Genomic DNA, 56699 nt, shown 5'->3' on the forward strand with positions numbered 1-56699 from the left:
GATGGTAGTGTGGGGTTTCCCCATGTGAGAGTAGGTCATCGTCAAGATTAAATTGCAGAACCCCGTTTGCGTAAGCAGACGGGGTTTTGTCTTTTCTGCGTCGAAAAAGGCCAGAACGCTCTTTCTCTGGCGTTCACAGACGGTGATGTTCCAGCAAGAAGTCCACGAATACCCTCACACGGGCCGGCATTGCAGGGCCACCCACGAACAGGGCGTGAATCGGCTCCCTGTCTCCCGGATTGTAAGCCTCTAACAGCGGTACCAGATGGCCGCGTTCGATGTCGTCGGCCACCGTGAACGCGCCGATACGGGCGATGCCTGCACCCAGTTGGGCCAGTTGCGCCAGCGCTTCACCGCTGCTGCATTCGAGCGTGCCGGTGACTTTCAATGAAAAATCCTGGCCGTCACGGCAAAACAGCCAGTCGGGCGCGGCCCGGCGGAAGTTGAAGCGCAGGCAGTTGTGCCGGACAAGGTCTTCTGGTGTCTGTGGCGTGCCGTAACGCTCCAGGTATTCAGGTGACGCCACGATCACTTGGCCGGTTTCGCCAATGCAGCGAGCGTTCAAAGGGCTGTCCTGCAGGTGGCCGAAGCGCAACGCCACATCGGCCTGGCCACCGAGCACGTCGACCACTTCATCACCCAGTGTGAGGTCGACCAGCACTTGCGGATAGCGAGCGCTGAACGCGGCCACCAACGGCACGATGGTCAGTCGACCATGGGCAACGGCTGCGCTGACCCTCAGGCGGCCACGCGGCACGCCCTGATCCGTGATCGCCTCTTCGACTTCAGCCATGTCAGCCAGGATGCGCCGTGCGCCGCGCAAATAGGCCTCGCCCTCTGAGGTGAGAGTGATCGCTCGCGTGGTGCGCAGCAGCAGACGAGTGCCGATGCGCTGCTCGGTGCGGGCGATGATCCGGCTCACCGCCGAAGGTGTCAGGCCCAGCGCCCGGGCTGCAGCCGACAGGCTGCCCTCATGCGCCACTCTGGCGAATACCTCCATTTCTCCGGACCGGCCGGTGAAATCCATTTGTGACTCCGAAGCAAAGGTGATTGAACTTAAAGCGGTCTACCGCCGTGAAAGTAACGATCGTAGCATTTGCGGCACAGATAAGGAGTCTTTCATGCGTATCAATCCACCCCTTGTAGCGCTCTCGATCGGTGCCTTTGGCATCGGTGTCACCGAGTTCGCCCCCATGGGCATGTTGCCCGGCATCGCCGCTGACCTCGGTGTTTCGATTCCCGCTGCCGGCCTGTTGGTCAGCGCCTATGCGCTGGGCGTACTGATCGGCGCCCCGTTGATGACCCTGGCCACGGGCAGAATTCCACGGCGTTACCTGTTGATCGGCTTGATGGCGATTTTCGCGCTGGGCAACCTGATGTCAGCGCTTGCCACCGATTATCAGAGCCTGCTCATCGCGCGCGTAGTGACGTCGCTCAACCACGGCGCGTTCTTCGGTATTGGTTCTATCGTGGCAGCCAGCGTGGTGCCGCCCGAGAAGCGCGCCGGCGCCGTGGCCGCGATGTTCATGGGCCTCACGGTGGCGACCATCGGCGGCGTACCGCTGGCCACCTGGTTTGGCGAAGTGCTGGGCTGGCGCAGTGCATTCTGGGGTATCGCCGGTCTCGGTTTTGTGGCGATGGCGGTGCTCTGGTATGCACTACCCAATGTACCGCTGCCGAAGAGTGACGGCGTGCTGGCGGAAATCCGCGTGTTGGCCCGTGGTCCCGTGCTCGCTGTGCTGGCTCTGACCGTCGTGGGCTCGGGGGCGATGTTCACTGTTTTCACCTACATCGCGCCGATCCTGCAGAACGAAACCCACGCTTCGACGACGTTCGTCACTACCATGCTGGTGCTGTTCGGCGTAGGCCTGACGTTGGGCAACGTATGGGGCGGCAAGGCGGCGGACCGTTCCGTCGATCGCACACTCATCGTGTCGCTGGTTGTGTTGATTGCGGTACTGCTGGCGTTCTCGGTGCTGATGCGTTGGCCGCTCCCGGCTGCTGTAGCCATTCTGGTATGGGGGACTGCGAGTTTTGCCCTGGTGCCGCCATTGCAGATGCGTGTGATGGAAGCCGCCAAGGACGCACCGAATCTGGCGTCTGCAGTAAACATCGGCGCGTTCAATTTCGGTAATGCCATCGGCGCCGCACTCGGCGGGGCCGTGATCGATGCCGGGCTGGGATACCCGGCGATTTCACTGGCCGGTGCGCTGATGGCGGCGTTGGGGCTGCTGATGGTGTTGGTATTTGCCTGGCGTTCCAGAGCCGCAGCAGAAGGTGATGCACGCAGAACGGACGCGATGGCGCAGGCGCAGGCGCTGGATTGAACGGCAGCGGACTGTTATCGGCGTAACCCGTCCACAGGCTTCGATTTAGTGGCGGTTCATGCCGATGTTCTCCTACGACCGACGCTGCGCCCCGAGCAGCTCAGGGGCGAACTCGGGCGCCAGGCATTCCTCGACAAAAGTGGCGAAGTGGCGTGCCTTGCTGCTCGCCATTCGCCCCGTCGGGTAAAGCGCCGAGAGCGCGATGGTGGGCAGATACCAATCGTCCATGACCGACACGACTGTTCCCGAGCGGAGTTCCGGGGAAAACGCCCACTCTGATGCGACCGCGATGCCGAGGCTGGAAAAAACTGCGGCGCGCAGCCCCTCCGTGGCTGAGATAGTTACCCGGCCCTCCAGTTTTACCGACTGTTCGACCGTCTCTTTTTTGAAGGTCCAGTGTTCTCCACCTCCCAGATCACGGGAGTAAATCACCGCGCGGTGGGACAGCAGATCCGAAGGGGTTGTCGGCGTGCCGTAGCGGGCGAGGTATCTCGGCGTTGCCAATACCCGACGTCTTGCCTCGCCTATGCGCCGGGCAGTCATGCTGGAGTCCGGCAGCTCGCCCATTCGCAACGCCAGATCAATGCCTTCAGCCACCAGATCGATATTGCGGTCGTCCAGAATCAGCTCAAGATCAAGTTCGGGATGCTTGTCCAGAAACTCTGGCAAGCGGGGCACGATGTGCAGCCTGGCGAAGCACACCGCCGCCGACACCCGCAGCTTTCCGGTAAGGCCGGCAGCGCTGCCGCGAGCGGCAAGGACCGCTTCGTCGGTCTCTTCCACCGCGCGCTTTGCTCGCAGGTAAAAGCTCTGGCCCGCCTGTGTGGGTGTCAGCGAACGTGTGGAGCGAAGCAGCAGTTTGACCCCGAGCCATTCTTCCAGCTGCGCGACCGATTTGGAGACGGCCGGCTGGCCGACGTTGAAGTGTCTGGCGGCCGCCGAGAACGACCCTGTATCGACCACTCGAATGAAGATTTCCATCGCAGCGAGGCGATCCATCAAAGTTCTCCAGGGCGCGACGCAGCGTTCGAGACGTCGGACGGCGGCGATGGGCAGAGCATGTATCAATGAAGATGAGACGGGCAGGCACTGTTGCACATGAACCCGTGCCTGAGCGTTAGCCGGTACAACTCTAGTTTGAGTTACTTGAGCCGCCAGTAGCTTTTCGCTTTTACCGCCTGTTCGCGGCTCCGCGTCCGGCTTCGCATGCCTCGTAGTGCGCCGAGCAACGCCTCGTTGTCCAGAGGGCGGCGATAATCGGCATCGACATGCGCAAGCACAATCACACCGTGCTGATCGATCAGGTAGGTCGCCTGGATCGGGGCCAGGAAGCTGTCGGGTTTGCGGGATTTCGGTGGCGTGTATCCGAGCGCGATATAGCGCGATCTCAGTGCTTCGGGGAGCTCGAACGCCAGACCGAATGCGCGGGCGACCTTCATTTGCGCGTCTATCAACTCCGGAATGGGCAGCGGCAAACGCACGGCAGGCGCCTGACTGGGTGGCGCCACTGCAAAAGCCGTCGCACCGGCGTCGAGAATCCTTTCGTACGAGTTGGCAAGCTGCGCCAGGCTGGACTCGCCAAAGCCACACCAGGCACCCCGCAGAAAATTCAGGACGACTGGCCCGGTTTGCAGTGCTGTTTCAAGCGAGATGACCTTGCCTTGCAGGTCCGGCAGTTTGAAGCCGGGCGCGCGATCCCCTGCCCGCAGGGCCTTGGGCAGTACCGCCACCGCTGCTGCCGTGGCGATCTCTGCGGCGTGTTCTGAGGTGTCGCTGCACTCTGGAAAGATCCGGCTCATGGCGATGTGTCCAAGGTGGCGCAGTTTGCAGTGGGTGTCAGGCGAGAGCCGCGCCTCGTCTGTACGAGGCGCGGCATCCGGTCAGACGGCTTCGGTGGCAGCCTCACGCTCGGCGTAGGTTGGAAAGTCCGAATAGTGGGTCTCGTCGCCACCCCAGAAAGCCGCACGCACGTACGGCGTCAGGGGCAGGTTGTGTGCCAGGCGGTAGGGCAGATCCGGGTTGGAGGAGAAGTGACGACCGAACGCGACCAGGTCGGCATCGCCGCGCTCGACAATGGCGATAGCGCCTTGCCGGTCGAAACCGCCGGCGGCAATGATCGGACCGGAGAAGTGCGGACGCAGCCAGGACGTCACCACCACGCCTTGCCCCGCGTGCAAGGTGTCGTCACCTTTCACCCGTGGTTCGATCACGTGCAGATAGGCGATCTTGTAGCTGTCCAGCACTTTCGCCACGTGGGTGAAGGTGGCCTGGGTATCGCTGTCGGTCACGCCGCCCCATTCGCCCGACGGAGAAATCCGCACACCCACACGGTCGGCACCGAAAACCGAGATCAGAGCTTCCAGCGCTTCGCGCAGGAAACGCACACGGTTTTCCACCGGGCCGCCGTATTCATCGGTGCGGCGGTTGGTGCCGTCCTGAATGAACTGGTCAACCAGATAACCGTTTGCGCCATGCAGTTCGACGCCGTCGAAGCCCGCCTTTTTGGCCCGTACAGCGGCCTGACGGAAATCCTCGATCAGGCCTGGAATCTCGTCGATGCCGACGGCGCGATGAGGGGAGGCCGGGACGAAGCCGTCTTTTGTCAGTGCGACACCTTCGAACGGCACTACGGACGGGGCGATGGGTTGAGCGCCGTCGGCAACATCTTCATGGCTCTGACGCCCGCCGTGGATGAGTTGCAGGAAGGCACGTCCGCCCTTGGCGTGAACGGCGTCGGCAATAGCTTTCCAGCCGGCGTCCTGACCGTCGTGGTAGATGCTCGCGGCACCCAGATAAGAGCGGGCCTGAGCGGAAACGCTGGCGGCTTCGATCACCACCAGGCCGCCTTGCGAGGCACGCTGACCGTAGAAGTCGGCCATCATCGGGCTGGGAATGTCGCCTGGCTGCAGGGTGCGCAGGCGGGTCATGGGGGCGAGCACGACACCGTGGTCAAGTTCATACGCGCCGACTTTTACGGATTTGAATAACTGGGTCATTTTGGGCCTCTGGAACACTGGGTTTGGCCGGTTGGCTCCGGCTGGCGTGTTGCGTTGAGAGGAATCTAGAGGCTCACGGCCTCGCCAAATAGCCAGCAGGCGGGATAGGGGCTATTCCAGAAAGGGATGAATCGGGGTGAGGCCCGGCGGCCACGGGGCAGGTTTTTGCAGCTTGTTGTGGCCGTGATCAGGAGCGGGCGCCGACAGCTTGGCGCCCGTGAGTAACCCGTCTATTTGCAACGGGTACGACTCATTCCTGAGCCTGAATTTCAGGCACTGGCGAACGCTTGAAGCGCGCCACCGCGCCCATGACCAACACGAAAAACACCGGGACGAACATCACCGCGAGGGTCGCCGTGAGCATGCCGCCGATCACCCCGGTGCCAATGGCTTGCTGGCTGGCAGAACTGGCGCCGGTGGCGATGGCCAGTGGCACCACGCCGAGAATGAACGCCAGCGAGGTCATCACGATGGGCCGCAGCCGCAGGCGCGCTGCCCGGATACTGGCGTCGATCCGGCTCATGCCCTGATCGTGTAGTGCCTTGGCGAACTCGATGATCAGGATCGCGTTCTTCGCCGACAGGCCGATGATGGTGATCAGGCCGACCTTGAAAAACACGTCGTTGGGCATGCCGCGCAGGGTCACCGCCAGCACCGCGCCGATGATCCCCAGCGGCACCACCAGCAGCACCGCCGCCGGAATCGCCCAGCTTTCGTAAAGCGCCGCCAGGCACAGGAACACCACCAGCATCGACAGCCCCAGCAGCAGCGGTGCCTGGCCGCCGGAAATCCGTTCCTGCAACGACAGGCCGGTCCACTCCAACCCGAAGCCCTTCGGCAGGTTGGCCGCCAGGCGCTGCATATCGTCCATGGCCTGACCGGTGCTGTATCCCGGTGCAGGCTCACCGGAAAGGCTCACCGCCGGATAGCCGTTGTAGCGGTTGAGCTGCGCCGGACCACGGGACCACACGGCCTTGGCGAACGCCGACACCGGCACCATGCGGCCCTGACTGTTTTTCACCTCCAGCCGCAGCAGATCGTCGACCTGCTGGCGGCGGTCACCTTCGCTTTGCACGATGACCTGCTGCATGCGCCCCTGATTGGGGAAGTCATTGACGTAGGCCGAGCCCAGTGCGCTGGACAGCAGATTGCTGACATCGGCGAACGAAATGCCCATGGCGCTGGCCTGCTGGCGGTCGATCTCGATGTTGATCTGCGGTGTTTCGGCCAGCGATGCCTCCCGCACGTTCTGCAGCAGCGGGCTTTGCGCGGCCTTGCCGAGCAACTGGTCACGGGCCTGACGCAGCGCGTCATAGCCTTGACCTGCGCGATCCTGCAGACGCACCTCGAAGCCGCCCGAAGTACCGAGGCCTTCCACGGGCGGCGGCAACAGGCTGAACGCCATGGCGTCCTGCAAGTCGGCAAATGCCATGCTGGCGCGGTCAGCAATGGCCTGGGCACCGTCGGCCACGCCACGCTCGGACCAGTCTTTCAGGGTGGTGAAGGCCAGCGCTGCGTTCTGGCCGCTGCCGGAGAAACTGAAGCCCAGAATGGTCACGGTGTTGGCAACGCCGGGCTCGCTCGCGTTGTGCGCTTCGATCTGGCGGGCGATGTCGACGGTGCGATTCTGGCTGGCGCCGGGTGCCAGCTGGATATCGGTGATGGTGTAGCCCTGATCCTCGACGGGCAGAAACGAGGAGGGCAGGCGCACGAACAGCCAGCCCATCAGGCCGACCAGCAGCAGGAACACCGCCATGTAGCGGCCCACCTGTCGCACCGCTTTACGCACCCAGCCTTCGTAACCGTTGCTGAGCTGTTCGAAGCGGCGGTTGAATGCGCCGAAGAAGCCTTTTTTCTGGTGATGCGCACCTGAGCCAATCGGCTTGAGCAAGGTGGCACACAGTGCCGGTGTCAGGCTCAGGGCCAGAAACGCCGAGAACACGATGGCCACCGCCATGGAGATCGAGAACTGCTGATAGATCACGCCCACCGAACCGGGCATGAACGCCATGGGGATGAACACGGCGGTCAGCACCAGGGTGATGCCGATGATCGCGCTGCTGATTTCCTTCATGGCCTTGCGGGTCGCATCTTGCGGCGACAGGCCCTCTTCGGCCATCAGCCGTTCGACGTTTTCCACCACCACGATGGCATCGTCCACCAGAATGCCGATGGCCAGCACCATGCCGAACAGCGTCAGCACATTGATCGAGAAACCCATCGGCAGCATCACGGCAAAGGTGCCCAGCAGCGCCACCGGCACCACCAGCGCCGGGATCAGCGTGTAGCGGATGTTCTGCAGGAACAGGAACATCACGACAAACACCAGGACCATGGCTTCGATCAGGGTGTGAATGACCTTGGTGATGGAGATTTTCACGAACGGCGAGGTGTCGTAGGGGATGTCGTATTTCACCCCCGCCGGGAAGTACCGCGACAGCTCTTGCAGCTTGTCACGGACTGCCGTCGCGGTGCTCATGGCGTTGGCGGCCGGCGCCAGTTGAATGCCGACCGCCACGGCGGCATTGCCGTTCAGGCGGGTCGCGAAGTTGTAGCTCTGGCTGCCGACTTCGACCCGCGCCACGTCGCCTACCGTCACCTTCGAGCCGTTGGGATTGGCCTTGAGCACGATGGCCGCGAATTCCTGCGGGGTGCTCAACTGGCCCTTGACCATCACCGTGGCGGTCAATTCCTGGGTGGAGGAGCTTGGCAGATCGCCAATGCTGCCTGCTGCCACCTGGGCATTCTGCTCGGTGATCGCTTGGGTCACGTCGGTCGGTGTCAGGTTGAACGCCACCAGCTTCTGCGGATCGATCCAAATGCGCATGGCCCGCTCGGAGCCAAACAGCTGGGCCTTGCCCACGCCGTCCAGACGCTTGAGCTCGTTGACCACGTTACGCGCCAGATAGTCGCTCAGGGCAGTGCTGTCCAGGCGGCCATCGGTGGAGCTGAGCGCGGCGATCATCAGAAAGCCGGCGGAAGTTTCCTCGATCTGCAGCCCTTGCTGGGTCACGGCGCGAGGCAGACGCGGCTCGACCACTTTCAGGCGGTTCTGCACGTCGACCTTGGCCAGTTCCGGGTTGGTACCCGGCTGGAAAGTGATGGTCAGCGTGGCGGTGCCCTGGCTGCTGCTGGAACTGAAATACAGCAGATGGTTGACGCCGTTGAGCTCCTGCTCGATCAGGCTGACCACGCTTTCATCGATGGTCTGGGCAGAGGCGCCGGGGTAGGTGGCGGTCAGTTCGATCTGTGGCGGCGCGACGCTGGGGTATTGCGCCACCGGCAACTGCGGGATCGCCAGCAGCCCGGCGAGCACGATGAACAGGGCGATCACCCAGGCGAGCACCGGACGGCCGATGAAAAACTGCGCCATCAGTGCGACTCCTGTGTGGTCGCCACTTGGGCCGTGACTTCTTCGGCCTGGACCTGCATGCCCGGTTGCACATGCTGTACACCCGCCACCAGCACGCGGTCGCCTGCGTTCAGGCCGCTGTCGACGATCCAGCGGTCATGCACCACGCCACCCAGTTCGACACTGCGTTCGGCCACATTGCCGTCGGCGTCGACGATCATCACGTTGGCCTTGCCGGCGGCATCGCGCTGCACGGCTTTCTGCGGAATGGTGATGCCTTGCGCATTGCGCGCCTGATCCAGTTGCACGCGGATGAAACTGCCTGGCAGCAATTCGTGCTGCGGGTTGGGGAACTGACTACGCAGAGTGATCTGGCCGGTGCTCTGATCGACCGTGAGATCGGAGAACAGCAATTCGCCCTTGAGTGGGTAGGGCGTGCCGTCTTCCTGCAGCAACGTGGCGCTGATCTGACGCTGGCCGATCTGTTGCAACTGGCCCTGCTGCAAGGCGCGGCGCAGATCGCTGATCTGCCGGGTCGACTGGCTGACATCGGCGTAGATCGGCTCCAGTTGCTGGATGATCGCCAAGGCTGTGGTGTCGCCTTGGCCGACCAGTGCGCCTTCGGTCACCAACGCCTTGCCGATACGCCCGGCAATCGGCGCGGTGACGGTGGCGTAATCCAGATTCAGCCGCGCGCGTTTGAGCGCGGCGCGGGCGGCCGCCACGTCGGCCTCGGCTTGCAGATGGGCGGCCTGGGCATTTTCGGCGTCCTGACGGCTGACAGCCTGGATCTTGACCAACTCGGCGTAGCGCCCGGCCTGGAGCCGGGTCTGGTAGAGGTTGGCGTCGGCCTTGCGCAACGCCGCTTCGGCGCTGTCGACGTCGGCCCGAAACGGCGCCGGATCGATACGGAACAGCACATCGCCCTGTTTCACGTCACTGCCTTCGCGGTAAACCCGTTGCAGCACGATGCCGGCCACGCGGGCGCGAACTTCGGCAGTGCGCGGTGACACCAGCCGGCCATTGAGTTCGGTGGTCAGGGTCAGCGGTTGCGGCCTGACGGTCTCCACGCTGACTCGCGGCGAGAGTGTCTGCGGCGGCGCGGAAGGTGCGCCGCACGCCGTGAGCGCGGCGAGTCCGGCACACAGCAGCAAGCGACGTGGGTTGAGGGAAAAACGTGATGACATGGGGCGATCCTCTGATGACCCACCCATGCTAGAGAGCCGCTCCCGCAGGCATGTAAACAAGTGTTGCGAAGTTGTGAAGAAGTGTTAAGCCCTCGCGCGAAGCCCGCAGGCCTTGGGTATGCTGCAGGTTTTACGGCCCGACCTGACCCCATGACTCACATTCTCCTCGTCGAAGACGACGCCGCGCTGGCAGAGCTGATCGCCAGCTATCTGCAGCGCTTCGAATACCGCGTCAGCGTGATCGGCCGTGGCGATCAGGCCCGCGACGGCGTACAGCGTCTGCAGCCGGATCTGGTGATTCTCGATCTGATGCTGCCGGGCCTCGACGGTTTGCACGTGTGCAGGCAACTGCGCGACGACCGGCCGGGCCTGCCGATCATCATGCTTACCGCCCGTGGCAACAGCGACGACCAGATTCTGGGGCTGGAGACCGGTGCCGACGATTACGTGGCTAAGCCCTGCGAGCCGCGCCTGCTGTTGGCGCGTATTCGCACCCTGTTACGGCGCAGCAGTCTGTATGAGCCACGGCAGGACGCAGCGTCCATTGTCATCGGGCAACTGGTCGTCGAACTCGACGAGCGCCAGGTGCTGTGGCGCGGCCAGCCGGTGGAATTGTCGTCCGGCGAATACAATCTGCTGCTGGTACTGGCCCGGCACGTCGGCCAGGTGTTGAGTCGTGACCAACTGATTCAGGAGTTGCGCGGCATCGAGTTCAACGGCGTCGACCGCTCAGTGGATGTGGCGGTGTCGAAATTGCGGCGCAAATTCGAAGACCACCCCGGCGAGCCGCGGCGGATCAAGACCGTGTGGGGCAAGGGGTATCTGCTCAGTCGCGCCGAGTGGGATGAGTGACGGCGCCGTCACCTGCGTTTACATCGATCAGGAATATCTGCCTCCATGTTCAAGATGCTTACCCGGCTGTACCTGATTCTGCTGGTGACCTACAGCGTGGCGCTGTATGCCATTCCCGAGGTGGTGCTCAAGCTGTTCGATACCCGCAACGTGACCTACAACATGGAGCAGGCCAAGGGCACGATGCTGCTCATTCAGCAGCGCTTCCAACAACGGCCCGTCGCCGAGTGGCCCGGCCTTGAGGCCGAACTCAAGCGCGCTTTCGCGCCGCTGGAATTGCGCGTCGTCCCGCTGGCGGATGCCAGCCTGAACGACCGGGAGCGCGAAATGCTGCGTGACGGGCGCAATGCCGTGCGGCTGGGGTACTACGGCACCCTCGGCACCGTGCTGGCGCCGCTCGATCAGGATCAGGCAGTGGAGCTGGTCGCGCCGGACCCACCGCTGGATATCTACATCATGTACTGGCTGATGAACATTCTGATCGGCGCAGCCCTGCTGGCGTGCCTGCTGTTCTGGGTGCGGCCGCACTGGAACGATCTGCAGCGCCTCAAGCGCACCGCTATCCGCCTGGGGCAGGGGCATCTGGGTGTGCGCACGCAGATTTCGCCGCGCTCGAACATCGGCGAGCTGGCTCAGGTGTTCGACACCATGGCCCAGGACATCGAAGGCCTGCTCAACCAGAAACAGGAACTGCTCAACGCGGTGTCCCACGAGCTGCGCACACCGCTGTCGCGACTGGAGTTCGGTCTGGCGCTGGTGTCGGCGGACGAATTGCCGACAGCGACCCGCCAGCGCGTCGAGCAGATGGTCGGCCATGTGCGGGAACTGGATACGCTGATCGACGAGTTGCTGTCCTACACCCGGCTGCAATCGCCGTATCAGCGCATCGAACCGCAGGACGTCGCGGTGCCGGCTTATCTGGACAGCGTGCTCGGCGGTTTTGTTGAACAGCAGGAGCGTCAGGGATTTCGTCTGCACCTGTACACCGACAACGCCCCGCAACGCTGGGTGCTGGACCCGCGCTTGACGGCCAGAGCCCTGGAGAACCTGATCGCCAACGCGGTGCGTTATTGCGAGTCGCGCATCGACATCCACGTCGACCGGCACGTCGACAACGGGCTCGCGATCCGCATCGATGACGACGGTATCGGCATTCCTGAGCAGGAACGGGAACTCATCTTCGAGCCGTTCTACCGCATGGACCGCAGTCGTGACCGCGATACCGGAGGTTTCGGTCTGGGGTTGGCGATCAGCCGAAGAGCGATTGAGTGTCAGGGCGGGACACTGACTGTCAGCCGGTCACCGGAGGGCGGCGCACGCTTTGAAATCCTCCTGCCTTGGCGCAGGGACGACGAAGGCCGGAATTGAGCCCGTGTGAACCCATACCAAAGTGTGGGTTGGCTATGCGAATCGACTATGGTGCGCCACGCCCGCGCGCACGATGATGTCGCCACGCCCCACTACCTCTTCAGGCTGCTCAACCTGGCCTGCTCCAGACTCGAAACGGGCCTTCCACCGGGGATTGCAATGAATATTCACGCTGCGGAAAAAGTCGTTCTGATCCGGACACGCGACCCTTTCTTTTCGACTTGCGGGCCGCTCATGCAGGACTCCGTCGAACGACTGAAAGCCTCCGCCGGTTGTGTGTATTGCCGGCTGGACGCGGAAGAGCGTCGGCTGGGGTACTGGGTCATTCGTTGTGCCTGGAGCTCTCTCGATGCGATGCAGGCCGGTGTCGAAGGCGTCTTTCAACCGGTCTTCGAGCGCTTGATCGGCAGTCACGCGCTGCTTTCCCTCCGTATTTGCGAGGCCTCGCCAGACAGCGACTAGTATTCACCGCGGTGCGCTGGGCACCTGTGGCGCCGAGCCCCCGACTGACTTTCGTTCACTACCCCCAAAAAAGAGGTAACGATTGTGTCCGACACTCCTGATATTCCATCCAGTTCGCGCCGCCAGGTGCTCAAGGTCAGTGCGACTGCGCTGGCTGCGGGCTCACTTTCGGCAATGGTCATGGGCGCATCCAGTGCTCAAGCCGCGACGGCGGCGTCTCCCAAAGAAGGACGCAACGACATGACACGTTTCACCACCAGCGACGGTACGGAAATTTTCTACAAGGATTGGGGTACAGGGCAGCCGATCGTGTTTCACCATGGCTGGCCGCTCAGTTCCGATGACTGGGATGCGCAGATGCTGTTTTTTGTGTCCAAGGGCTACCGGGTGATCGCCCATGACCGTCGGGGGCATGGACGTTCGACACAGACCGCGACCGGCAACGACATGGACACCTACGCTGCCGACGTGGCGGCACTGGTGAGCCATCTGAAGCTGAAGGATGCCGTGCACATCGGCCACTCCACCGGCGGCGGCGAGGTGGCCCGTTATGTCGCGCAACACGGTGCCGGCCGGGTGGCCAAGGCGGTGCTGATCGGTGCCGTGCCGCCGATCATGCTCAAGTCCGAGAAAAACCCCGGCGGTCTGGCGCTTGAAGTGTTCGATGGCTTCCGTTCGGCGCTTGCGGCGAACCGCGCGCAGTTCTACAAGGACGTGCCCGTGCCGTTCTATGGCTACAACCGCGAAGGCGCGAAGGTGTCCGAAGGCATCAAGGACAACTGGTGGCGCCAGGGCATGATGGGCGGCGCCAAGGCGCATTACGACTGCATCAAGGCCTTCTCGGAAACCGACTTCACCGAAGACTTGAAGAAAATCACCGTGCCGGTGCTGGTCCTGCACGGCGATGACGACCAGATCGTGCCGATTGCAGACTCGGCCGAGCTGTCGATCAAGCTGTTGAAGCACGGCACGCTGAAAGTCTACAAAGGTTACCCTCACGGCATGTGCACCACCCATCCGGAGGTTATCAACGAAGACCTCCTGGCGTTCATCAAGGGTTGATGCGCCGAGCCCTTCATTGCCAGGCAATGAAGGGCTCGATCCGTGAAGGCCGTCCGGCTGTCACAACGCAGGCAATGTCAGCATGACCCTCGCTCCCGATTGACCACCGTCCCTGTTCGCCAATTGAATCGTCCCGCCCGCCGCCTCGACGATGGAGCGGCATATCGGCAGCCCCATGCCCATTCCCGTGGCCTTGGTGGTAAAGAAACTGTCGAACAGCTTCCCCTCCAGCCCCGGCGCAATCCCCGGGCCACTGTCTAGCACTTGTACCCCGATGTCCCCCGTGGGCAGGTGTTCGCTGCGCACGATCAGTTCCCGCAGCGGTGAGTCGGCCAGTGCCATCGCCTGTGCAGCGTTCATCAGCAGATTGACGATCACCTGTTGCATCAGGACCCGGTCGGCGCGGACCGGCGGCAACGAGGCCGCCAGGTCGGTCGTCAGACGCACCGCATGCTTGCGCAATTCGTGGCCGGTGAACTGCAGTGAATCCTGAATCACCTCGTTGATTGCCACATCGGACTCTTCGGCCGGCCGCCGCAGCGCCATGCCGCGAATGCGGGTGATGACGTCGTCGGTACGCTGCGCCTCGTCGACGATCTGCAGCAGGGCGGTTTGCACTTCCCGCAGATCGGGTTCGGGCCGTTGCAGCCAGCGCAGCGCGGCCTGGGCGTAGGTGGAAATCGAGGTCAGCGGCTGGTTGATTTCGTGGGTGATCGACGCACTGAGTTCACCGAGGATCGAAATGCGCGCCACATGGGCCAGTTCGGTCTGCATGATCTCCAGGGCGTGACGCGCTGCGGCCAGTTCCGAAAGGTCGATGATGCCGATCAGAATCACCCCGCGCGCAATGTTCTCCCGGGAAAAGCACGCGGTGAACAAGCACTCGAACTCTTTGCCTTCGAGGGTTCGCAAGCGCGTGACTTCAATGTTGTTGGGTTTTCCCGACAGCGATTTGACCACGCAGCGGGCGTACACCTGAATGCTCTCGTCAGGCCAGTAGCGGTCGATGTTCCCGAGCATTTCCGTGCGGTCGCCGCGACCGAACAGGCGGATGCTGTGATCGTTCAGGTCCACCACCCGGGTGCTGCGCATGAAATCGCGCACGACCTCAGGGTTGGCCAGAAAATGCGCTTCAAGGTCGCGCACCCCGGCATCGAGCAGGGCACGGATTTTCATCCCGACCGCAGTGAAGTCCAGCTCCCAGAAGGACGCCGCCATGGCTTGAAACAGGTTGCGGTAGCGGTACTCGCTGGCCTTCAGATGCTGTTCGGTTTCTTTCGCCTGGGAGATGTCGTAGCCGGTTTCCAGGATGCCGACGGGTGTGCCCGTGGCGTCCCGGCGCAGCGACCAGCGTGCGTTGACCAGACGCCGCGAGCCGGACCCGGTCAGGCGCGACAGTTCGCCTTCCCAGTAGCCTTCGTTCAGCAGGCGGGTATCTGCCTTGCCATGTTCGTCGTGTTCATGCCGGCATTTAAGCAGCGTACGGGCATGAGCCCCCAGCGCGGTATGCGAAGGCCACCCGTAAAGGGCGGCCGCGGCAGAGTTCCAGAAACAGATGTTGCCTTCCATGTCACGGACGAACACGGCGTCGTGAAAACGCTCAAACACCTCGGCTTCGGCGAGCGTGATGGGCTGAGTCATTTGGCCGCCCTCGGTGTGCATTCAGTCAGGCCTTGGAAAATCGACAAGGGTGTCGTTGATGCGGTTGAACACGTTGGTGAAGGTGATCACCGAAATTGCCAGACCGATATGCACGATGTCTTCGCCGCTGTAGCCGGCTTCCTGAAGCGCCTGTACCTGTTCGGCCGGGAGGGTGCCGGGGTTGAGCGCCAGATAGCGTACGAACGCCACCAGCGCATCACGCTTGCTGTCACCGGTCGCCTGGCCTTCGCGCAGGCGGTGCATGGCGTCCGGCGTCAGGCCGACCAGTTTGCCGACCATGCTGTGGGCGGCGACGCAGTAGTCGCAGCCGGCCAGTTCACTGATCACCAGCTTGACGGTTTCCTGATCGGGCTTGCTCAGCGGGCCGCCGGACAGGGCCTTGTCGGCCGCGAGCATCACCTGCAATGCCGCTGGGGACAGGCTGGCGAGCGTGGCATAGGCGTTGGGCACCTTGCCCAGGTTTTTCTTGATGGCGGTATAGATTTCGGCGGTGGCGCCGGTGGCCTGCTCGGCAGGAATGGAGGTAAAGCGTGGCATGGGTATCTCTCCAGACAGGGTCATGCGGGTGTCATAAATGCCGACGACTCGCCCGCTCGGAGGAGGCGCCGGGCGAGTCGTCGCAGATCAGGGAAAGCCAGATCAGGCTCGCTGCGGTTCCATGACCAGCACGGCACGCAGCCGGACGTCGGCACGCATCATGCGGTCGTAGGCTTCGCGCGCCTGTTCCAGCGGGAAGGTCTCGACCAGCGTGTGGATCTGCTGAAGGCTGGCGAAGGCCAGGGTCTGCTCGTTATCTGCCACGGTGCCGGTGAGGGCGCCGCTGACCGAGCGGGCACCGAAGATCAGGTCGGTGGCATTGATCGACAGCGGCTCACCGGGAACGGCAACGACCACCAATTGACCCCGGGCCGACAGCCCCGGAACCGTCTGCGCCATGCCTTGCGCCGTTGGCGCCGTACCGAGTACGACCTTGGCGCCGCCCATCGAACCCAAGACTTCGGCGACGTTTTCCTCGGTGGCGTCGATGTAGCGATGAGCCCCCAGAGACAGCGCCAGTTCGGCCTTTTGCGCACCTCGGGCGATCGCCACGGTGTGGAAGCCCATCTTGCGGGCGAACTGCACCGCCAGGTGACCCAGCCCGCCAAGCCCGTGAATCGCCACCACGTCACCGGCCTGGGCGCCGGAATTGCGCAGGGCGTTGAAGGTGGTCAGGCCGGCGCAGAGCAGGGGCGCAGCTTGTGCGGCGTCGAGATCATCCGGTACACGGACCAGTCCGCGTGCTTCGGCGAGCATGATTTCGGCATAACCGCCGTCCAGTGTGACGCCGGTAATCACCGGGTTATGGCAGGTGACCGGGTCACCCTGACGGCACGAAGGGCAGGTGCCGTCTTCGCCGCCGAGAAAGCCGACGCCCACCCGTTGCCCGATGCTCCAACCTTGAACGCCGGCGCCGATGGCGTCGATACGCCCGACCACCTCATGCCCCGGCACGCGGGGAAAGGTCACGCCGATCAGGTTTTCCACGGTCGCGCTGTCGGAGTGACAGACGCCGCAGGCTTCGACCTGAATGCGCACCTGGCCGTGGCCCGGTTCAGGGATCGGGCGCTCGACCAGTTCCAGTTGGCCGGGGGCAGTGGCGGCCACGGCGCGGTAAGTTGTACGGGTTGTCATGAAATCACCTTGATCAGCAGGGTTATGGAATGTGCGCGGGCGCCGTGTGGCGCTTGCTTGAAGCACGAGGCTTCGCAGTGCGGTACGGTGCGGAGCGGCGGTGCGGTCCGGCCGATGAGGGTCAGTCGTGGACCGCCTCGACAAACGCGGCGATATGTTTGGCGGCCGTGCGTGGGTATTGCAGTTGCGGGCCATGGCCGGCACTCGGGAACGTGACGATGTGCAGCGTCGGAAACTGATCGCTGAGGGCGTACCAGTTCTCTACCGGGAACACGATGTCGTGGTCGGCGCCCAGATGCAGCACGGGCGTTTCGGTGTTCTTCAGCACATGCAGCACGGCGTCGACCGGGAAAACCGGGTTCTTCGGCCCTTCACCCAGCTGTGCGCCGGCCCATTCAGCAGGCACCTCGGGGCTAGCGTCATCCCGCTGCGTCGCCAGTCGGCTCCATGAACGCTCGGCGGCGGCACGACTGGACGGTGAGGCGGGCTCGAAGAACAGGCTGACGAAGTCGTCGAAATCGTTGTCGCGGCGGGCCAGGTCGTAGAACAGTTGCTCGCCCGCTTTGACCAGCGTGCCGGGAGGCGTCGTTGCGATCAGTACCAGATGGCTCACCAGTTGCGGCGCCTGGGCGAGGACAATTTGCGCGGCCACGCCACCGATGGACCAGCCTGCAAGCACCACTTTGCCCAGCTTCAGCGCTGAGATCAGTTCAAGGGTGTCCTTCGCCAGCGATGCCGGGTTGTAAGTGCGTTCGCCGGTCGAGCGCCCCAGGCCGCTGTAGTCGAATACCGTGACCTGAAAACCTTGCTCTACCAGGCTGTCGAGAAACACCGGGTCCCAGGAATCCATGGTTCCGCGAAATCTCACGCACAGTACCAACGGCGTGCCGTGGCCGAAGGTGCGATAGGCCAGCGTCCTGCCGCCGATCTCCAGATAGCGGGTGGTGGCGTGGAAACTTGAAGAGTGTTCAGTCATGGCGGTGTGCTCTTTATTATTAACAATTAAACGACCGGTCAGATCAACACGGAACGAAGATGAAGTCCGTGTGATCTTTAGACTGTTATTACAACGATCAGGCGGGCAGGGTGAATAGGACTCTCGTGCGGAATGCTCAGTGACGATTAAGTGTCAGTGTGTATTTAGTTGGCCCACGATCTATCGCTACACGGTGGAAATCCGTAACAGTGAATAAAATGCTTGAATAAGGTGGCTCGGTTCTTTAGTTGCGCGTAGGATGCAACTTCGATCATCCCCCGATGACCTGTTGCTCCATTCGTCGTGTCGCCTGTGTCTGTTTTCATGCCGTAGGCTCATCGTGCATCGCGTTGACTGGAATTGAAACGACATTTAGGGTCATGTTTTCGGACATGACGCCGGACGGAATGAAAATGCATAGAATCGGTTACTTCCTGACGGAAGGGTTTCAGGTGATGGCCCTGGGAACCCAGTCAGTGTTCGAATTTGCCAATGTGGTGGCCAAGGAGCAGGTCTATCAGGTCACCAATTACTCGTTGAGCGGCGGCGTGGTCACGTCCTCCATCGGGGCGTCTGTCAACACCGTCAAAGCCACCTCCGAAGCGCAGGCCGACACCTGGATGGTGTCCGGGATCGTTGATCCGCTGGCCCGTGACAGCACCGCCGAGGAGCTGGACTTCATCAAGGCCGCCGCTGGCCGCTCCCAGCGTGTCGGCGGCATGTGTACCGGCGCTTTCGTGCTCGCCGAGGCCGGTCTGCTTGAGGGCAAGCGCGTCACCACGCACTGGGCTTATGCCGGGGTTCTGAAAAAACGCTTCCCGAAAACCCGTGTGGAACCGGACAGCATCTTCATCAACGACGGCTCTATCTGGACCTCGGCGGGGCTCTCGGCCGCGATGGACCTGGTGCTCGGCATGGTCGAGAAGGATCTGGGGCATGAAGTGGCAAACCATGTGGCGCGGGTGCTGGTGATGTATCACCGCCGCTCCGGCGGGCAGTCCCAGCATTCGGAAATGCTCAATATCGCGCCCAGATCCGATCGGGTGCAGGCCGCGCTCGACCACGCCCGGGCCAATCTTTCCGGCGACCTGAGCGCCGATGCCCTGGCGAAAGTGGTGCATCTCAGTGAGCGGCAATTCAGGCGGGTCTTTCTGTCCGAAACCGGATTGTCGCCGGCCAAGGCAGTGGAGCAGCTGCGGCTGGAGACTGCCCGGAACATGATTCAGCGCGGCCACCATTCGCTGGAAATCATCGCCCGGGAAACGGGATTCCGCGATCGACGCCACCTGCGCGAGGTGTTTGTCCGCAAGCTGGGGGTGTCTCCGCAGTCCCTCAGACGCGATGCCAGAGAAGACGATACGGATAAATGATGCCACGCAGTACCGAGCGATAAACCGGGTTTGTTAGTTTGCCGAATACTGCGGTGGAGTATCGCCTTGTTTCGCTTTAAATGATTCCTCTCGACCCGGTCATTTTACAGGACATTGTTCAATACCTAACCTTAGGTATGAATTGACCGACGTGGCGCGCTGCTACAAAGTTCGTTTCACCCGGTATTCAGTGAGCCCGATACAGTGGGCTCGCTCGTCGGAAACATGAAAGTTTTAATAGGCATCGCTGACAAAAGCGACCGGCTGGTCTGGTGGGCGCGCAGGGTGTACTTCATTTGATTTTTCAAATCAGGAATGATCGTCATGCAACTGACCGATAACACTATTTTTATTACGGGCGGGGCTTCCGGTATTGGCCGCGGCCTGGCCGAGGCTTTTCACAAACTGGGCAATAAAGTCATTATCGCCGGCCGCCGCAAGGCGCTGCTCGATGAAGTGACTGCCGCCAATCCGGGCATGGACGCTGTCGAACTGGACATCAACGACCCCGCCAGCATCGCAGACGTCGCACAGACGCTGATATCTCGCTACCCGGCACTGAACGTGCTGGTGAACAACGCCGGCATCATGCCGTTCGACGACGCGGCAGGGCACATCGACGATGCGACGATGCTCGCTACGCTGACCACCAATTTCATGGGGCCGGTGCGTTTGACCGCCGCCCTGATCGAACACCTGAAGTCCCGCCCGCGCGCCGTGATCATCAACAACACGTCGGTGCTGGCGTTTGTTCCGCTGGCCGGCAACGCGGTCTATTCGGCCACCAAGGCCGCGCTGCACTCTTACTCGCTTTCCCAGCGTTTTACCCTGTTGGGCACCTCGGTGACCGTGCAAGAGATTGCGCCGCCGTGGGTGAACACCGACCTGGTTCACAAGGGCGACGACCCGCGCGCCATGCCGCTCGATGCGTTTATCGAAGAAACGATGCGAGGCCTGGCGACAGACGCGCCCGAGGTTATCGTGGAGGCCATTCGTACGTTCCGCGACAACCCCGGATCAGGGGAGCACGCGCTGGTTCACGGGTTCAACCAGTCGCTGGTGGAAAACCCGATCCCCGTCGGCTGATCGAACATCCGGATAGCGTGTTTGCCGGAGTGGCTGCCCGACGTCGGTCGATGAGCGCCGGGCACCGGGACGAAGATTGTAGGGAGGCTCCATGTACCAATCCATTTCTTCAAAAACCGTCCAAAGCAGTGAGCCGATTGTTTTCGTCGTCGACGACGATCCGGTGTTGAGGGGCGCGGTCGCCAGTCTGCTGAAGTCGGTGGGCTATCAGGTCCGGGATTTTTCCGGTCCTGAAGGCATGCTCGAGCATCCGCTGGCGGAGAAGGCCGGATGCCTCATCCTCGACGTCCGGCTGCAGGGCTACAGCGGGCTTGATCTGCAGCAACGGCTGGCAGAGACCGACAACCGCCTGCCGATCATTTTCATGACCGGTCATGGCGACATTCCGATGTCGGTGCGGGCGATGAAGGCTGGCGCGGCGGACTTTCTGACCAAGCCGTTCCGTGCCCAGGACCTGATCGACGCCGTGGCGGTGGCCGTGGCCAGTCACTGTGAATTTCTTGAAAAACAGCGCGCGGTGGATTCCCTGCGCAAGCGTTTCGAATGCCTCACCCCTCGGGAAAAACAGGTGATGGTGGGCGTGGTGAACGGTTTTCTCAACAAGCAGATCGCCAGCCAGCTGCAGGTCAGCGAGATCACGGTCAAGCTGCACCGGGCGAACATGATGCGCAAGTTGCACGCGCGCAGCATCGCCGATGTGGTCCGGGCGGGTCATCAACTGGCGTTGGCGTAGGGATGCTCGGGGTCATGTCTTCATTCGGTTTGATTTCAACCTGCGGGCCTTATGTTGCGTACCGCGACGGCACACCGCGTTCGCACGAGGACGGGCAGGACGGCGTGAGGCGAACGCTGGAAAATCTGGCGCCCTGGCGAGTGAAGAAAGCCAAGGAAATGATGATCAGCCTGATGGCGCAGGGGTGTTCGATAGAGCAGGTCGCCCGTGCGTGCGCCATTTCGCGCAGCCATTTTTCCCGCGCGTTCAAGAATGCGACCGGGCTGGCGCCCCACGACTGGTTTCGGCAAGAGCAGATTCGCAAGGCACAGGTGTTGCTGCGCATGCGGGAAATCTCGATCTGTTGCGTGGCGCAGGAGTGCGGGTTTTCCGATCAGTCCTACTTCGCTCGCGTTTTCAAGCAGTTCACCGGATTCAGCCCGAGACGCTGGCAACTGCAGCACTGGGCACAGGCCACCCAAGGTTTCAATGACGCATTCAACGAGTGAGCTTCCACCTCTTAAGTGGAGTCAATACGGGCGTACGTGGCATGTGAATGCTCGTCTTCGTGGGCCCAGGGTAATAACAACGTGAATAAAGTCACCCGCATTTCGATTGTCGACGATGACACGTCGTGTCGAATGGCCCTGAGCAGCCTGGTGCGCTCATTGGGGTATGAGCCTGGTCTGTTTTCGTGCGCCGAGGACTTTCTCGCTTCGCCCGATATCGACACCACCGATTGCCTGATATCCGACGTACACATGCCGGGGATCGACGGCCTGGAATTGCAGCGGACATTGATCGACGCCGGCCGTTCGATTCCGGTGATTTTCATCACCGCCTACCCCAAGGAGCTGGTCCGCAAGCGCGCATTGGCAGCCGGCGCGGTGTGCTTTTTGAGTAAGCCCTACAACGCTCAGGCCCTGATCGACTGCATCCAGCGGATCGTGCCGCCCGACGGGTGCGCACCGGGCAGGCGGTAAGCGTTCACTCTTTTCCAGCGCCCGCGACTGTTGATCACCTCCGTCCGTTTGGACGGATTCGCGGGCGCTGTTTTTTTCTGATTGAAGACGGCCAACAGCCGTAGTCAGCTGCCGGCACCCACCGAGGGCCGTCGCAGCCGGTTATTGAAGCGGCGCAATGCGACAAGCCGGCAGGAGCGGTTTCTGCCAAGGTCCAGAGTATGGGGACAGCCGAAAGATGCCCCCTCAAGGACGGCGCATTTCAGGAGATCAGGCGGCACATTCGCTGTCTGGATCAGGTGAAGGTTTTTCCTTCCACCGTCGATCGTCGCCAACGACAACAAGAAGGTGCGATATGAGCTGCTTGATCTGTGCGGGGCCTGCGGAGCGGATTCACACGATTCGAGAGTGGGAAGAGCGCAAATGCGCCCAGTGCGGGCATTACCGGATGTCCGACGCGCTGGTCCGGGCGCTCATGGATCAGGGGCAAATCTTCGATGTGGCAAAGGCTCGCGCGTGGCTGGCAGCGCAGCAGCAATCGGCACCGTTGATGGCCACGGCATATGGGCTGCTGGTGGAGTAAGCGGCCCGGGATCATGAATGCGCTTAATACTGGGGTGAAATCCTTTCGTTTTTCCTCGGCCAATGGCTCGACATAAACTGCGTGCAGCGCTCGACTTCTGAGAATCAAAGCGTGTTGGGTGAAAAGACCTACCGTTATCAGGCGAGCAACATATTCAGTTTTATTTCGAATCAGGGCGTCAGACGATCATGGGCCAAGAGTTTACATTTGCGATCAAAAGCATTTGTTTCGATGAGGACTATCACCCCTCGGACAATACGCGCATCACCACCAACTTTGCCAATCTGGCCAGAGGGGAGAGCCGTCAGGAAAACTTGCGCAATACGCTGAAGATGATCGACAACCGCTTCAACGCTCTGGCGCATTGGGATAATCCAGCCGGTGATCGTTATTCGGTCAAACTGGACATCATCTCCGCTGAAATGAAGATCGATGTCGACGGTCGCGACCATGCAATACCGTTGATTGAAGTGTTGAAAACAACCATCGTCGATCGCCAGACCGGTGAACGCATCAACGGTATTGTCGGAAACAACTTTTCTTCCTACGTGCGCGACTATGACTTCAGCGTGCGGCTGCTGGAGCACAACAAGAACCGGTCCGGATTCAGTACGCCGGCAGATTTTGGTGATCTGCACGGAAAACTGTTCAAAGCTTTCGTCAATTCAGGTGCTTACAAAGCACATTTCGACAAGCCGCCGGTGATCTGCCTGAGCGTTTCCAGCAGCAGGACCTACCATCGGACCGAGCATCAGCATCCTGTACTGGGCTTTGAATACCAGCAGGATGAGTACTCGTTGACGGATGAGTATTTCAAGAAAATGGGCTTGAAGGTTCGCTATTTCATGCCGCCGAACAGTGCTGCGCCACTGGCTTTTTATTTTGCAGGTGATTTGCTAGGTGATTACACCCCTCTGGAACTGATTGGCACCATCAGCACGATGGACACGTTCCAGAAAATCTACCGGCCTGAAATCTACAACGCGAACTCCGCGGCGGGTAAATCCTATCAACCCAGTTTGCAGCACCAGGACTATTCATTGACCCGGATTGTTTACGATCGCGAGGAACGTAGTCGTCTGGCGGTCGAGCAGGGCAAGTTCGCTGAAGAATATTTCATCAAGCCTTATCAAGCCGTTTTGAACCAGTGGTCTCTTGGCTGTTCGCTTTGATTCATTTTAAACAAGGTCATTTTTCATGAAAAAACTGTTGCCCACGTCGACGGCTGGCAGCTTGCCTAAACCTTCCTGGCTTGCACAACCCGAGACACTTTGGTCACCCTGGAAGTTGCAGGATGAAGCGCTGGTTGAAGGTAAGCAGGATGCGCTGCGTCTCGCGTTACAAGAGCAAGAGTTGGCCGGTATCGATATCGTCAGTGACGGTGAACAAACCCGTCAGCATTTCGTGACGACCTTTATCGAGCATCTTGACGGCGTTGATTTTGAAAAGCGTGAGACCGTCAGAATCCGTGATCGTTATGACGCGAGCGTGCCTACGGTGGTGGGCGCCGTCGCGCGTAAAAAGCCGGTGTTCGTCGAGGACGCAAGATTTCTCCGTCAACAGACCACGCAGCCGATCAAGTGGGCCTTGCCGGGCCCGATGACGATGATCGACACCCTGTACGACGCGCATTACAAGAGCCGTGAAAAACTGGCTTGGGAATTTGCCAGGATCCTCAATCAGGAGGCCAAGGAGCTGGAGGCGGCCGGGGTCGACATCATCCAGTTCGATGAGCCTGCCTTTAACGTGTTTTTTGACGAAGTGAACGACTGGGGTGTCGCCACGCTGGAGCGTGCAATCGAAGGGCTCAAATGCGAAACCGCCGTGCACATTTGCTACGGCTACGGCATCAAGGCCAACACCGACTGGAAGAAGACGCTGGGCTCGGAGTGGCGCCAGTACGAAGAGGCGTTCCCCAAGCTGCAAAAATCCAGCATCGATATCGTCTCGCTGGAATGTCACAACTCTCACGTCCCCATGGACCTGATCGAACTGATTCGGGGCAAGAAGGTGATGGTAGGGGCGATTGACGTGGCCAACCACGCCATCGAGACACCCGAGGAAGTCGCCAATACCTTGAGAAAGGCGCTGCAGTTCGTCGATGCCGACAAACTCTACCCGTGCACCAACTGCGGTATGGCGCCGTTGCCGCGTCGAGTCGCCAGCGGCAAGCTCAAGGCGTTGAGTGCGGGCGCAGAGATCGTTCGCCGAGAACTGTCGAACCTGCGTTAAGCCAGGTCTGGTGGTGGCGCGTGCAGATGAACAGCGATCAGGTCGCTGTCCGTCGAGGCGCCGCTTCCATGACCGAAAAGGCTGAAGCCCGCCCGCTGATCGGGCGGTTTCAGCCGTTCCTGACAATGCCCGTCGCACTTTCTATTTAGGACCTGCCATGTCGCTTCCTGGTACTGCTGTCGAGCCGTTGCACTTTCGCGAGGCGCTCGGGCATTACGCATCCGGTATTACGGTGATTACCTCCCACATCGATGGCGAACCGGTGGGCTTCACCTGCCAGTCGTTCTACAGCGTGTCGATGAACCCGCCGCTGGTGTCGTTCAGCGTCATGTGCAGTTCGGCGAGTTATCCCAGAATTCGCCAGGCAGGCCGATTCGCGGTCAACATCCTGTCGGGTGAGCAGGTCGGGATTTCCAACCAGTTCGCACGGCGAGGCGCAGACAAGTGGCAGGGTGTCGAATGGCAGGCATCGCCGCTGGGTAATCCGGTCATTGCCGGCAGCCTGCACTGGCTGGATTGCGAGATTCACGCAGAGCACGCTGCAGGGGATCACCTGATCGTGATCGGCGAGGTGAAAGGGTTGAACCTGCAAAACGCGGTGGCTGCCCAGCCGTTGCTGTATTTCAAGGGGCAGTATCGCAACCTGGCCGCATCTGCTTCGTGAACATCCGCTCAGTGAGCGCCTGATGGTATTCTCAGGCGCCGAAACGTTTGTCGGTCGATACCCGCAGGCGATTCCTTTCCCGAGAAGTCCCCAGCCCGCTTGAGCGGGTCGAATGCCAAGAGCCGCACAATCCATGTTATCCGCCGAGTTGAAGTCCTTCCACATGGTCGCTCGCCTGGGCAGCATCACCCAGGCGGCAAAGAAGCTTGGGCTGAGCCAGCCGACGGTCACCACGCAGATTCGCAATCTGGAGGCGCAATACGGCGTCGAGCTGTTCTACCGTGGAGGGCGTCGCCTGACCCTCAGCGAAGACGGCGCTCGCCTGTTGCCGATGGTGCAGAAGCTGCTGCAGCAGGAGGCCGATATCGAATTCTTCCTGCGCAACAGTGGGCAGATGCAGGGCTGTCTGCGGATCGCGGCCACGGCGCCTTATTACGTGCTCGATCTGGTTCGGCGTTTTCGAGAGCGTTTTCCGCATATCCAGGTCACCCTGGAAATCGGCAATTCCCAGCAGGTGGTCGAGGCGTTGGAGGAATACCGCGTCGACCTGGCGGCGTCATCTCAGCTGGAGGACGAGGGGCGTTTCACTCAGTTGGTGCTTGGGCATGACCCTCTGGTGTTGGCAGTGCACCGCAACCATCCGCTGGCCGTTCATACGCGCTTATCACCTTGCGCCTTGGCTGGGCACTGCCTGCTGATGCGCGAAACCGGCTCCACGACCCGCATGCTGACTGAGCAGATGCTCCGCAAGGCGGGCGTCACGCCGGGGCCAATGCTGGAAATTGGCAGCCGTGAGTCGATCCGTGAAGCGGTTCTGCGCAATATAGGTATCAGCGTGATTGCCCGCCATGAAGTGCCGGACAATCCGGATCTGCGGGTGGTTGCGCTGGACGATGCGCCGATGATTCCCGAATACCTCTATTGCCTGCGTGAACGTCGCCAGGCCAAGCTGCCGGCAGCGTTCCTGAGCATTGCCCGAGAGTCGGTCTGACCCCCGAGCGCGTTTTCCTTCATAAAAATGCCGATGTCACTATCGGCAAACTTTGTCCTTTTGCCACGAAGCCTTAGCAAGCCGGGCCCAAGCTGACACTCGTTCTATAGAAAACGAGGTTACTTGCATGGCCACCGTCGATCTGCAACTGCGCGACATTCATAAAGGCTTCGGCGCATTCAAGGCGCTGGATGGCGTGTCTCTGGATATCGCAGCGGGCGAACTGATCTGTCTGCTTGGCCCCTCCGGCTGCGGCAAGACCACACTGCTGCGGTGCATCGCAGGCCTCGAACGTCAGGATCACGGGCAGATTCATTTTTCCGGCCATGACGTGTCGCACTTGCCGCCGCAAGGGCGCGACTACGGGATTCTGTTCCAGTCCTATGCGCTGTTCCCCAACCTCAAAGTGGCCCAGAACATCGCCTACGGCCTCAATGGCCAGGGGCGCGAAGCGATTCGCTCGCGCGTTGCCGAAATGCTTGAGCTGGTCGGCCTGAGCGGCAGCGGCGAGAAGTACCCGGCGCAGCTTTCCGGCGGTCAGCAGCAACGTGTAGCGCTGGCCCGGGCACTGGCGCCAAGCCCTTCGCTGCTGTTGCTCGACGAGCCGATGTCGGCGCTCGATGCCCGGGTGCGCGAACACCTGTGTGGGGAGCTGCGCAGTCTGCAGCGCAAGCTGGGGATCACCACGTTGATGGTGACCCACAACCAGGACGAAGCCATGTTGATGGCTGATCGCATCGCGGTGATGAATCACGGACGTGTCGAGCAATACGCGACCCCACAGGAAATCTACGACCGGCCAGCGACGCCTTTCGTTGCCGAGTTCGTGGGGCAGGGCAACTGGCTGCCGTGTCGCCGCGAGGGCAGCCATGCCCGCGTCGGCCAGATCAGCCTGCGCCTGGCAGAGGCGGGCGGCGATGCTCAGGGGCGTCTGTTCTGCCGCCCCGAGGCGATCCTGATCAACCCGCAGTCCACCCAGGAAAACCTGTTCCCGGCGCGCATGCGCGACATGACCTTTCTTGGTAACCGCTGCCGCCTGAGTTTCGAGCTCGATGCTCTACCGGGACACGCACTGCTGGCCGAAACGGCTCCGGAGAGCATGCCACTGCTGCAAGGCAACCGGATCAGTGTCGCCATGCCGCCGCACAGCCTGCAGGTGTTCGTCTGATGGAACAGGTAAGCGTCATGACGATGAGCACAATGACCCCTGCGCGGCGATCCGCGAATTTGACGGACCGTCTGTTCGTTCAGGGCGGCCAGTGGCTGATGCTGGCATTGCTGGTGATGGCCGTGGTGTTGCCGTTGCTGGCCATGATCTGGCGCGGCCTGGCCGGTGATCCGGCGCAGGGCGGCGGGCTTGCCGCGGCCATGGAATTGTTCGGCAGCGCCAACTTTCGCTGGCTGCTGGGCAACAGCCTGACCAGTGCCATCGCCGTGGTGCTGATCGTCGTGCCACTGGCTTATTGCTTTGCCTATGCCCTGCAGCGCACCTGCATCCCGGCCAAAGGGTTGTGGCGCGGCATCTCGCTTCTGCCATTGCTGGCGCCGTCGATGCTGCCGGGTATCGCGCTGATCTATCTGTTCGGCAATCAGGGCGTACTGCGTGACTGGGCCGCGCACAATATTTACGGTTTTTGGGGCATCGTGCTCGGCCAGGCGATCTACACCTTCCCACATGCCTTGATGGTGTTGCTCAGTGCGTTGGCACTGGCCGATGCACGGCTGTTCGATGCTGCATCGAGCATGGGCGCATCGCCGTGGCGAGCCTTTCGCAGCATCACCTGGCCGGGCAGCCGGCAAGGTGTCTTCGCTGCCGCCTGTCTGGTGTTCACCCTGTGTGTCACCGACTTCGGCGTGCCGGTGGTGGTTGGTGGCGACTATCAGGTGCTGGCGCTGGAAGCCTACAAGGCGGTGCTTGGCCAGCAACAATTCGGGCGCGGGGCGCTGATCGGTCTGTTCCTGCTGCTCCCGGCCTTGCTCAGTTTTGCCGTGGACCTGTGGCTGCGTCGCCGGCAGCGTGATGCCATGAGCGGTCGTGCGCAGGTCTATCACCCGACCCCGCAACGTCGTCGCGATGCCGGCTTCCTGATTCTGGTGGCGCTGGTCTGCGTGGTGCTGCTCGGCGTCTTTGGCATGGCGGTGTATTCGTCGCTGGTGAAATTCTGGCCCTACGACCTGTCCCTGTCGCTGAACAACTATGCGTTCTCCGATTTGCCGGGCGGCTGGCTGGCCTATCGCAACAGCCTGGAGCTGGCCGGTGCCAGTGCGTTGTTCGGCAGTCTGTTGATCTTCACTGGCAGCTACCTGCTGGAGAAAACACGGCAGAGCCCGCTGACCCAACTGCTGCGTCTGCTGTGTTTCATTCCCATGGCCGTTCCGGGGCTGGTGCTGGGGCTTGGCTACGTTTTCTTTTTCAACCTGCCGGCCAACCCGCTGCACAGCCTGTATGGAAGCATGGCGTTGCTGGTGATCTGCTCCGTGGCGCACTTTCTGACCACCGCACAAATGACCGCCGCTACCGCGCTGCGCCAGCTGGACGGTGAGTTCGAAGCGGCGGCGCTGTCGCTCAAGGTGCCGATGTACCGCCATTTCCTGCGGGTGACGCTGCCGGTCTGCCTGCCGGCCTTGCTGGACATCATCCGCTACCTGTTCGTCTCGGCGATGACCACGGTGTCGGCGGTGATCTTTCTCTACAGCCCCGACACGATGCTGGCCTCGGTCGCCGTACTGAACATGGACGACGCCGGCAATGTCGGCGGTGCGGCCGCCATGTCGACCCTGATCCTTCTGACATCCGCCGGCGTTTCCCTGCTGCTGGCCTGGACGTCGCGCGGCTTGCTGCGCCGTTCCCAGGCGTGGCGTGCAGCGCCTGCCCATTGATTCCACCCGACCTGCCATTGCAGCCAGATTCTCAACAGGAGCTTCGTCATGTTCAAACCCCTCGTCGCACTCTGCGGCCTGTTCGTTGCCGTTTCCCTGCAGGCCCAGGCGGCCACCGAACTGACCGTCTACACGGCGCTGGAAGTCGAGCAGCTCAAGCCGTATCAGCAGGCTTTCGAGCAGCAGAACCCGGATATCCACATCAAGTGGGTGCGTGATTCGACGGGCATCGTCACGGCCAAGCTGATGGCCGAGAAGGACCGTCCTCAGGCCGACGTGGTCTGGGGGCTGGCAGCGTCGAGCCTGGCGATCCTGAAGAAACAAGGCATGCTCGAAGCCTATTCACCGAAGAGCCTGGATCAGGTCAGGGCCAACTACCGTGACAGCGCCAATCCGCCTTCGTGGGTCGGCATGGACGTGTGGGCCGCGAGCATCTGTTTCAACACCGTCGAAGCGGAAAAGCAGGGGCTGCCGAAACCGACCAAATGGGAAGACCTCGCCAATCCGGTCTACAAGGGCAAGATCATCATGCCGAACCCGGTGTCGTCCGGAACCGGTTATCTGGACGTCAGCGCCTGGCTGCAGACCTTCGGTGAAGACGGCGGCTGGGCCTACATGGACAAGCTGCACCAGAACATCGGCCAGTACACCCACTCCGGCTCCAAGCCCTGCAAACAGGCGGCGGCAGGCGAGTTCCCGATCGGCATTTCCTTCGAGTACCCGGCCGTTCAGTTGAAACGCAAAGGCGCGCCGCTGGACATCGTGCTGCCCAAGGAAGGACTCGGTTGGGAGATCGAAGCGACCGGCATCATCAAGGGCACCGCTCACCTGGATGCCGCCAAGAAGCTCGCAGACTTTTCCGCCAGCCGCGAGGCCATGGAGCTCTACAAAGACAACTTCGCCGTGCTGGCTCAGCCCGGCATCGCCGCGCCGTTCCAGGAGCTGCCAGCCGATTACGAACAGCGCCTGATCCGCAATGACTTCAACTGGGCGTCGGAGAACCGCGACCGCATTCTTGCCGAATGGCGCAAGCGCTACGACGGCAAGTCCGAGCCGGTCAGCAAGTGATGAGGTGGCGCAGCCCGCTCCTGCGGGTTGCGCCTCGATTCAACCCGCCTGTGTGGCAATCTCTTTTCGTTCAGGAGTTTCCCCATGAGTCAGCACAACTGTGACCTGCTGATCGTCGGTGCCGGTATTCTCGGCCTTGCCCATGCCTGGGCGGGCGTTCGTCGCGGCTTGAAGGTACGGGTTTTCGAGCGCTGCGACCGGCCACTGGGCGCCTCGATCCGTAATTTCGGTCAGGCACTGGTCACCGGCCAGGCGCCAGGGCCGATGCTCGATCTGGCGCGCCAGTCCCACGGCCTTTGGCAAACACTTGGCGACGCTGCCGGGCTTGCCTTGAAAAAACAGGGCTCACTGATCTTCGCGCGCACCGAAGCCGAGGAAGCCGTACTCGACGCATTCTGTACCGGGCGGGCTCGCGAGCACGGTTACCGGGTCGAGCTTCTGCGCGGCAAGGCGTTGGCGGAGTTGTATGAAGGTCGCTTCGCCCATCACCGTGCCGCCTTGCATGGCCTGGATGATCAGCAGCTGTTTTCTCGCGAGGCGCTGCCACAGATCGTCGAGTACCTGCGTGGGCTGGGTGTCGAGTTCCACTTTTCCACGCTGGTCAGAGACGTCGAGGCCGGGAGTGCGCTGACCACGGCGGGGCGTTTCACGGCGCGGCATGTGCTGGTCTGCTCCGGGCATGATTACCAGACACTGCTTGCCGAACAGATCGCCACCTTGAACCCGTCGGTGTGCCGCCTGCAGATGCTGCGTGCGCGCCTGGCGCAGCCGCTGGATTTGCAGCACGCGGTGCTGACCGGGCTCAGTTGCGTACATTACGGCGCGTTTTCCGACCTGCCGGAAGCCGAGGCGTTAAGGTCGGAGATTCGCCGCAACCACCCCGATCTGGAAGCGCATGGCATCCACTTGCTGGTCAGCCCGACCCCTTACGGCGAACTGATCATTGGCGATTCCCACCACTACGGCAGCGATGCAGTGCCGTTCAACGATGACGCGGTAGACCGACTGATGATCGATCTGGCCGAACAGACGTTGGGCGCACGGCTTCAGGTGCTGGAGCGCTGGCAAGGGGTGTATGGCACACGCGGCCCGGGTCCGTTCAGTGTGCTGCGGGTCGGCGACAGCGTGACGGCGGTGCTGATGCATACCGGCCTTGGCATGAGTGTGGGCCTGGGGTTGGGCGAGCGCACGGTCGCCGCGATGCTGGGCGAGGGGCCGTGGCCCGAGGCATCTCGACGGTTGACGTCTTGATGGCAATACCCGTTTGAAAACAGGCATTGCCATCGCGTTGAGGGCAATGCCTTTCTCGCCGACGACTTCGGCGACGACGTCTCCGCAGAACCAATTGGCATCCTCCTTTCGGGCAGCAACGCCAAGTGAATCCTGCGGCATCGAATGTCAGGCCCGCGGAAAGCCTGCGCATTGCGTCCAGAAGTTGGCCAGTCGGGACGACACGAACTTGTCGCGATGTCGGATCAGGAAGAAGCGCCGGGTGAATGTCGGCAGGCCGCTCTGCAGGACTTTCAACGCGCCCGACTCCAGCAGGTCGGCGACCACCCAGCGTGACAGGCAACTGATGCCCAGCCCTTGGGCAAGGGTGCGCTTGATCGCCTCGGAGCTGCCCATTTCACGGGTGTCGCTCAAGCCGTGAAGATGGCGCAGCAGCAAGTGTTCGACCTCTTCCCGGGTACCCGACCCCGGTTCACGCAGCAGCCACTCGGCATCGCACAACTGCCCCAGGCTTACCGCTGGTTCCCGGGCCAGCGGGTGGCTCGCGCCGGCGACGATCAGCAGTTCGTCCACCAGCCAGGGTTCTGCGATCAGTTGGGGCAGATGGCAGGGGCCTTCGATCAGCCCCATGTCGATGTCGAAATTGGCGACGAGTGCGGCGACCTGCGCGCTGTTGCCGATATCGACGTCAACGCTCAAGCCGGGTATCGAGGTCCGTGTCTGGCAGAGGAGGCTGGGCAGGATGTAATTGCCGATGGTGCTGCTGGCGCCGATGCGCAACCGGCTCTTGAGTTCGCTGGCGGGGCTGAAGTCGCTTTCTATCTGTTGTGCCGCATCGAGCATGCGCCGCGCCTTGGGCAGCAGGGCGCGGCCGTTGTCATTGAGGATCAGGCGCTTGCCTACCCGGTCGAAAAAGCGCGTGCCCAAGGTGTTTTCCAGCTCGTTGAGTGCCGCGCTGGTCGCCGATTGCGAAAGCGCCACCGCCTGCGCTGCGCTGGTGGTGCTGCCGTGCTCGCTGATGGCACAGAAAATCTGTAGCTGGCGCAGATTGAGCTTCATGGCGGTAAACCAGTAAGGACGTGAGTGGCTATGTTTACCTGAAATTCAGGTAGAACAAAGCGATATTATCCGTTGGAAAGGTAATTCGGCGCGCCGTATGTTGACGTCACTGTACAAACAGGCCGGAGACTCACGATGAGCAATCTAAAAACAGCAGGGTTCATGAACCTGCACCCGCCATTGGCGGCTTTACCCACGCCAAGGGAAGCGATCCGCCAATTCACGCCTAACTGGTTCGCCGCCACGATGGGTACGGGCATTCTTGCGCTGGCCCTGGGTCAGCTGCCGTTCCATGCACCGCTGCTGCGTGAAATCGGTGAGGCGCTGTGGTTGTTCAATATCGGCCTGTTCACGCTGTTCTCGCTCATGTACGCCAGCCGCTGGGTGATGTTTTTCCACGAAGCGCGGCGGATCTTTGCTCACCCGACGGTTTCGATGTTTTTTGGCACCATTCCCATGGGGCTCGCCACGATCGTCAACGGATTTCTGGCCTATGGCATCGGTCGTTGGGGCGACGGCATGGTGACTGTCGCCCATGTGCTGTGGTGGGTGGACGTGGCGCTGGCGATGGCCTGCGGGGTGATCATTCCGTTCATGATGTTCACCCGTCAGCAGCACTCCATCGATCAGATGACCGCCGTCTGGCTGCTGCCCGTTGTTGCGGCGGAGGTGACCGCTGCCAGTGGCGGCCTGCTCGCACCGCATCTGGCAGACAGCGCCATGCAGCTGCGTGTGTTGCTGACCAGTTATGTCCTCTGGGCGTTCTCGGTGCCCGTGGCGATGAGTATTCTGGTCATCTTGCTGCTGCGCATGGCCCTGCACAAACTGCCCCACGAAAGCATGGCGGCGTCGAGCTGGCTGTCGCTGGGGCCGATCGGCACGGGCGCCTTGGGGATGTTGTTGCTGGGGGCCGATGCTCCAGCCATATTTGCCGCCAACGGCATGGCTCAAATAGGTGAAGTGGCCGCCGGTATCGGGCTGATAAGCGGACTGCTGTTCTGGGGCCTTGGCGCCTGGTGGCTGATGCTGGCGCTGTTGATCACCCTGCGCTACCTCAAGGCCGGCATTCCGTTCAACCTCGGCTGGTGGGGATTCACGTTTCCCCTGGGCGTCTACTGTGTGGCGACCTTGAAGCTGGCGAGTACGCTGGACTCGGGTTTCATGACCGCGCTGGGCTCGCTGATGGTGTTGGGGTTGGCGGTCATGTGGCTGTTGGTCGGCAGCAAGACGCTGGCGGGCGCCTGGAAGGGGACCTTGTTCGTTTCGCCCTGCATCGCCGGCCTCAACAAGGCCGCATCGGCCCCTTGCACCGGCAAGTCGTGAGCGGGCGAACCTGAACCTATCGTGGCGCGGCCGTGGTGCCGCGCACGATCAGTTCGATCGGCAGGTAATCGCTGTCGGGCACCTGCCCGGAACGTATCCAGCGCATCAAAGTCGCGGCAGTGCGTTGTCCCAGCTCATACGTGGGCAACCGCACGGTGGTCAGGCCCGGGCTCACCTGGGCCGTCAATGGCAGGTTGTCGCAACCGACGATGGACAGGTCATCGGGGACGTTCATGCCCAGGGCCTGCGCCTGAAACAGGCAGCCGACTGACAGCACATCGTTGCCGCAGAAGACCGCAGTGGGACGGGGATTGAGCTTGAGGAGTTGATTGAGGCCGGCGCGACCGCCGTCGAAACCGAACGGTTGCTCGACGACATTGCCGTCCGGCAGGGTCAGCCCGGCCTTGCACAGCGTTTCGCGGAAACCGGCCAGACGGGCCCGGGCCCGGTCATTGTGGCGGAAGTGACCGGAGATCACGCCCATGTTGTGGTGGCCCAGTTGCAACAGATGTTCGGCGGCCAGTTGCCCGACACGATAGTTGTCGAATGCCAGCGATGGCTGAGTAGGGTGCATGGCCCAGGTCACCAGCAATCGGACGTCATGAGCACGGACCAGCTCCCAGACCTGGGGAGGGTGGTCGGCACCCACCAACACCAGCCCGTCGATGGCCTGCCCAAGCAGGGCTCGGATCAGTTCGAGCTCGGCGCTGGGGTTGTATTCATGGGTGGCCAGCAACAGCTGATAACCCTCGTTCGCCAGGCTGGTCTGCAGGCCTTGCACCGCCTGCGCGAAGATCGCGTTGTCGAGGGTCGGCATGATCGCGCCGATGGTACGCGCACGGCCGGACGCCAGCGCCCTGGCTGAACCGTCAGGCAGGTAGCCGAGGCGTTCGATAGCGGCCTGGATCTTTTCGCGTGTGTCGGCGCGCACCAGCTGCGGATTGGACAGGGCGCGGGACACCGTAGCGGGAGAAACGCCAGCCAGAGCGGCAACGTCGTGAAGGCGAGGGCGTGAATTCATGGTGATCCGTTGCGTGCAGGGACACCGACAATACAACCATTCGGCATTTTTTTCCGCAACTTGTTGACCTGTGGAATAAGCGGTCTAGAGTCGAATGAAAGCGCTTTCATTTGGTTTCATGAAATCCCTAAGCGCTACGTGACCCCAACCATTACAAAAACAACAACGTGACTTAGGCACGGAGACACCATGGCAATTACCTACCTCAAGCAAGCCAGTAAAACCGCTGACTCCAACACCGCCGCCGCGCAACAGGTGGTGACCGAGATGCTCGACAACATCGAGAAGCGCGGTGAAGACGCCGTTCGCGAATACGCGCTCAAGCTCGACAAGTGGAGTGGTGACATCGTGTTGAGTGACGCGGAAATCGACCGGCGTACCGCCGAAGTGCCCAAGCGGGTTCGCGATGACATCGACTTCGCCGCGCGTCAGGTCTACGAATTCGCCCGTGCCCAGCGCGCCTCCATCGAGGACTTCCAGACAACGCTGCCTTCCGGCGTGATCGCCGGCCAGCGCGTCATCCCGGTCAACGTGGTGGGCTGCTACGCCCCTGCCGGGCGCTACGCGCATATCGCTTCGGCGTACATGGGCGTTGCCACGGCCAAGGCGGCAGGGGTCAAGACGGTGATTGCCTGTTCCAGCCCGTTCCTGGGCGAGAGCATTCATCCCTATGTGTTGTATGCGTTCAAATCGGCAGGCGCTGACGTGATCATGACCCTGGGCGGCGTGCAGGCCATTGCCACCATGGCGTATGGGTTGTTCACCGGCAAACCCGCCGACGTCGTGGTCGGGCCGGGCAACAAATTCGTCGCCGAGGCCAAGCGCACGCTGTTCGGCAAGGTGGGCATCGATGTGTTTGCCGGGCCTTCGGAGGTCGCGGTCATCGCGGATCACACGGCAGACGCTGACATCGTGGCCAGTGATCTGGTGGGCCAGGCGGAGCACGGTCACGAGTCGCCCGCCTGGCTGTTCACCACATCACGTAGCCTGGCCGAGGCGGTGATGGCCAAGGTGCCTGCCTTGATCGAAGCGCTGCCCCCCATTGCCCGCGACGCTGCCTTTTGTGCCTGGCGCGATTACGGCGAAGTCATTCTGTGCAACACCCGCGAGGAAGTGGTCGAGGTTTCCGATCGCTATGCCAGCGAGCACCTGGAGGTGCATACGGAAGATCTGAACTGGTGGCTGGAGAACCTCACCTGCTATGGCTCCCTGTTCATGGGCGAGGAAACCACCGTGGCGTTCGGTGACAAGTGCAGTGGTCCGAACCACGTGCTGCCGACCAAGGGCGCGGCGCGCTACTCTGGCGGTCTCTCGGTACACAAGTTTCTCAAGACCCTGACGTGGCAGCGCATGCCGCGCGAGGCCGTGCGTCAGATCGGTCAAGTCACGGCGCGCATCTCGCGCCTTGAAGGCATGGAAGCCCATGCTCGGACTGCCGATGACCGTTTGGCGAAGTACTTCCCCGGCGAACAGTTCGTCTGCGGCGAGCCCGTCACCCGTTGATTCGCTATGGTTGCGCGCAGGGCTGGTCATCAGCCGGCGCGCCAGGAGTCTTTGCATGAAACCGAATAACTTGTTTGATCTGCATGGGCGCACGGCGCTGATCACCGGCGGTGGCTCAGGCATCGGCGCGGCCATGGCGCAGGCGCTGGGGGAGGCGGGTGCGCGGGTGGTGCTCATGGCCCGCCGCGAAACCGCGCTCAGGCAACAGGTCGACCGATTGCGGCAACAGGACATCGATGCCCAGTACTGCAGCTGTGATCTGACCTCGGTGACCGCGTTGCAGGCTGCCGCTCAAGAGGTGCTCGCCCGCATGGGGCAGGTGGATATTCTGGTGAACGCTGCGGGGGTGAATCGTCGCGAGCCGTTCGAGGACGTGACGTCCGAGTCATGGGACGAGCAATTGGCGCTGCATCTGAAAGCGCCGTTCTTTCTGGTTCAGGCGCTGGCGCCACAAATGGCCGAACGCGGGTGGGGGCGAATCATCAATATTGCCTCGCTGCAGTCCTTCAGGGCGTTTGCCAACAGCGCGCCGTATGGCGGAGGCAAGGGCGGTGTCGTGCAGTTGACCCGTGCGATCGCGCAGCGCTGGTCGCGTCACGGCATCACCTGCAATGCCATCGGCCCGGGCTTTTTCCCCACTGAGTTGACGGCCGCCGTATTTGCCGACGATGCCCTGGCGCAGCGTCATGCCGAACGCACCTGCATCGGGCGCAACGGACAATTGGATGACCTGGCGGGTACGACCGTGTTCTTCGCCAGCAACGCCAGCAGCTATGTCACCGGCCAGACGTTGATGGTCGATGGCGGCTATACCGCCAACTAATTCCGGCCTGCCCGGTGGGCGGCCAATACCGGTTTGACCGTGGAGATAAAAACAATGACTTCCACTGCTCCTGCCTCATCCAACCTGCGACGTGCCACGGTGTCGAGCATTCTCGGCTCGGTCATCGAATGGTACGACTTCTTTCTTTACGGCGTGGTCGCCGGCCTGGTGTTCAACAAACTGTATTTCCCCGGCGATGATCCGATGACCTCAGTGCTGTTGTCGTACGGGGTATTCGCCGTGGGTTTCATTGCACGACCCTTGGGCGGTGTGGTGTTCGGCCATTTCGGTGACACCCTGGGCCGCAAGAAAATGCTGATCGTGACCTTGGCCCTGATGGGCGGTGCGACGGTGCTCATCGGCGTCATTCCGACCTACGAGCAGATCGGCATGACGGCGCCCATTCTGCTGTTGGCCTGCCGCATCTTCCAGGGCATCGGCCTGGGTGGTGAGTGGGGTGGTTCGGTGCTGATGACCTACGAATCGGCGCCTCCGGAGCGTCGCGGTTTCTTCGCCAGCTTGCCGCAGATCGGTATGTCCCTCGGTCTCGTCACGGCCTCGGGCGTGATCGGCTTGCTGTCCTGGCTGCTCAGCGACGAGCAGTTCATGAGCTGGGGCTGGCGCTGTGCGTTTCTGCTCAGCGGGGTGTTCGTGCTGGTCGGCAGTTACATCCGCAGCAGCGTCAGCGAAACCGCCGATTTCAAGGAAGCCAAAAAGCATGTCCGCACCCGGGCGCGGCAGAGTCTTCCGATCGTTCAGATGCTGAAGCGCTACCCGAAGATGATCTTCGCCTGCATGGGCGCGCGGATGATCGACGGGGTGTTTTTCAACGTCTTCGGCGTGTACTCGCTCAACTATCTGACCCAGCAGCTGCACCTGCCACGCACCAGCGCACTGATCGGCATCATGCTCAGCGCCTTGCTGATGAGTTGTTTCATTCCGTTCTGGGGGCATGTCGCCGATCGCGTCGGCAAGGCGCGGATCTACGGGATGGGCGCGTTTCTTTCGGCGTTGTCGGTGTTCCCCGCGTTCTGGGTGATGCATACCTTCGCCGACCATCTGTGGCTGGTATGGCTGGCGATCATCATCCCGTTCGGAATCTTCCATGCGGCGGTGTTCGGCACCATGTCGTCGCTGTTTTCGGAGTGTTTCGATGCCTCGGTCCGCTACACCGGCATCTCGTTCGTCTACCAGGTGGCGGGGGTGTTTGCCGGCGGGATGACGCCGATCATTGCCGCGGTGCTTACCACCGTCGACGCCGGTGATCCCTGGTTTCTGTGTACCTATGTCTTGTGCATCGGCTTGATCAGTGCAGCGTGCGCGCGCTGGATCGGGCGACGTCGTGCCGTGGGCGAGACTCAGCAGCATTTCGAGCCTTTGCCTGCCAGCCATTCATAAGCAGCCCTATAACAACAAGGAATCATCATGAAAGCGCTTGTGTACACGCAACCTCTGGAAATGCAGCTGCAAGATCGACCCTACCCCGAATTGCACCCAGGCGAGGTGATCATCAAAGTGGCGGCAGCCGGAATCTGTGGTTCTGACATGCATGCTTTCCATGGCCACGATCCCCGTCGTCTGCCGGGACTGGTATTGGGGCATGAGCTGTCCGGCACGGTGATGGAAAGCGCCGCGCCGCGGCTGGCGGTCGGGCAGCGCGTGACGGTCAATCCGTTGATCACCTGTGGCTACTGCGCATTCTGCCGGCAAGGTCGTGACAACCTTTGCGAGAACCGCACAATGATCGGCATGACCCGCCCCGGTGCATTCGCCGAGTACCTGGCCATTCCAGCGGCGTCGGTGATTCCGATTCCGGAAGGGCTGTCATTGCTGCATGCGGCGATCACCGAACCTGCGGCGACCGCGCTGCACGCCATAAACCTGTCGATGCGCGTGCTGGCCCGGCCACTGCCGGAGGTGCGCACATTGATCATCGGTGGCGGTGCGGTGGGACTGTTGGCTGCCTTGTTGTTGCGCTCCTACGGTTGTCGCCGGGTCAGCATGGCCGAAGTCAATCCGCTTCGGCGCGAGTCGGCGTGGAAACACGCAGGTTGCGAGGCGTTCAATCCACTGGAGACAGCGGCTGAAGAAAACGCATACGACTACGTCATCGACGCGGTGGGCGCCAAGGCCACCCGCAACGCGGCCCTGAGCGCCGTCAAGCCGGGGGGCGTCATCATGCACATCGGCCTGCAGGACTGGGCCAGTGAGATCGACATGCGCAAGCTGACGCTGGCCGAGGTTTCTTTGCTGGGGACCTACACCTACAGCATGGCCGACATGTACGCCACGGTGGCTGCGCTGGAGGAGGGCGCGTTCGGTGATCTGGAATGGGTCGAAACCCGCCACCTGAGTGAGGGTGCAACAGCCTTCACCGACTTGCACGAACAACGCACCGCGTCCGGCAAGCTGGTGCTGGTGCCAGGGCACTGATTCAAGGCTGACCGCCCGGTTCCGAGCCGGGCGGTCGTCCCCTGGTCTTGCGAAAAATGCAGTGCCAGCAATGGCACTGCATTTCAGTTTCAGCAGCGGCTTTGCAAATCAGTGATCAACGCCTGGGGCAGGCTGATCAACTCGCTACGTTCCAGACGCTCCATCGCGCGGCGCTGACCCGGTAAACGCACGCCCGGTTGTGCCAGCATCGCCAGAAACAGAGCCTCGACATGCTGCAGATAGCCTCTGCCAAAACGTTCGGGATCAAACAGCAGCAGCAAATGGCCCACCCCCGGTGCTTCGCCTTCTGCATCGAAAAAGGAGGTGGCCTGAAAGCCGAAATGACTGCCCGCCAGCCCTGCCGTCAGCAATTCGACCATCAGGGCGAGCGCCGCCCCCTTGGCGTCGCCCATGGGCACCATGCTGCCTGCGAGCGCGGCATCCGGGTCGGTGGTGTCTGCGCCGTCCGCATCGATGGCCCAGCCGGACGGAATCGGTTTGCCGGCCTTTTTCGCGAGCATGACCTTGCCCCTCGCGACCTTGGACAGCGACAGATCGATCACCAAGGGTTCGCCATTGAGGCGCGGCGAGGCGAAGGCGATCGGGTTGGTGCCGAACAATGGCGTGCGCCCGCCCCAGGGCGCCATTGCGGCCGGCGCGTTGCTCAGGGCCAGTGCCAGCAGGCCCTCCTGTGCCGCGCGCTCCACGGGCTGGCCGGCGACGCCGAAGTGGTGTGACCTGGAAATCGACAGTGCGGTGATGCCCGACCGTTTGCACACGGGGATGGCGGCATCCAGACCCGCATCGATGGCCGCGAAGGCCAGGCCGTTTGCGGCATCCACGCGTACCACGGCGCCGTCCAGCTCGATGCGCGGTACCGCCTGAGCATCGACCTTGCCGCTGGCCATCTGGTCGAGGTAGAAGGGCAGGCGGGAGAGACCGTGGGAAGGCAGGCCGTCCTGTTCGGCGAGCAGCAATGCCTTGGCACAGCTGCGTGCGGGCGTGGCGGGCATGCCGGCATGAACCAGCGCAGTCAGTGCCAGGTCGTAGGCGTCTTGAACCGTGATAGGGACTGTCATGATGGGCTCCATGTGATCGATGGTTTCACAGTTTTTTCTCCGGGAGATTCAAGGACGATCGGCTCAGGCTGGTCTGTGCATCGGGCGCCGGATTCAGTTTGCGGGGTGCCGCCAGTTCTGCACGCGCCTTTGCCAGATCAAGTTTGCCTTCCCAGCGGGCGATGGCGAGGGTCCCGACGACATTGCCCATCATGTTGGTCAGGGCGCGCACTTCGTTGAGAATCCGGTCGATGCCCAGAATCAGGGTAATCGCCGCGACGGGAATGATGTCGTGGCTGGCCAGGGTAGCGGTCAACACGATCAGCGCCGCACCCGCCACGCCTGCACCACCCTTGGAGGTGATCAGCAGAATCACCAGCAGGCTGATCTGCTGGCTCCAGGACAGATCGATGTTCAGCGCCTGAGCCAGGAACAGCGAGGACATGGTCAGATAGATCGCCGCTCCGTCGAGGTTGAACGAGTAACCGGTCGGCAGCACCAGGCCGACGATCGACTTCTCGCACCCCAGCAGTTCCATCTTCTGCATCAGTCGCGGCAGCACGGATTCGGTGGTCGAGGTGCCCAGCACGATCAACAGTTCCTCGCGGAAATACTTGACCAGCGACCAGATGTTCACGCCGCAGGCAAAGCTCACCGACCCCAGCACGATGCCCACGAACAACAGGCAGGAGACGTAGAGGCAGACGATCAGCAAGCCCATCTGCTGCAGTGCGCTGATGCCGTACTGACCGATGGTGAACGCCATGGCGCCGAAGGCACCGATCGGCGCCAGCCACATGATCATGCTGACGATGCGCAGCAGGGTTTCGCCGAACTGCTCGATCACCCGCGCCGCGAGACGGCTACGCCGGGACATCCCCGACAGCGCCACCCCGAACAACACCGAAAACAGCAGGACCTGAAGCAGGTTGCCGCTGGCGAAAGCACCGACGACCGAGCTGGGGACCAGTTGCGTGAGCAGGCTGGAGGACTCCTGCGCGTGCACCTGTGTGAGGTATTGCGACATTGCACCGGAGTCCAGGCTGGCAGGGTCGATGTTCATGCCGGCGCCGGGCTGGACCAGGTTGGCGATGACCATGCCGAGCAGCAGTGCGATGGAGGTGATGACCTCGAAGTAGATCAGCGTCTTGAAACCGACCTTGCCCAACTCCTTGAGGCTTTCCATGCGGGCGATGCCGATGGCGACGGTGCAGAAAATCACCAGGGTGATGAGCATCTTGATCAGGCGGATGAACGTGTCACCCAAGGGTTTCATTTCCACCCCGACCGAGGGCCAGCAGTAGCCCAGAAGGATGCCGGCGATCAGACCGATGACGACCTGAACATAAAGGTTCTTGAGGATTTTCACGGGTGTCTCTCCATGAGCGAAGGCCCCACGTCGATCGCGCGGACCAAGGCAGGGGCAACAGGTGTTGTTTTTGTCTTTTGGAGTGCAGATGCACCGGCCTGATCACGACGGTCGTCGAAGACAGAAGCCGGCAGAGGGACGTGCGCAAGCGGCGAGCTGATTCATGAAGGTCTCCATTTATGGTTGTTGTGAGACGTACTTCTTGAAAGCGGGAACAGCGAAGGGGAAGAGGAAAAGCGCCGTTGCCCGGCAAGGGCAACGGCGCGGTGCGTCAGGCGCTCTCAAACAGGCGGGTCAGCACGAACTCGCGGTGGCCCAGGGCTTCGGCGGCGGTGAAGCGGCCGTTCGCTGTGCGCATCAGCATGTCCAGCAGGCGGTCGCCGGCGTCGTCCATGTTGATTTCCCGGCGCAGCAGGCCGGACACATCGACGTCGATGTGCTCACCCATGGTGCGGAATGTCCGAGGGTTCGCGCAGATCTTGATCACCGGCAGAATCGGGTTACCGATCACGTTGCCCTGGCCGGTGGGGAAGAAGTGCGCGACATAACCGGAGGCCGCGCACAGCGTGACCATCTCGGCGGCGGCAGACGAGGAATCCATGAACCACAGTCCCGGGCCGGTGGGCTCCTCGGCTTTGTCTAGCACTCCGTCGACCCGGCACTTGCGGCCGATCTTCTGGATGTTGCCTAGGGCTTTTTCCTCGATGGTCGTCAGACCGCCTTCGATGTTGCCCTTGGTCGGCTGCGACTCGGACAGGTCACTGGTTTTCCAGCGGTCGATCATGGCGCTGTAGCGGTCGAACATGAACTGGAATTTCTCTCGCACGGCAGATGTGGCGCAGCGTTCCGCCACCAGGTGCTCACCGCCGGTCAGCTCGGAGGTTTCACCGAACACCAGCGTGCAGCCTTTGGCATACAGCTTGTCGAACGCGTTACCAACGGTAGGGTTGGCGCCGCAGCCGGAGGTGGTGTCGGACTCGCCGCACTTGGTCGAAACCCACAGTTCCTTGATGTCGCATTCTTCACGACGCAGCTCGGTGGCGTATTGCACGAACTCGCGGGCCTTGCGTGAGGCGGCACAGATAGTGTTGTGATCGCCGTTCTGCTCGATCCAGAAGCCTTCGACCGGCTTGCCGGTGGCGCGGATGCCGTCGACGACACGCTTGGTCCAGCCCGGTTCGATGCCGATCACCACCACCGCCGCGACGTTAGGGTTGCAGCCGGTGCCGATCAGGGTGCGGAAATGCAGTTCAAGGTCTTCGCCGAATTGCAGGCGACCGTAAGGGTGCGGCAGACCCAGCGTGCCCTTGATGTTGTTTGCCACCGCCTCGGCGGCGGCGTTGGAGATGTCGTCCACCGGCAGGATGATCACGTGGTTGCGAATGCCCACACGACCGTTGTCGCGGCGGTACCCCATGAAAGTGCGTCCGTTGAGTTCCATGCTTACCACCGTTTGGTTTTGACGTTGTGGACGTGAAGGTGTTCGCCTTCGCGGATTGGCTTGATCACGCGGCCAATGTCGACACCGTATTTGACGACGGTGTCACCTTCCTGCAGATCGCGGATGGCCAGCTTGTGCCCGATCGGGATGTCGCTCTTGACCATGAATTCAAGGGTCTTGTCCTGGTCCATCACCCAGCCGGTCAGCTTCTGTCCTGCCTTCACGCCCTCGACGACAACGACGCCAACAGCGTCATCAGCGTCGTGAACGACAAAATCAATGCTCATTGTTGTTCTCCTCATTGACGGTCACTCATCTACCTTAAGTCCTGTATAGGACATAGGATGCAGGATAGTCAAGGAGGAATAGTTTTTTTCGTTTTCGGGTTATACTTCGGGCATTCACCATTTGATGACTGACCGCCATGAACGAAACCATGCCCGCCGATTTCAAAGCGCCGAACTTCCAGCCGCTGTACCGACAGATCAAGGATCTGCTGATGGAACGCATCAGCTCAGGGGAATGGTCGCCGGGCACGTTCATCCCCAGCGAGGCGGCGCTGGCGACAACCTATGGCGTGAGTGTGGGGACGTTGCGCAAGGCCCTGAACGAGCTGATGGCCGACAACGTGGTGGTACGCCAGCAGGGCAAAGGCACTTCGGTGGCCACCCACGATGCCGATCAGGCGTTGTTTCGCTTCTTCAATATTTCGCGGATGGATGGCGGGCGCAGCATGCCGGTGTCCATGGTGCTGGGGCGCACCCTGCGCAAGGCCAGCGCGGAAGAGGCGAAGGATCTGGGTTTGAGCGCCGGTGCCAAAGTCATCCACATCTCGCGCACGCGAGAACTGGACGGCAAGGCGACGATCCATGAAGACATCGTGGTGTGTGCCGAGCGTTTTCTGGGGCTGGAGCGGCAGCCGGAGGTGCTTCCCAACACCCTGTATCACCTGTACCAGCACCGTTTCGGCGCGACCGTCGCGCATGCCGACGAGCGTATCGTGGCGATCCACGCCAATGCCGTGCAGAGCGAGGCTTTAGGGGTAAAAGAGGGCGCGGCGCTGCTGCAGATCGTGCGCATCGCCCGTGATTACCAGGGGCGAGCGATCGAGAAGCGGATATCGGTGGTGAGCACCGCAGCGCATTGCTATTTCAACACGATCTAGCGGTTGTCAGCCCGGACGCGTCTTGACCAGTTCATCCCTGCGCCCTTCAGCTCCGATGCTTGAACCCCACCGAGGCGCGGCAGTTTCGGGATTCGATACTGCCCTGCCTGTAAGGCCAGCACACACGTTCTTTCATGCTGAGTGGTTGCCGGACGATCGTCAGCTTTGCTTTCTTCGGGGCTTCCTGCTTTGGGGAAAGATCGGCGCCAACTCGAACGGCAACGACGTTGTCAGCGCCTCTGGGAATGAAGTTCTGATCATTGAAGATGGTTTGCCGAGCGGTATTGGCGGGCAGACCTGTCTCCGGTGAGGCTCGAAGCGGCGATGAGTCGAGGCCTTGCTTCGTCAAGCAACCAGAGCACATCCGGTGCCAACGGTCGGCGATGATTATTTCGCGTTTAGAAATGCTGGATTGCGATTCCTGGTCATTCCGTGCCTGACGAGGAGTCGGGATGATGGGGGAGGCGCCTAGACCACTGGGCCTGATTTGAACAGTCACGGACCGGGCGAAGGTGGGCAGTCGGTGCACCTCCGCTCAGCCGGATTTCCCAGGGAGGGCGAGTCGAGAAGTCAGGCACGCCTTCCGTTGGAGGGCGGGCTTACTGTTTTTACACACTGGGTGGGGTGAACAACCGCGACCCTCTCAACATGACAGGGTTGCTTATGGACCGGTTTCAGGAAATGCAGGTGTTCACCGCCGTGGCCGAAGAGGAGGGGTTCGCTGCTGCTGCCCGTCGTCTGAATATCTCGCCGCCCAGCGTGACGCGAGTGATTGCCGCGATGGAGGAGCGAATCGGCACGCAGCTGTTGGCGCGGACCACGCGTAGCCTGCATCTGACGGAAGCGGGGCAGCGTTATCTGGAAGACTGCCGACGAATCCTCAATGAGGTCGACGAAGCCGAAGAGGCGGCGGCAGGCAGTTACTCCAGGCCTCGCGGCCATTTGAATGTGACCGCCCCCGTTCTGTTCGGCGAGCAGTACATCGCTCCGCTGCTGGCGGAATACGTCGATCTTTTTCCCACCGTCAATCTCAATGTGATGTTGGTCGACCGGGTGGTGAACATGATGGAGGAGGGCGTGGATGTCGCGATCCGCATCGGGCACCTGGCGGATGCCAACCATCAGGTGATCAGGGTCGGCGAGGTGCGGCAGGTGATCTGCGGAGCACCGGCCTATTTCGCCCGGTGTGGCAAGCCGCGTCATCCCGCCGATCTGGATTCGGCCAATATCGTGATGTCGTCAGCCAGTCATTTGCTGAGCGACTGGCAATTCCGTCAGGGTGAGCAGGAGCTGAACGTTCGCCTCGAACCGCGTCTGGTGGTGACCGCCAATCAGGCGGCGATCAATATCGCCACTTCCGGATGGGGAGTCACCCGGGTGCTTTCTTATCAGGTGGCCAGTCTGGTGGCGTCGGGTGCGCTGGAGGTGGTGCTGCAAGAGTTCGAGCCCGCTGCGCTACCCATCCAGGTGGTGCATCAGAAGAGCAACCGGGTGCCGGCGAAAATTCATACCTTCGTGGATTTTCTTGCCGAGCGGCTGGGGCGGGATGCGGCGCTTCAGTCCCGCACCGCAGAGGGCGTGTGATGAGTCGGTACCATGAGATGCTCATGTTTGAAGCCTTGTCCGAACAACCGAGCCTGGCAGCGGCAGCGTCCAGACTGAAGGTGTCTAGGCCGACGGTTGTTCGCGCCATTGCCCGGCTGGAAGCGGATTTTGGCGTGCCCCTGCTGCATCGAAGCACGAAGGGGATTGTACTGACCTCCGTGGGGGCGGCTTTCATGGCGGACTGCGCTCGCATCATCAAGGACGTCGAGCGAGCAGAGGCCTCCGCCAGAGGACTCCATGCCGAGGCACAAGGCAATCTGACGGTGCTGATGCCGCTGCTGTTCAGTCACTACGTCATGACCCCGTTGATGGCCGGTTACATGGAAGCGTATCCAGGCGTCAGGGTGCTTGCGCAATATAGTGACCGCTTTCCCAACATGCATGAAGAAGAGCTGGATGTCGCCGTCGTGGTCGGCGATTTGCCGAACTCGTCATTGATCGCACGCCCTGTCGGACGAGTCTGTCCCGTGGTGTGTGGTAGCCCGGAATACTTTTTGGCGCATGGCGTACCCGAGGTACCTGAAGATCTGCACCGTCACCGATTGATTGCGACCGAAGGAATGCGCAGCAAGGTGAGTTGGGACTTTCTGAATCAGGGAGAACTGTGCAACGTCAGAGCCCCTTCAACACTCAGTTCCTCCACCGTCCAGGGAGCCATTATTGCAGCGGCCAATGGTGCGGGGTTGATACGTTGTTTGAGTTATCCATTGTATGAATGCTTGAAGAACGAACGCCTGCAGCGCGTATTGCAATCTTTCGAATTGCCGACATTACCCGTACATGTGGTTTACCGAGAGCGGCGCAGGGCTTCGATGCGGGTCCGGAGTTTTGTCGACTTCATGGTCGCTGGCCTGCGGGCGCACCCGGCGATGTGTCCGCATGCGCTATAGATGAGTGCCTTGCCAACGCATTCTCCGGGGGGCAGGTCGACACGACATGCTGGATTGACGCGGTCGGCGATGGCCCGGGGCGGTGTTGCGGAATTTTACGGTAAACAGAAAATTAAACGCTGTTATTGACCGTTGAATAAACAAAGACATCATTACTTTTGAACAGTAGCTGCCTGGGCTTTTTCAATAGCGGCCGACGACTTGGCTTCATTGGTATTTGCGATCATCTCCCGTTTTTCTTTCTGTGCCGCGATCCATTCTGCGTGACGCTGCGCATTTTGCGCGACAAAGGCGCCAGATTCATTCGCATAAGTTGCCGGGGCAGAGAGTAACGCCATGACAAGCAGGGTAGAAACACCGAAGTAGTGATTCATGTTTTTAATCTCGCTGGTTAGTGGCTGGAAGTGGCAGCAATGTAGAGCGAAAACGGCAGGGGTTAAACCGGAGTTCTTATAAATCACTGTTGCGCTGTCGGTAATAGTAGCGGCGCGGATGTTCAGGATGTCTGGCTCATTCTCATGAAATGCGGGAAATGTGGATTAGACCAAAGCGTGATATCCGACAGGCTGTCCAGCGGGGCTTGCCGAACGTTCGACGCGGCCGGTGGAACCGTTTCGTTGCATGAAACTGTGCATTGCCAGATTTGGATATTCCGCAAAAAGCTGTCCTATCTGAAACTGATCCCTATGGCACTTCTGCCGGAAATCAACACTTCTCAAACTTTTTGAGGGATCTGAACATGACTGCTCGCAAATATGCACTTGTATCGTTTCTGGCTGCGGCCGTTATGGCGCCTGCCGCTTTTGCCGCCACTGATGCAACAGAAGGCACCTCGGTTGTCGTGCCTGTTACCCAGATGCACTTCTATCAAAACAAGGAAGGCCTGACGATTGCCAATGGCTGGGGTGATCCTGCTGCGGGCGCACACAGTAACTTCATCAAGATGGAAGGCAATACCGCCAGCCCGCTGCACACTCACACCTACAGCTATTATGGTGTGGTGATCAACGGCGTGGTCGCGAACGAACCGACCACTACCTCGCCCGATCATCCTCTGGCACCGGGTTCCTACTGGTATCAGAAGGGCGGTGAACCCCATGTCACCAAGTGCATTTCGCAAACCGAATGCCTGTTCTTTGTCACCTCGAAAGGCCCGTTTGACTTCGCCAAGACCAAGTAACGAGTTGCGCTGACAGCGAGTTCGGACATCGAAGTTGTTGCTTTTGAATTGCGCACTCCGTACTCGCTGGATAAACGAGCCCGATGATTTGTCGATAACGGGCTCGGGTGTTCCTGATTCAAACGTTCTCAAACCGTGATTACCGTGCCCAAGCATTTCCTGTTGCATGGACTTATTTGCAGAGATTGATATGTCGCAGCCTGACCCGCGTTCACAAAGCCCGTTGTTTACCCCGTTGCAAGTTGGCCCGTATCAACTGCGCAACCGTATCGTCAAATCGCCGATGTCGCGCATGCGCGCTGCCGCCGACGACATGCCGACTGCGTTGATGGCCGAGTACTACGGCCAGCGCGCCGGTGCCGGTCTGGTCATTACCGAGTCCGTGCAGATCTCTCGCCAGGGCAAGGGCTACCGCAATTCGCCGGGTATTTATTCCGCCGAACAAGTGCAAGCCTGGGCCGGCATCGTCAAGCGTGTGCATGCCGGCGGTAGCGTGATCTTCATGCAGCTGTGGCACTGCGGGCGTATGTCCCATCCGGACTTGCAGGAGAACGGCGCCCAGCCGGTCGCACCCTCGGCCATCCGCCCGAACGGCGAGGTTTACACCGACACCGGTCCGCAGGCCGTGCCGGAGCCACGTGCGCTGACCACTGAAGAAATTCCGGGGATCATCGAGCAATACGTCCAGGCTGCCGTGCGAGCCAAGGCCGCCGGCTTCGACGGCATCGAAGTGCATGCCGGCAACGGCTTCCTGCTGGACCAGTTCCTGCGCGACGGCACCAACCAGCGCAGCGACCGCTACGGTGGTTCGGTGGAAAACCGCACCCGTCTGCTGCTGGAAATCGTCGAGGCGTTGATCCCGGTGTGGGGTGCGGACAAGATCGGCGTGAAGATGTCCCCGCTGTCGACCTACGGCGATATCCGCGACAGCAACCCGCAGGCGCTGTACACGCATCTGGTCGAGCAACTGAACCGCTACGGCCTGGCCTACCTGCATTTCGCCGAAGGCGAGCTGCTGCAGACCCGCGACGTGCCGGGCCTGGATTTCCGCAAGCTGCGTGGCCTGTTTTATGGCCCGGTGATCGGCAACAACGGTTATGACTTCGCCCAGGCCGATGAAGCCGTCGCCAGCGACAAGGTCGACATGATCGCCTTTGCCCGTCTGTTCGCCGCCAACCCGGATCTGGTCGAGCGCTTCCGCCTTGGTGCCGAACTCAACCCGCTGGACATGAACACGCTGCAAGGCGGCGGGGCAGAGGGTTACACCGATTATCCGACCCTGGCCCAGAGCCGCGATATGGCCTCGGCGTGATCGCGACGACGTCCGGTTTCTCTCACGTTTTTGTACAGCAGGAATAGGTTCTATATGTACGCAGCACTGTTCAAGTTCAAGGCGAAATCCAATCGGGAAATCCTCGCCGAGCTGGCGAAGTCGGGTCTGGATGCCACTCAACTCGATGGTATGACCGCAATCCGCACCATGAACCACACTTACGTGGTCGACCAGATCTTCAAGGCGCACCTGACCGGCGCGACACACAGCTACGTCGCCGCCAACACCGTCGAAACGCCGATGCTGGCGGAACTGCAGGCGCAGATCGCTGAACTCGATGCCTGGTGGATCGACTACGTCAGCGCGCTGACCGCCGAGCAACTGGCCGAGCAGATCGACTTCGCCTTCACCGATGGCAAGCAGGGCAGCATGACGCGCGAAGAAATCCTCCTGCACGTCATCACCCATGGCTGCTATCACCGTGGCGCCGTGGGCCTGGTGCTGACCCGTCAGGGCATGACCGCGCCACCGGAAACCTTTACCCGCTACCTGCACGAAGCGGAACCAGCGCGGCGTAACGCCGGTTCGGCACGCTGAGCCTGAACCCGCTCCCACGGCCTCCGGCCAGAAGCCATCGCGGCGGTGTTCACTGACCCGTAGCAGTCCGGCTTGCCGGCGGTGGCGTCCGCATGATCGCTGCCGCCGGCAAGCCGGACTGCTACGGAGGCCTGGTTATCCGGCAAGTCGGTGACATACGCAGAACCTGTGGGAGCAGGCTTGCCCGCGAAGGCGTCGTGTCAGGCATACCTGCAGGGTCTTGACCGGCGCATTCGCGGGCAAGCCACGCTCCCACAGGGATTCACGCCGAACCGCTGTGTTTTTTGTGGGAGGGATCCCTGCTCGCGAAGGCGGTGGCGCAGTCGACACAGCGTTGTCTGGACTGACGCATTCGCGGGCAAGCGCGCTCCTACGGGGGCTGGTTGTCCGCCAAGTCGGTGACATACGCAGAACCTGTGGGAGCGGGCTTGCCCGCGAAGGCATCGTGTCAGGCATACCTGCAGGGTTTGGACCGGCGCATTCGCGGGCAAGCCACGCTCTCACAAGGGATTCACACCGAACCGCTGTGTTTTTTGTGGGAGGGAGCCCTGCTCGCGAAGGCGGTGGGTCAGTCGACGACGGCGTTGTCTGGACTGACGCACTCGCGGGCAAGCGCGCTCCTAAGGCCTTCGGCCAGAAGCAAACAAGGGTGTTCGCTGGCCCGTAGCAGTCCGGCTTGCCGGCGGTGGCGTCCGCATGATCGCTGCCGCCGGCAAGCCGGACTGCTACGGAGGGCTGGTTGTCCGCCAAGTCGGTGACATACGCAGAACCTGTGGGAGCGGGCTTGCCCGCGAAGGCGTCGTGTCAGGCATACCTGCAGGGTTTGGACCGGCGCATTCGCGGGCAAGCCACGCTCCCACAGGGGATTCACACCGAACCGCTGTGTTTTTTGTGGGAGGGAGCCCTGCTCGCGAAGACGGTGGGGCAGTCGACACAGCGTTGTCTGGAGTGACGCATTCGCGGGCAAGCGCGCTCCTACGGCCTACGGCCATAAGCCATCGCGGTGATCTTCACTGACCCGTAGCCGTCCGGCTTGCCAGCGTTCACAGCTCCAGATGCAGCGGCTCCGTCCCTGCGGCAGGAAAAGCGCAACAGATCAGCGCCTCGCCGGCCGGAACCTGAAACTCCGGTGGTTGGGCGTAGGTCACGGCGCCTTGCAGGATGTTGGTCCGACAGGTGCCGCAGGAGCCGCCACGGCAGCCGAACGGCGGCGCCAGATCGCGCTGCTCGGCCAGGTCCAGCAGCGAGCCATCGCCCGGATTCCAGCGAGCTTCCTTGGTCGAGGCCATGAACATCACCGCCACCGACTCGCTGGAGACCGGTGCCAGCTCCACCACCGGCTGGCTGTTGTTGCCGGTGCGTTGCAGGCTGGAGGGGCCGAAGGCTTCGGCGTGGATGCGTGAATCGTTGATGTCCAGTGCGCGCAGACCGTCGTACATCTGCTGCATGAAACCCTGCGGGCCGCAGAGGTAAAAGTCGTAGTCATCGAATGGCAGTTGCTCGCGCAGCAAACCGACGTTCAACCGGCCTTCGTAGTCGTAATCCACACCTTTTTCGGCACCTTCGATGTGGCTCAGCGCACGCACGTAGTGCAGCTTGCCGTCAGAGGCCGCAGCGAGGGCGGCGAACTCCTCCTGAAAGGGCATCTGCGCCAGGGTGGAGGCGGACTGAAAGACCCAGGTCGGCCGCCGATACTGGGTGCGTTTGCCCTCGTGCACCAGATGCCGGGCCATGGACAGCGCCGGCGTCACGCCTACCCCGGCGGCGAGCAGTACCACCGAGCGGCGCACCGATGGATCGACAGTAAACACGCCGGCCGGGGCACGGGCCTCGATCAGATCGCCAATTTCGATGTGATCGTGCAGATGGCTGGAGACCAGACCTTCACGTTTGACGCTGATGCGCAGCACGTCGTCAGTCGGCGCGCCGGACAGGGTATAGGTGCGCACCAGTGGCTTGTCGTGGCCGGCGAGGGTGATGCGAATGGGCAGATGCTGCCCGGCCAGGCGGGTCGGTACACCCACGCCATCATCGGGCAGCAGGTGGAACGAGCGGATGGTCTCGCTCTCGTCGACGATGTCGATCACCCGATACGGGCGCCAGCTTTGTTGCAGCGCGGCGGCCTTCAGGCGCAGCGCCATGTCTTCCCAACTGCCGGTCATCAGCACATTGGGCGAGGTGCCGTCCTCCATGTCGACCCAGCGCAGCGGCAGGCCACCGGGTCGCCGTATCACCCGCTCGGGGAAAAAGCGCCACATGCGCTCCGCGCCGATGAAAGCCAGGGTCTCTGGCGAGTCGAGGATGACTTCGGTGCGCCCGGTCATTTGCAGCAGATCGCCGCTGCGCATGTCGACGAACACCAGCCCGGCGCGCGGATTGATCAGCATGTTGCCGAGGGTATTGAAGAACAGATTGCCGTTGAAATCCGGCACGGTCAGTGCGCCGTGCTCGTCGACCCGCACGAAACCCGGCTTGCCGCCGCGATGGGACACATCGACCTGGCGTTCACCGTCACGCACCACGTAGGAGGCGACATAGAACGAGTCCGCTGCCGTGATGGTCGCGATGTCCTGCTCGCTCAAGACTTCAGACTGGCTGACCTCGCCCGGCGGCGTGTCATCGAAGGCGTAACGGCGCAGGTGGATGTAGCGCGGGCAGTTGCCGTAGGACTGGGTCGGGATGATGTCAAAGCCGTCGTCGCCTGTGCGCCGCACAACACCGTTGAGCCGGTTGCGGCGCCGGGTGTGCAACTCGATGCCGAGCATGCCGATACCATCGCCGTCCTGCATGCCGACGTCCGCCGGGTCCGCAGGCTCTCTCGGCAGATCAAAGGCCAACTGGCGCGGATCGGGCGAGTGCATGAACCCCGGCTGACCCGCGCGCAAGGTCGCCCAGGGATCGCCCTGTGGATCGACGCTACCGAGCACCACAAAGGGCAACTGCGCATAGAACTCGCGATGCTGATCAGGCAACCAGTCGCGGGCCATCTGCAGCTTGCCCGGCTTGACCATCCGCTCGACCGCACCGACGCTGCGCTGCAGGCGTAACTCGCCTTCGTGCCATGGCGACGGTTCAAGCTCTTTTGACGGTTCTTGCATGACGACGACCTCGATGAGGGGGTGGGTGAATCCTCCTCCAATAGTCGTAGCAGCAAAATGGCATGTCGCGTAATTGAGCATTTCAGGGGCTGAAACGATCGCGGCCAGCTCGCGGGTCGCCCTGCGTCAGCGATTTTCGTCCCGACCCTCAAGAACCCACCGCGCGCTTGAACCCCGTCGCGTGTCCCGGGTCAATCCGCCAATCGCGAGCGCGGCGTCAAGATGGCCAATGCAACCACAACGATAAACAGCGCCGGCACGTCACCTGCCAAGTGCCCCATCTGCTCCGGCTGGGTGAGCGCCTGGGCGGTCATGACGGCCCCGTGTACGGCACTGGACCAGACGGTGAACCAGATCAGGCTCAGATTCGCCAATGGATCACGCGCGGCCAGGATCAGGAACACGCCAAGTGTGGCGTAGATGCCAACGATCATCATCGGGTAGTCCGAGTGACCGGTGTGCCAGGCCCAACCGGACGGCCAGAACAACATAAGCGGGTAGAGCGCCAGGCACGCAAGGCCAGCCAGAACCAGAACAATGCGCAAATACCTCAGGCGATCGACTGTGGTCATGGCGGGCTCCTTTTTGGGCCTGAGGGGGATGGCAACTTCACGGGCGTTTGGAGATCGTTCCTTGTTCAATCGTCTATCCCTGACGGACCAGAACCGTGGACGGTGTGCGCAATCTGCCTGATCCGTTCCGGTAGTAGTCCAAGCATAGCGACTCACCAGCGCAATTCCCTGAGAACGGCCAATTCATCGATTTTTCAGGGGTGAACCTTTTCAAAAGGTGCGTGCTAAACGCGACATACACAAGTGATTAACACCAAGTCGTGGATTGTTTAATACGGGTCTGGGGGTTGTGATGATCGCCACGTCAGGCGCTTTTGCGCCTCTTTGGAATATCACGCAATCGTGGTTGAAAGGATTCTCGACATGAAAACTCGACCTTTACTCATTTCTTCGATATTGGCCCTGATGCTCGCTGTCAGCCTGGGCGGTTGCAGCAGTGGCGGCGGCGGCTCGAAAAGTCATGTGAACGGTTCGTCCGGCTCCGACAATGCTACTGGCGGTACCAGCAGCGGCGGCGATGGTGGCAATGGCAATGGCAGTGGCAGTGGCGGCGCGGGTGATGGTACTGCTGGCGGCGGTACGGGAGGAAGCAGCGGCGGGGACGGCGTCGCTGGTGGAGGCGGCGGGGTGACACCGAGCAATCCCGGCACGCCGACGACGCCGACCAATCCAGGTACGCCCACCACGCCCACCACGCCGACCACACCGACGACGCCAACCGCCACGACACTGGTGACGCCGGCGGTCGTCAGCGGACTCGGTGACACGGTCGGCCAGGTGGGCGATGTCGTGGTGGGTGTGGGTTATGCCGTCAGTGCGATCCCGCTGGCGCGCACCACGGCACTGAGCGCCGGAGTGGGTGGGCTGGTGTCCTCGGTCGGCACCGCCGTCAACAGTGTCGGCAGCGGCGTGAGCGACGGCCTGGGCAACCTGGGTTCAGACGGTAATGCCTTGGGTACAACCGTCGCCAGTGTGGGCACTACCGCAGGCGATCTGGGCGGCGGTGTTTCGGCGCTGGGTGGCGGAGTGTCCGCATTTGCGCGTACCTCGGCCATTGAACAAGTCCCGCTGGTTGGAAACGTCGTCGACCGCGCGGGTGGGTTGGTCGATCAGGTCGGGCAACGGGTCACCATGCTGGGTGACACGTTGAGCGTTGCCAGCACCGCGGGGCCTCTCGGTAATGTGACCCAAGGCGTCGGCAACAACCTGGTGCCGGTGGTGGCGATGCTGGAGTCGACCACGGCGAATGTCGGCACCGCCACGGGGCTCGGCGCGCCGGTCAACGGTGTTTTGCAGAGCGCCAAGACTGGCCTGAACAATCTGGGTGGCGCGGTCAAAAATGCCGGCGGTGACAGTCCGGTCACCTCGGGTCTTGGCGGCTCGCTGGGCGGGTTGGGCAACGTTGCCGGGACGGCCGGCGGTTACCTGGCGGGCAATGGCAATGGCGGCAGTGGCGCTGCGGCGGGTGGTCTGATTCCTGCCGTGGGTGGCGTGGTTGCTGGCGCAGGTAACGGGTTGAATGCAGGCAGCAGCAATGGTCTGGTGAGCGCAGCTGGCCTCAACACCAGCGCGCTGGGCAGCACGGTCGCTTCGACCAATACGCTGCTGGGTGGCGCCGGCGCGCCTAACACCGCCATCGCTGCGCCCGTGGCGGCGTTGACCGGCAACGTTGGCGCCGCTGTGGCACCTGTGGTCAATACCGTCGTGGGCGTGACCCAGCAAGTGGGTACTGCTTCCGGTATTGGAGGCCCGATCAATGGCCTGGTCGCTCAGGTGGGTGGCGCGGTCGGCAATCTGGGTACGCAGATCGATGCCGCCAGTAGCAACCCGGTGGTGAGTACGCTCGGTACTACGGTCACCACGGTCGGCAATACCGTGACGCAGGTCGGTAACGCGGTGCAGGGTTCTGGCGGCGTCAGTGGTGGTCTGGGTGGCGTGCTCAATGGCGTCACCGGGACGTTGGGTGGCGGGTTGGCCAGTCGCAAGTAATGCTGCGGCCAGCGTGGTCGGTGCCGGCGCTGAAGCGCTTCTCCATGGGCGTGCTGCACGGGTGAGTTACACCCAGCGCCCAGGCTTGTTTCAGGCAGGAAAGCCGGACGCTCTCCTGCCTTGTTGCCCGCGATGCAACGCCGCTGCTGTAGGCCAAAGGAGTGCCCTATGCGTGTTTGTGTTTCCCTGTTGCTCTGCAGTGTGGCCGTCGTGCCGTTACTCGTGCAGGCAGAACCGCTGCCCAGCTTCCTCAACAGCAATGATCGGGAACGCACGTTGCCGGTGCCCAACCTGCCGGCCGATGCCTATCGCCCGTCGTCCCCGGCCTTGCAGGTGCCGACACCGCCCGCCAATGCCGCACCACTGATGATGAACACCCAGGTGATGGTGCGCAAAATCCGCATTGAGGGCGGAACCGTTTTCCCCCTGAAGGAGTTGGGGGCGAGTTATCAGCCGCTGCTGGGCCATGAGGTCAGCATGGCGCAACTGATCGAAGCGACCCGGGGCATCACCCGGCGCTATCAGGACAACGGCTATCTGCTGTCCTATGCGTTTTTGCCGCCCCAAGGGTTTGAAGACGGGCTGGTGCGGGTGGTGCTGGTGGAGG

Annotated in this window: 52 protein-coding genes (1 of these 52 running past the window's edge); 33 read left to right on the top strand and 19 right to left on the bottom strand. The window is 61.7% G+C overall.

The annotated features are described in order from the left end of the window. Positions 1-133 precede the first annotated feature (133 nt). Positions 134-1027 (bottom strand): LysR family transcriptional regulator, encoded by an 894-nt coding sequence (locus tag ACIPL0_RS22655; protein WP_400599762.1) that lies wholly within the window; start codon positions 1025-1027, stop codon positions 134-136. Positions 1028-1121: 94 nt separating this feature from the next. Between ACIPL0_RS22655 and ACIPL0_RS22660 the strand changes: the two genes are divergently transcribed. After that, the gene (locus tag ACIPL0_RS22660; RefSeq protein WP_400599761.1) at positions 1122-2327 is read left to right on the top strand and encodes an MFS transporter; all 1206 of its coding nucleotides are present in this window, start codon (positions 1122-1124) and stop codon (positions 2325-2327) included. Between the two features lie 72 nt (positions 2328-2399). Here the strand turns inward: ACIPL0_RS22660 and ACIPL0_RS22665 are convergent, their stop codons facing one another. The 5 genes from ACIPL0_RS22665 to ACIPL0_RS22685 form a co-directional block, all read right to left on the bottom strand. Further along, positions 2400-3326, bottom strand: a complete 927-nt coding sequence (locus tag ACIPL0_RS22665; protein WP_400599760.1) for a LysR family transcriptional regulator — start codon at positions 3324-3326, stop codon at positions 2400-2402. 143 nt (positions 3327-3469) lie between these two features. Further along, the gene (locus ACIPL0_RS22670) at positions 3470-4126 is read right to left on the bottom strand and encodes a peroxiredoxin-like family protein (RefSeq protein WP_400599759.1); all 657 of its coding nucleotides are present in this window, start codon (positions 4124-4126) and stop codon (positions 3470-3472) included. A gap of 81 nt (positions 4127-4207) precedes the next feature. Then, the gene (locus ACIPL0_RS22675) at positions 4208-5323 is read right to left on the bottom strand and encodes an alkene reductase (protein WP_400731607.1); all 1116 of its coding nucleotides are present in this window, start codon (positions 5321-5323) and stop codon (positions 4208-4210) included. A 250-nt stretch (positions 5324-5573) separates the two neighbouring features. Then, on the bottom strand, positions 5574-8696 hold the full coding sequence (locus ACIPL0_RS22680) for a multidrug efflux RND transporter permease subunit (RefSeq protein WP_400599757.1): 3123 nt from the start codon (positions 8694-8696) through the stop codon (positions 5574-5576). Beyond that, positions 8696-9862 (bottom strand): efflux RND transporter periplasmic adaptor subunit, encoded by a 1167-nt coding sequence (locus ACIPL0_RS22685; protein ID WP_400731608.1) that lies wholly within the window; start codon positions 9860-9862, stop codon positions 8696-8698. Before ACIPL0_RS22685 ends, ACIPL0_RS22680 begins: the two co-directional genes overlap by 1 nt. A gap of 150 nt (positions 9863-10012) precedes the next feature. Here ACIPL0_RS22685 and ACIPL0_RS22690 point away from each other — a divergent pair, with 150 nt between their 5' ends. The 4 genes from ACIPL0_RS22690 (at position 10013) to ACIPL0_RS22705 (ending at position 13606) form a co-directional block, all read left to right on the top strand. Further along, positions 10013-10714, top strand: a complete 702-nt coding sequence (locus tag ACIPL0_RS22690; protein WP_400599756.1) for a response regulator — start codon at positions 10013-10015, stop codon at positions 10712-10714. 45 nt (positions 10715-10759) lie between these two features. Then, complete coding sequence (locus ACIPL0_RS22695; protein ID WP_400599755.1) at positions 10760-12082, top strand: ATP-binding protein; 1323 nt, start codon at positions 10760-10762, stop codon at positions 12080-12082. 159 nt (positions 12083-12241) lie between these two features. Beyond that, a complete protein-coding gene (locus ACIPL0_RS22700) occupies positions 12242-12544 on the top strand; it encodes a hypothetical protein (protein ID WP_400599754.1) in 303 nt (100 codons plus the stop codon). 240 nt (positions 12545-12784) lie between these two features. Then, entirely contained in the window at positions 12785-13606 is an 822-nt protein-coding gene (locus ACIPL0_RS22705) for an alpha/beta fold hydrolase (RefSeq protein WP_400599769.1), read from the top strand. 60 nt (positions 13607-13666) lie between these two features. Here ACIPL0_RS22705 and ACIPL0_RS22710 read toward each other — a convergent pair whose 3' ends face one another. From ACIPL0_RS22710 to ACIPL0_RS22725, 4 genes are all read right to left on the bottom strand, one after another. Continuing rightward, the gene (locus ACIPL0_RS22710; protein ID WP_400599753.1) at positions 13667-15247 is read right to left on the bottom strand and encodes an ATP-binding protein; all 1581 of its coding nucleotides are present in this window, start codon (positions 15245-15247) and stop codon (positions 13667-13669) included. 21 nt (positions 15248-15268) lie between these two features. Then, on the bottom strand, positions 15269-15805 hold the full coding sequence (locus ACIPL0_RS22715; RefSeq protein ID WP_400599752.1) for a carboxymuconolactone decarboxylase family protein: 537 nt from the start codon (positions 15803-15805) through the stop codon (positions 15269-15271). A gap of 102 nt (positions 15806-15907) precedes the next feature. Then, positions 15908-16939, bottom strand: a complete 1032-nt coding sequence (locus ACIPL0_RS22720; RefSeq protein ID WP_400599751.1) for an alcohol dehydrogenase — start codon at positions 16937-16939, stop codon at positions 15908-15910. Between the two features lie 121 nt (positions 16940-17060). Next, positions 17061-17915, bottom strand: a complete 855-nt coding sequence (locus ACIPL0_RS22725; RefSeq protein ID WP_400599750.1) for an alpha/beta fold hydrolase — start codon at positions 17913-17915, stop codon at positions 17061-17063. A 413-nt stretch (positions 17916-18328) separates the two neighbouring features. Here ACIPL0_RS22725 and ACIPL0_RS22730 point away from each other — a divergent pair, with 413 nt between their 5' ends. The 14 genes from ACIPL0_RS22730 to ACIPL0_RS22795 all read left to right on the top strand — a co-directional run bounded on the left by ACIPL0_RS22730 (position 18329) and on the right by ACIPL0_RS22795 (position 31714). Next, on the top strand, positions 18329-19285 hold the full coding sequence (locus ACIPL0_RS22730) for a GlxA family transcriptional regulator (RefSeq protein ID WP_400599768.1): 957 nt from the start codon (positions 18329-18331) through the stop codon (positions 19283-19285). 324 nt (positions 19286-19609) lie between these two features. After that, complete coding sequence (locus tag ACIPL0_RS22735; RefSeq protein ID WP_400599749.1) at positions 19610-20371, top strand: SDR family oxidoreductase; 762 nt, start codon at positions 19610-19612, stop codon at positions 20369-20371. 91 nt (positions 20372-20462) lie between these two features. After that, positions 20463-21104 (top strand): response regulator transcription factor, encoded by a 642-nt coding sequence (locus ACIPL0_RS22740; RefSeq protein WP_400599748.1) that lies wholly within the window; start codon positions 20463-20465, stop codon positions 21102-21104. A 14-nt stretch (positions 21105-21118) separates the two neighbouring features. Beyond that, positions 21119-21592 carry a helix-turn-helix transcriptional regulator gene (locus ACIPL0_RS22745; RefSeq protein WP_400599747.1) on the top strand — a complete coding sequence of 158 codons (474 nt, stop codon included), beginning with the start codon at positions 21119-21121 and terminating at the stop codon, positions 21590-21592. 81 nt (positions 21593-21673) lie between these two features. After that, entirely contained in the window at positions 21674-22066 is a 393-nt protein-coding gene (locus ACIPL0_RS22750; protein WP_400599746.1) for a response regulator transcription factor, read from the top strand. Between the two features lie 334 nt (positions 22067-22400). Continuing rightward, entirely contained in the window at positions 22401-22628 is a 228-nt protein-coding gene (locus ACIPL0_RS22755) for a hypothetical protein (protein WP_400599745.1), read from the top strand. Positions 22629-22816: 188 nt separating this feature from the next. Next, positions 22817-23800 carry a DUF1852 domain-containing protein gene (locus ACIPL0_RS22760; protein WP_400599744.1) on the top strand — a complete coding sequence of 328 codons (984 nt, stop codon included), beginning with the start codon at positions 22817-22819 and terminating at the stop codon, positions 23798-23800. A 25-nt stretch (positions 23801-23825) separates the two neighbouring features. Continuing rightward, positions 23826-24860, top strand: a complete 1035-nt coding sequence (locus ACIPL0_RS22765; RefSeq protein ID WP_400599743.1) for a methionine synthase — start codon at positions 23826-23828, stop codon at positions 24858-24860. A gap of 157 nt (positions 24861-25017) precedes the next feature. Further along, the gene (locus tag ACIPL0_RS22770; RefSeq protein ID WP_400599742.1) at positions 25018-25524 is read left to right on the top strand and encodes a flavin reductase family protein; all 507 of its coding nucleotides are present in this window, start codon (positions 25018-25020) and stop codon (positions 25522-25524) included. 133 nt (positions 25525-25657) lie between these two features. Continuing rightward, the gene (locus ACIPL0_RS22775) at positions 25658-26515 is read left to right on the top strand and encodes a LysR family transcriptional regulator (RefSeq protein WP_400599741.1); all 858 of its coding nucleotides are present in this window, start codon (positions 25658-25660) and stop codon (positions 26513-26515) included. 127 nt (positions 26516-26642) lie between these two features. Next, positions 26643-27683 carry a putative 2-aminoethylphosphonate ABC transporter ATP-binding protein gene (locus tag ACIPL0_RS22780; protein WP_400599740.1) on the top strand — a complete coding sequence of 347 codons (1041 nt, stop codon included), beginning with the start codon at positions 26643-26645 and terminating at the stop codon, positions 27681-27683. A gap of 17 nt (positions 27684-27700) precedes the next feature. Further along, positions 27701-29395, top strand: a complete 1695-nt coding sequence (locus tag ACIPL0_RS22785) for a putative 2-aminoethylphosphonate ABC transporter permease subunit (protein WP_400599739.1) — start codon at positions 27701-27703, stop codon at positions 29393-29395. 48 nt (positions 29396-29443) lie between these two features. Beyond that, positions 29444-30463 (top strand): putative 2-aminoethylphosphonate ABC transporter substrate-binding protein, encoded by a 1020-nt coding sequence (locus tag ACIPL0_RS22790; protein WP_400731609.1) that lies wholly within the window; start codon positions 29444-29446, stop codon positions 30461-30463. An 84-nt stretch (positions 30464-30547) separates the two neighbouring features. Next, on the top strand, positions 30548-31714 hold the full coding sequence (locus ACIPL0_RS22795) for a TIGR03364 family FAD-dependent oxidoreductase (RefSeq protein WP_400599737.1): 1167 nt from the start codon (positions 30548-30550) through the stop codon (positions 31712-31714). Between the two features lie 147 nt (positions 31715-31861). Here the strand turns inward: ACIPL0_RS22795 and ACIPL0_RS22800 are convergent, their stop codons facing one another. Further along, on the bottom strand, positions 31862-32752 hold the full coding sequence (locus ACIPL0_RS22800; protein ID WP_400599736.1) for a LysR family transcriptional regulator: 891 nt from the start codon (positions 32750-32752) through the stop codon (positions 31862-31864). 135 nt (positions 32753-32887) lie between these two features. Here ACIPL0_RS22800 and ACIPL0_RS22805 point away from each other — a divergent pair, with 135 nt between their 5' ends. Then, positions 32888-34075 carry a TDT family transporter gene (locus tag ACIPL0_RS22805; protein WP_400599735.1) on the top strand — a complete coding sequence of 396 codons (1188 nt, stop codon included), beginning with the start codon at positions 32888-32890 and terminating at the stop codon, positions 34073-34075. A 16-nt stretch (positions 34076-34091) separates the two neighbouring features. Here ACIPL0_RS22805 and ACIPL0_RS22810 read toward each other — a convergent pair whose 3' ends face one another. Then, on the bottom strand, positions 34092-35096 hold the full coding sequence (locus ACIPL0_RS22810; RefSeq protein WP_400599734.1) for a LacI family DNA-binding transcriptional regulator: 1005 nt from the start codon (positions 35094-35096) through the stop codon (positions 34092-34094). A gap of 189 nt (positions 35097-35285) precedes the next feature. On the opposite strand from ACIPL0_RS22810, the gene hisD reads away from it, so the two are divergent. From hisD to ACIPL0_RS22830, 4 genes are read left to right on the top strand one after another with little or no spacing between them, the layout of a single operon-like run. Continuing rightward, positions 35286-36599 (top strand): histidinol dehydrogenase, encoded by a 1314-nt coding sequence (gene hisD / locus ACIPL0_RS22815; protein WP_400599733.1) that lies wholly within the window; start codon positions 35286-35288, stop codon positions 36597-36599. A gap of 55 nt (positions 36600-36654) precedes the next feature. Continuing rightward, on the top strand, positions 36655-37422 hold the full coding sequence (locus ACIPL0_RS22820) for an SDR family NAD(P)-dependent oxidoreductase (protein ID WP_400599732.1): 768 nt from the start codon (positions 36655-36657) through the stop codon (positions 37420-37422). A gap of 54 nt (positions 37423-37476) precedes the next feature. Further along, complete coding sequence (locus tag ACIPL0_RS22825; protein WP_400599731.1) at positions 37477-38820, top strand: MFS transporter; 1344 nt, start codon at positions 37477-37479, stop codon at positions 38818-38820. Between the two features lie 27 nt (positions 38821-38847). Then, entirely contained in the window at positions 38848-39855 is a 1008-nt protein-coding gene (locus tag ACIPL0_RS22830; RefSeq protein WP_400599730.1) for an alcohol dehydrogenase catalytic domain-containing protein, read from the top strand. A gap of 89 nt (positions 39856-39944) precedes the next feature. On the opposite strand, the gene ACIPL0_RS22835 is transcribed toward ACIPL0_RS22830, so the two are convergent. From ACIPL0_RS22835 to ACIPL0_RS22850, 4 genes are all read right to left on the bottom strand, one after another. Continuing rightward, positions 39945-40934: an Ldh family oxidoreductase gene (locus ACIPL0_RS22835; protein ID WP_400599729.1), complete on the bottom strand. Its 990-nt coding sequence runs from the start codon at positions 40932-40934 to the stop codon at positions 39945-39947. A 25-nt stretch (positions 40935-40959) separates the two neighbouring features. Then, complete coding sequence (gene dctA, locus ACIPL0_RS22840) at positions 40960-42282, bottom strand: C4-dicarboxylate transporter DctA (RefSeq protein ID WP_400599728.1); 1323 nt, start codon at positions 42280-42282, stop codon at positions 40960-40962. 271 nt (positions 42283-42553) lie between these two features. After that, positions 42554-43723 carry a UxaA family hydrolase gene (locus ACIPL0_RS22845; RefSeq protein ID WP_400599727.1) on the bottom strand — a complete coding sequence of 390 codons (1170 nt, stop codon included), beginning with the start codon at positions 43721-43723 and terminating at the stop codon, positions 42554-42556. Between the two features lie 2 nt (positions 43724-43725). Continuing rightward, positions 43726-44010: a UxaA family hydrolase gene (locus tag ACIPL0_RS22850; RefSeq protein ID WP_400599726.1), complete on the bottom strand. Its 285-nt coding sequence runs from the start codon at positions 44008-44010 to the stop codon at positions 43726-43728. 149 nt (positions 44011-44159) lie between these two features. Between ACIPL0_RS22850 and ACIPL0_RS22855 the strand changes: the two genes are divergently transcribed. From ACIPL0_RS22855 to ACIPL0_RS22870, 4 genes are all read left to right on the top strand, one after another. Further along, positions 44160-44888 (top strand): GntR family transcriptional regulator, encoded by a 729-nt coding sequence (locus ACIPL0_RS22855; protein ID WP_400731610.1) that lies wholly within the window; start codon positions 44160-44162, stop codon positions 44886-44888. A 22-nt stretch (positions 44889-44910) separates the two neighbouring features. Then, entirely contained in the window at positions 44911-45198 is a 288-nt protein-coding gene (locus ACIPL0_RS22860; protein WP_400599724.1) for a hypothetical protein, read from the top strand. 353 nt (positions 45199-45551) lie between these two features. Further along, entirely contained in the window at positions 45552-46472 is a 921-nt protein-coding gene (locus tag ACIPL0_RS22865) for a LysR family transcriptional regulator (protein WP_400599767.1), read from the top strand. Beyond that, positions 46472-47383: a LysR family transcriptional regulator gene (locus tag ACIPL0_RS22870; protein WP_400599723.1), complete on the top strand. Its 912-nt coding sequence runs from the start codon at positions 46472-46474 to the stop codon at positions 47381-47383. The genes ACIPL0_RS22865 and ACIPL0_RS22870 overlap by 1 nt, the downstream gene beginning before the upstream one ends. A gap of 152 nt (positions 47384-47535) precedes the next feature. Here the strand turns inward: ACIPL0_RS22870 and ACIPL0_RS22875 are convergent, their stop codons facing one another. Next, the gene (locus tag ACIPL0_RS22875; protein WP_400599722.1) at positions 47536-47757 is read right to left on the bottom strand and encodes a hypothetical protein; all 222 of its coding nucleotides are present in this window, start codon (positions 47755-47757) and stop codon (positions 47536-47538) included. Positions 47758-48122: 365 nt separating this feature from the next. On the opposite strand from ACIPL0_RS22875, the gene ACIPL0_RS22880 reads away from it, so the two are divergent. From ACIPL0_RS22880 to ACIPL0_RS22890, 3 genes are all read left to right on the top strand, one after another. After that, on the top strand, positions 48123-48563 hold the full coding sequence (locus tag ACIPL0_RS22880; protein WP_400599721.1) for a DUF4437 domain-containing protein: 441 nt from the start codon (positions 48123-48125) through the stop codon (positions 48561-48563). 190 nt (positions 48564-48753) lie between these two features. Beyond that, positions 48754-49875, top strand: coding sequence for an alkene reductase (locus ACIPL0_RS22885; protein WP_400599720.1), 1122 nt, complete (start codon positions 48754-48756; stop codon positions 49873-49875). A 54-nt stretch (positions 49876-49929) separates the two neighbouring features. Beyond that, the gene (locus ACIPL0_RS22890) at positions 49930-50433 is read left to right on the top strand and encodes a DinB family protein (RefSeq protein ID WP_400599719.1); all 504 of its coding nucleotides are present in this window, start codon (positions 49930-49932) and stop codon (positions 50431-50433) included. Between the two features lie 1043 nt (positions 50434-51476). Here the strand turns inward: ACIPL0_RS22890 and ACIPL0_RS22895 are convergent. Beyond that, positions 51477-53531: a pyridoxamine 5'-phosphate oxidase family protein gene (locus ACIPL0_RS22895; RefSeq protein WP_400599718.1), complete on the bottom strand. Its 2055-nt coding sequence runs from the start codon at positions 53529-53531 to the stop codon at positions 51477-51479. Between the two features lie 191 nt (positions 53532-53722). Further along, the gene (locus ACIPL0_RS22900; protein ID WP_400599717.1) at positions 53723-54103 is read right to left on the bottom strand and encodes a DUF6632 domain-containing protein; all 381 of its coding nucleotides are present in this window, start codon (positions 54101-54103) and stop codon (positions 53723-53725) included. 363 nt (positions 54104-54466) lie between these two features. Between ACIPL0_RS22900 and ACIPL0_RS22905 the strand changes: the two genes are divergently transcribed. Next, positions 54467-56092 (top strand): collagen-like triple helix repeat-containing protein, encoded by a 1626-nt coding sequence (locus ACIPL0_RS22905; RefSeq protein ID WP_400599716.1) that lies wholly within the window; start codon positions 54467-54469, stop codon positions 56090-56092. A 168-nt stretch (positions 56093-56260) separates the two neighbouring features. Then, positions 56261-56699, top strand: partial view of a ShlB/FhaC/HecB family hemolysin secretion/activation protein gene (locus ACIPL0_RS22910; protein ID WP_400599715.1) — the start only. 1238 nt of this gene lie beyond the right edge of the window; 439 of the gene's 1677 nt are visible here — the first part of the coding sequence; it begins with the start codon at positions 56261-56263; the stop codon falls past the right edge of the window.

The sequence above is a fragment of the Pseudomonas sp. NPDC090208 genome (assembly GCF_044746785.1).
Classification (GTDB): domain Bacteria; phylum Pseudomonadota; class Gammaproteobacteria; order Pseudomonadales; family Pseudomonadaceae; genus Aquipseudomonas.

What these genes read in the sequence shown, in the direction of transcription:
- ACIPL0_RS22655 (WP_400599762.1), bottom strand. Translation starts at nt 1,027, where the DNA reads ATGGATTTCACCGGCCGGTCCGGAGAAATGGAGGTATTCGCCAGAGTG.
- ACIPL0_RS22660 (WP_400599761.1), top strand. Translation starts at nt 1,122, where the DNA reads ATGCGTATCAATCCACCCCTTGTAGCGCTCTCGATCGGTGCCTTTGGC.
- ACIPL0_RS22665 (WP_400599760.1), bottom strand. Translation starts at nt 3,326, where the DNA reads ATGGATCGCCTCGCTGCGATGGAAATCTTCATTCGAGTGGTCGATACA.
- ACIPL0_RS22670 (WP_400599759.1), bottom strand. Translation starts at nt 4,126, where the DNA reads ATGAGCCGGATCTTTCCAGAGTGCAGCGACACCTCAGAACACGCCGCA.
- ACIPL0_RS22675 (WP_400731607.1), bottom strand. Translation starts at nt 5,323, where the DNA reads ATGACCCAGTTATTCAAATCCGTAAAAGTCGGCGCGTATGAACTTGAC.
- ACIPL0_RS22680 (WP_400599757.1), bottom strand. Translation starts at nt 8,696, where the DNA reads ATGGCGCAGTTTTTCATCGGCCGTCCGGTGCTCGCCTGGGTGATCGCC.
- ACIPL0_RS22685 (WP_400731608.1), bottom strand. Translation starts at nt 9,862, where the DNA reads ATGTCATCACGTTTTTCCCTCAACCCACGTCGCTTGCTGCTGTGTGCC.
- ACIPL0_RS22690 (WP_400599756.1), top strand. Translation starts at nt 10,013, where the DNA reads ATGACTCACATTCTCCTCGTCGAAGACGACGCCGCGCTGGCAGAGCTG.
- ACIPL0_RS22695 (WP_400599755.1), top strand. Translation starts at nt 10,760, where the DNA reads ATGTTCAAGATGCTTACCCGGCTGTACCTGATTCTGCTGGTGACCTAC.
- ACIPL0_RS22700 (WP_400599754.1), top strand. Translation starts at nt 12,242, where the DNA reads ATGAATATTCACGCTGCGGAAAAAGTCGTTCTGATCCGGACACGCGAC.
- ACIPL0_RS22705 (WP_400599769.1), top strand. Translation starts at nt 12,785, where the DNA reads ATGACACGTTTCACCACCAGCGACGGTACGGAAATTTTCTACAAGGAT.
- ACIPL0_RS22710 (WP_400599753.1), bottom strand. Translation starts at nt 15,247, where the DNA reads ATGACTCAGCCCATCACGCTCGCCGAAGCCGAGGTGTTTGAGCGTTTT.
- ACIPL0_RS22715 (WP_400599752.1), bottom strand. Translation starts at nt 15,805, where the DNA reads ATGCCACGCTTTACCTCCATTCCTGCCGAGCAGGCCACCGGCGCCACC.
- ACIPL0_RS22720 (WP_400599751.1), bottom strand. Translation starts at nt 16,939, where the DNA reads ATGACAACCCGTACAACTTACCGCGCCGTGGCCGCCACTGCCCCCGGC.
- ACIPL0_RS22725 (WP_400599750.1), bottom strand. Translation starts at nt 17,915, where the DNA reads ATGACTGAACACTCTTCAAGTTTCCACGCCACCACCCGCTATCTGGAG.
- ACIPL0_RS22730 (WP_400599768.1), top strand. Translation starts at nt 18,329, where the DNA reads ATGCATAGAATCGGTTACTTCCTGACGGAAGGGTTTCAGGTGATGGCC.
- ACIPL0_RS22735 (WP_400599749.1), top strand. Translation starts at nt 19,610, where the DNA reads ATGCAACTGACCGATAACACTATTTTTATTACGGGCGGGGCTTCCGGT.
- ACIPL0_RS22740 (WP_400599748.1), top strand. Translation starts at nt 20,463, where the DNA reads ATGTACCAATCCATTTCTTCAAAAACCGTCCAAAGCAGTGAGCCGATT.
- ACIPL0_RS22745 (WP_400599747.1), top strand. Translation starts at nt 21,119, where the DNA reads ATGTCTTCATTCGGTTTGATTTCAACCTGCGGGCCTTATGTTGCGTAC.
- ACIPL0_RS22755 (WP_400599745.1), top strand. Translation starts at nt 22,401, where the DNA reads ATGAGCTGCTTGATCTGTGCGGGGCCTGCGGAGCGGATTCACACGATT.
- ACIPL0_RS22760 (WP_400599744.1), top strand. Translation starts at nt 22,817, where the DNA reads ATGGGCCAAGAGTTTACATTTGCGATCAAAAGCATTTGTTTCGATGAG.
- ACIPL0_RS22765 (WP_400599743.1), top strand. Translation starts at nt 23,826, where the DNA reads ATGAAAAAACTGTTGCCCACGTCGACGGCTGGCAGCTTGCCTAAACCT.
- ACIPL0_RS22770 (WP_400599742.1), top strand. Translation starts at nt 25,018, where the DNA reads ATGTCGCTTCCTGGTACTGCTGTCGAGCCGTTGCACTTTCGCGAGGCG.
- ACIPL0_RS22775 (WP_400599741.1), top strand. Translation starts at nt 25,658, where the DNA reads ATGTTATCCGCCGAGTTGAAGTCCTTCCACATGGTCGCTCGCCTGGGC.
- ACIPL0_RS22780 (WP_400599740.1), top strand. Translation starts at nt 26,643, where the DNA reads ATGGCCACCGTCGATCTGCAACTGCGCGACATTCATAAAGGCTTCGGC.
- ACIPL0_RS22785 (WP_400599739.1), top strand. Translation starts at nt 27,701, where the DNA reads ATGACGATGAGCACAATGACCCCTGCGCGGCGATCCGCGAATTTGACG.
- ACIPL0_RS22790 (WP_400731609.1), top strand. Translation starts at nt 29,444, where the DNA reads ATGTTCAAACCCCTCGTCGCACTCTGCGGCCTGTTCGTTGCCGTTTCC.
- ACIPL0_RS22795 (WP_400599737.1), top strand. Translation starts at nt 30,548, where the DNA reads ATGAGTCAGCACAACTGTGACCTGCTGATCGTCGGTGCCGGTATTCTC.
- ACIPL0_RS22800 (WP_400599736.1), bottom strand. Translation starts at nt 32,752, where the DNA reads ATGAAGCTCAATCTGCGCCAGCTACAGATTTTCTGTGCCATCAGCGAG.
- ACIPL0_RS22805 (WP_400599735.1), top strand. Translation starts at nt 32,888, where the DNA reads ATGAGCAATCTAAAAACAGCAGGGTTCATGAACCTGCACCCGCCATTG.
- ACIPL0_RS22810 (WP_400599734.1), bottom strand. Translation starts at nt 35,096, where the DNA reads ATGAATTCACGCCCTCGCCTTCACGACGTTGCCGCTCTGGCTGGCGTT.
- hisD (WP_400599733.1), top strand. Translation starts at nt 35,286, where the DNA reads ATGGCAATTACCTACCTCAAGCAAGCCAGTAAAACCGCTGACTCCAAC.
- ACIPL0_RS22820 (WP_400599732.1), top strand. Translation starts at nt 36,655, where the DNA reads ATGAAACCGAATAACTTGTTTGATCTGCATGGGCGCACGGCGCTGATC.
- ACIPL0_RS22825 (WP_400599731.1), top strand. Translation starts at nt 37,477, where the DNA reads ATGACTTCCACTGCTCCTGCCTCATCCAACCTGCGACGTGCCACGGTG.
- ACIPL0_RS22830 (WP_400599730.1), top strand. Translation starts at nt 38,848, where the DNA reads ATGAAAGCGCTTGTGTACACGCAACCTCTGGAAATGCAGCTGCAAGAT.
- ACIPL0_RS22835 (WP_400599729.1), bottom strand. Translation starts at nt 40,934, where the DNA reads ATGACAGTCCCTATCACGGTTCAAGACGCCTACGACCTGGCACTGACT.
- ACIPL0_RS22845 (WP_400599727.1), bottom strand. Translation starts at nt 43,723, where the DNA reads ATGGAACTCAACGGACGCACTTTCATGGGGTACCGCCGCGACAACGGT.
- ACIPL0_RS22850 (WP_400599726.1), bottom strand. Translation starts at nt 44,010, where the DNA reads ATGAGCATTGATTTTGTCGTTCACGACGCTGATGACGCTGTTGGCGTC.
- ACIPL0_RS22855 (WP_400731610.1), top strand. Translation starts at nt 44,160, where the DNA reads ATGCCCGCCGATTTCAAAGCGCCGAACTTCCAGCCGCTGTACCGACAG.
- ACIPL0_RS22865 (WP_400599767.1), top strand. Translation starts at nt 45,552, where the DNA reads ATGGACCGGTTTCAGGAAATGCAGGTGTTCACCGCCGTGGCCGAAGAG.
- ACIPL0_RS22870 (WP_400599723.1), top strand. Translation starts at nt 46,472, where the DNA reads ATGAGTCGGTACCATGAGATGCTCATGTTTGAAGCCTTGTCCGAACAA.
- ACIPL0_RS22875 (WP_400599722.1), bottom strand. Translation starts at nt 47,757, where the DNA reads ATGAATCACTACTTCGGTGTTTCTACCCTGCTTGTCATGGCGTTACTC.
- ACIPL0_RS22880 (WP_400599721.1), top strand. Translation starts at nt 48,123, where the DNA reads ATGACTGCTCGCAAATATGCACTTGTATCGTTTCTGGCTGCGGCCGTT.
- ACIPL0_RS22885 (WP_400599720.1), top strand. Translation starts at nt 48,754, where the DNA reads ATGTCGCAGCCTGACCCGCGTTCACAAAGCCCGTTGTTTACCCCGTTG.
- ACIPL0_RS22890 (WP_400599719.1), top strand. Translation starts at nt 49,930, where the DNA reads ATGTACGCAGCACTGTTCAAGTTCAAGGCGAAATCCAATCGGGAAATC.
- ACIPL0_RS22895 (WP_400599718.1), bottom strand. Translation starts at nt 53,531, where the DNA reads ATGCAAGAACCGTCAAAAGAGCTTGAACCGTCGCCATGGCACGAAGGC.
- ACIPL0_RS22900 (WP_400599717.1), bottom strand. Translation starts at nt 54,103, where the DNA reads ATGACCACAGTCGATCGCCTGAGGTATTTGCGCATTGTTCTGGTTCTG.
- ACIPL0_RS22905 (WP_400599716.1), top strand. Translation starts at nt 54,467, where the DNA reads ATGAAAACTCGACCTTTACTCATTTCTTCGATATTGGCCCTGATGCTC.